Origin of the sequence: Brevundimonas sp. DC300-4 (assembly GCF_049897365.1) — a bacterium.
Taxonomy (GTDB): domain Bacteria; phylum Pseudomonadota; class Alphaproteobacteria; order Caulobacterales; family Caulobacteraceae; genus Brevundimonas.
Genome location: NZ_JAFCWC010000014.1, coordinates 1 through 53,996 on the forward strand (window position 1 = coordinate 1; position 53,996 = coordinate 53,996).

The 53,996-nt window shown below is 66.7% G+C and carries 60 protein-coding genes and 1 tRNA gene (1 of these 61 running past the window's edge); 31 read left to right on the forward strand and 30 right to left on the reverse strand.

Translation table 11 applies throughout. The features are described 5' to 3' along the window. The 3 genes from ACP7AZ_RS15835 to ACP7AZ_RS15845 all read left to right on the forward strand — a co-directional run. Positions 1-119, forward strand: a 119-nt coding sequence (locus tag ACP7AZ_RS15835) for a hypothetical protein (RefSeq protein WP_426039647.1), incomplete at its 5' end; no start/stop codon positions are given. A gap of 299 nt (positions 120-418) precedes the next feature. Next, positions 419-763 carry a glycine zipper 2TM domain-containing protein gene (locus ACP7AZ_RS15840; RefSeq protein ID WP_426039592.1) on the forward strand — a complete coding sequence of 115 codons (345 nt, stop codon included), beginning with the start codon at positions 419-421 and terminating at the stop codon, positions 761-763. A 14-nt stretch (positions 764-777) separates the two neighbouring features. Beyond that, positions 778-2,433, forward strand: a complete 1,656-nt coding sequence (locus ACP7AZ_RS15845) for a carboxylesterase/lipase family protein (protein WP_426039593.1) — start codon at positions 778-780, stop codon at positions 2,431-2,433. On the opposite strand, the gene ACP7AZ_RS15850 is transcribed toward ACP7AZ_RS15845, so the two are convergent. Then, complete coding sequence (locus ACP7AZ_RS15850; protein WP_426039594.1) at positions 2,426-3,517, reverse strand: L,D-transpeptidase family protein; 1,092 nt, start codon at positions 3,515-3,517, stop codon at positions 2,426-2,428. The two genes, ACP7AZ_RS15845 and ACP7AZ_RS15850, sit on opposite strands and share 8 nt — an antisense overlap. A 140-nt stretch (positions 3,518-3,657) precedes the next feature. Here ACP7AZ_RS15850 and ACP7AZ_RS15855 point away from each other — a divergent pair, with 140 nt between their 5' ends. The 10 genes from ACP7AZ_RS15855 to ACP7AZ_RS15900 all read left to right on the forward strand — a co-directional run bounded on the left by ACP7AZ_RS15855 (position 3,658) and on the right by ACP7AZ_RS15900 (position 10,075). Beyond that, positions 3,658-3,780, forward strand: coding sequence for a hypothetical protein (locus ACP7AZ_RS15855; protein ID WP_271083693.1), 123 nt, complete (start codon positions 3,658-3,660; stop codon positions 3,778-3,780). Between the two features lie 99 nt (positions 3,781-3,879). Continuing rightward, positions 3,880-5,214: a hemolysin family protein gene (locus ACP7AZ_RS15860; protein ID WP_426039595.1), complete on the forward strand. Its 1,335-nt coding sequence runs from the start codon at positions 3,880-3,882 to the stop codon at positions 5,212-5,214. A gap of 221 nt (positions 5,215-5,435) precedes the next feature. Next, a tRNA-Trp gene (locus ACP7AZ_RS15865) sits at positions 5,436-5,511 on the forward strand. 79 nt (positions 5,512-5,590) lie between these two features. Next, positions 5,591-5,908, forward strand: a complete 318-nt coding sequence (gene secE, locus ACP7AZ_RS15870; protein ID WP_303697021.1) for a preprotein translocase subunit SecE — start codon at positions 5,591-5,593, stop codon at positions 5,906-5,908. 22 nt (positions 5,909-5,930) lie between these two features. After that, on the forward strand, positions 5,931-6,512 hold the full coding sequence (gene nusG / locus ACP7AZ_RS15875; RefSeq protein WP_425989468.1) for a transcription termination/antitermination protein NusG: 582 nt from the start codon (positions 5,931-5,933) through the stop codon (positions 6,510-6,512). Between the two features lie 309 nt (positions 6,513-6,821). Next, positions 6,822-7,253: a 50S ribosomal protein L11 gene (rplK, locus tag ACP7AZ_RS15880; RefSeq protein WP_298163331.1), complete on the forward strand. Its 432-nt coding sequence runs from the start codon at positions 6,822-6,824 to the stop codon at positions 7,251-7,253. Between the two features lie 2 nt (positions 7,254-7,255). After that, positions 7,256-7,945 carry a 50S ribosomal protein L1 gene (gene rplA, locus ACP7AZ_RS15885; protein ID WP_303697020.1) on the forward strand — a complete coding sequence of 230 codons (690 nt, stop codon included), beginning with the start codon at positions 7,256-7,258 and terminating at the stop codon, positions 7,943-7,945. Between the two features lie 352 nt (positions 7,946-8,297). Next, positions 8,298-8,813 (forward strand): 50S ribosomal protein L10, encoded by a 516-nt coding sequence (gene rplJ, locus ACP7AZ_RS15890; protein ID WP_303697019.1) that lies wholly within the window; start codon positions 8,298-8,300, stop codon positions 8,811-8,813. Between the two features lie 62 nt (positions 8,814-8,875). Beyond that, positions 8,876-9,259, forward strand: a complete 384-nt coding sequence (gene rplL, locus ACP7AZ_RS15895; RefSeq protein ID WP_425989473.1) for a 50S ribosomal protein L7/L12 — start codon at positions 8,876-8,878, stop codon at positions 9,257-9,259. A 132-nt stretch (positions 9,260-9,391) separates the two neighbouring features. After that, positions 9,392-10,075, forward strand: a complete 684-nt coding sequence (locus ACP7AZ_RS15900; protein WP_426039596.1) for a type 1 glutamine amidotransferase domain-containing protein — start codon at positions 9,392-9,394, stop codon at positions 10,073-10,075. Positions 10,076-10,123: 48 nt separating this feature from the next. Here the strand turns inward: ACP7AZ_RS15900 and ACP7AZ_RS15905 are convergent, their stop codons facing one another. Continuing rightward, the gene (locus ACP7AZ_RS15905) at positions 10,124-12,085 is read right to left on the reverse strand and encodes a M61 family metallopeptidase (protein WP_426039597.1); all 1,962 of its coding nucleotides are present in this window, start codon (positions 12,083-12,085) and stop codon (positions 10,124-10,126) included. A gap of 75 nt (positions 12,086-12,160) precedes the next feature. Next, a complete protein-coding gene (gene queA, locus ACP7AZ_RS15910; RefSeq protein WP_426039598.1) occupies positions 12,161-13,264 on the reverse strand; it encodes a tRNA preQ1(34) S-adenosylmethionine ribosyltransferase-isomerase QueA in 1,104 nt (367 codons plus the stop codon). Positions 13,265-13,361: 97 nt separating this feature from the next. On the opposite strand from queA, the gene ACP7AZ_RS15915 reads away from it, so the two are divergent. The 5 genes from ACP7AZ_RS15915 (at position 13,362) to ACP7AZ_RS15935 (ending at position 17,855) form a co-directional block, all read left to right on the forward strand. Next, positions 13,362-13,775, forward strand: coding sequence for a hypothetical protein (locus tag ACP7AZ_RS15915; RefSeq protein WP_426039599.1), 414 nt, complete (start codon positions 13,362-13,364; stop codon positions 13,773-13,775). Between the two features lie 181 nt (positions 13,776-13,956). Next, positions 13,957-15,093: an amidoligase family protein gene (locus ACP7AZ_RS15920; protein ID WP_426039600.1), complete on the forward strand. Its 1,137-nt coding sequence runs from the start codon at positions 13,957-13,959 to the stop codon at positions 15,091-15,093. 18 nt (positions 15,094-15,111) lie between these two features. Then, positions 15,112-15,546: a hypothetical protein gene (locus tag ACP7AZ_RS15925; protein WP_426039601.1), complete on the forward strand. Its 435-nt coding sequence runs from the start codon at positions 15,112-15,114 to the stop codon at positions 15,544-15,546. A gap of 43 nt (positions 15,547-15,589) precedes the next feature. Beyond that, the gene (locus ACP7AZ_RS15930) at positions 15,590-17,260 is read left to right on the forward strand and encodes a lysine--tRNA ligase (protein WP_426039602.1); all 1,671 of its coding nucleotides are present in this window, start codon (positions 15,590-15,592) and stop codon (positions 17,258-17,260) included. 115 nt (positions 17,261-17,375) lie between these two features. Continuing rightward, positions 17,376-17,855, forward strand: a complete 480-nt coding sequence (locus ACP7AZ_RS15935) for an SH3 domain-containing protein (RefSeq protein ID WP_426039603.1) — start codon at positions 17,376-17,378, stop codon at positions 17,853-17,855. Between the two features lie 197 nt (positions 17,856-18,052). On the opposite strand, the gene ACP7AZ_RS15940 is transcribed toward ACP7AZ_RS15935, so the two are convergent. The 5 genes from ACP7AZ_RS15940 to ACP7AZ_RS15960 all read right to left on the reverse strand — a co-directional run bounded on the left by ACP7AZ_RS15940 (position 18,053) and on the right by ACP7AZ_RS15960 (position 20,685). Beyond that, a complete protein-coding gene (locus ACP7AZ_RS15940) occupies positions 18,053-18,688 on the reverse strand; it encodes a S24 family peptidase (protein WP_426039604.1) in 636 nt (211 codons plus the stop codon). 73 nt (positions 18,689-18,761) lie between these two features. After that, positions 18,762-19,193, reverse strand: a complete 432-nt coding sequence (locus ACP7AZ_RS15945; RefSeq protein WP_426039605.1) for a hypothetical protein — start codon at positions 19,191-19,193, stop codon at positions 18,762-18,764. Between the two features lie 88 nt (positions 19,194-19,281). Further along, positions 19,282-19,653, reverse strand: a complete 372-nt coding sequence (locus ACP7AZ_RS15950; RefSeq protein ID WP_426039606.1) for a hypothetical protein — start codon at positions 19,651-19,653, stop codon at positions 19,282-19,284. Positions 19,654-19,816: 163 nt separating this feature from the next. After that, the gene (locus ACP7AZ_RS15955) at positions 19,817-20,215 is read right to left on the reverse strand and encodes a PaaI family thioesterase (RefSeq protein ID WP_426039607.1); all 399 of its coding nucleotides are present in this window, start codon (positions 20,213-20,215) and stop codon (positions 19,817-19,819) included. Beyond that, entirely contained in the window at positions 20,212-20,685 is a 474-nt protein-coding gene (locus ACP7AZ_RS15960; RefSeq protein ID WP_426039608.1) for a PaaI family thioesterase, read from the reverse strand. The genes ACP7AZ_RS15955 and ACP7AZ_RS15960 overlap by 4 nt, the downstream gene beginning before the upstream one ends. A 62-nt stretch (positions 20,686-20,747) precedes the next feature. Between ACP7AZ_RS15960 and ACP7AZ_RS15965 the strand changes: the two genes are divergently transcribed. Beyond that, positions 20,748-21,776 carry a ligase-associated DNA damage response exonuclease gene (locus ACP7AZ_RS15965; protein WP_426039609.1) on the forward strand — a complete coding sequence of 343 codons (1,029 nt, stop codon included), beginning with the start codon at positions 20,748-20,750 and terminating at the stop codon, positions 21,774-21,776. Between the two features lie 18 nt (positions 21,777-21,794). Here ACP7AZ_RS15965 and ACP7AZ_RS15970 read toward each other — a convergent pair whose 3' ends face one another. The 5 genes from ACP7AZ_RS15970 to ACP7AZ_RS15990 all read right to left on the reverse strand — a co-directional run bounded on the left by ACP7AZ_RS15970 (position 21,795) and on the right by ACP7AZ_RS15990 (position 26,585). Beyond that, positions 21,795-22,397 carry a hypothetical protein gene (locus ACP7AZ_RS15970; protein WP_426039610.1) on the reverse strand — a complete coding sequence of 201 codons (603 nt, stop codon included), beginning with the start codon at positions 22,395-22,397 and terminating at the stop codon, positions 21,795-21,797. A 79-nt stretch (positions 22,398-22,476) separates the two neighbouring features. Then, on the reverse strand, positions 22,477-23,313 hold the full coding sequence (locus tag ACP7AZ_RS15975) for a TadG family pilus assembly protein (protein ID WP_426039611.1): 837 nt from the start codon (positions 23,311-23,313) through the stop codon (positions 22,477-22,479). Positions 23,314-23,420: 107 nt separating this feature from the next. Next, the gene (locus ACP7AZ_RS15980) at positions 23,421-23,837 is read right to left on the reverse strand and encodes a TadE/TadG family type IV pilus assembly protein (RefSeq protein WP_426039612.1); all 417 of its coding nucleotides are present in this window, start codon (positions 23,835-23,837) and stop codon (positions 23,421-23,423) included. A 486-nt stretch (positions 23,838-24,323) separates the two neighbouring features. Further along, positions 24,324-24,779: a MarR family winged helix-turn-helix transcriptional regulator gene (locus ACP7AZ_RS15985; protein ID WP_426039613.1), complete on the reverse strand. Its 456-nt coding sequence runs from the start codon at positions 24,777-24,779 to the stop codon at positions 24,324-24,326. A 180-nt stretch (positions 24,780-24,959) separates the two neighbouring features. Continuing rightward, positions 24,960-26,585 carry a response regulator gene (locus ACP7AZ_RS15990; RefSeq protein WP_426039614.1) on the reverse strand — a complete coding sequence of 542 codons (1,626 nt, stop codon included), beginning with the start codon at positions 26,583-26,585 and terminating at the stop codon, positions 24,960-24,962. Between the two features lie 200 nt (positions 26,586-26,785). Between ACP7AZ_RS15990 and queC the strand changes: the two genes are divergently transcribed. From queC to ACP7AZ_RS16015, 5 genes are all read left to right on the forward strand, one after another. Next, positions 26,786-27,508 carry a 7-cyano-7-deazaguanine synthase QueC gene (gene queC / locus ACP7AZ_RS15995; protein ID WP_426039615.1) on the forward strand — a complete coding sequence of 241 codons (723 nt, stop codon included), beginning with the start codon at positions 26,786-26,788 and terminating at the stop codon, positions 27,506-27,508. Continuing rightward, positions 27,505-28,140, forward strand: coding sequence for a 7-carboxy-7-deazaguanine synthase (queE, locus tag ACP7AZ_RS16000; protein ID WP_426039648.1), 636 nt, complete (start codon positions 27,505-27,507; stop codon positions 28,138-28,140). Before queC ends, queE begins: the two co-directional genes overlap by 4 nt. Positions 28,141-28,259: 119 nt before the next feature. Continuing rightward, on the forward strand, positions 28,260-28,955 hold the full coding sequence (locus ACP7AZ_RS16005) for a TIGR02594 family protein (protein WP_426039616.1): 696 nt from the start codon (positions 28,260-28,262) through the stop codon (positions 28,953-28,955). Continuing rightward, positions 28,952-29,278 (forward strand): hypothetical protein, encoded by a 327-nt coding sequence (locus ACP7AZ_RS16010; RefSeq protein ID WP_426039617.1) that lies wholly within the window; start codon positions 28,952-28,954, stop codon positions 29,276-29,278. The genes ACP7AZ_RS16005 and ACP7AZ_RS16010 overlap by 4 nt, the downstream gene beginning before the upstream one ends. Next, on the forward strand, positions 29,275-29,913 hold the full coding sequence (locus tag ACP7AZ_RS16015) for a hypothetical protein (RefSeq protein ID WP_426039618.1): 639 nt from the start codon (positions 29,275-29,277) through the stop codon (positions 29,911-29,913). The genes ACP7AZ_RS16010 and ACP7AZ_RS16015 overlap by 4 nt, the downstream gene beginning before the upstream one ends. 37 nt (positions 29,914-29,950) lie before the next feature. Here the strand turns inward: ACP7AZ_RS16015 and ACP7AZ_RS16020 are convergent, their stop codons facing one another. The 3 genes from ACP7AZ_RS16020 to ACP7AZ_RS16030 form a co-directional block, all read right to left on the reverse strand. Beyond that, positions 29,951-30,223 (reverse strand): hypothetical protein, encoded by a 273-nt coding sequence (locus ACP7AZ_RS16020; protein WP_426039619.1) that lies wholly within the window; start codon positions 30,221-30,223, stop codon positions 29,951-29,953. A 96-nt stretch (positions 30,224-30,319) separates the two neighbouring features. Beyond that, the gene (gene aroC, locus ACP7AZ_RS16025) at positions 30,320-31,405 is read right to left on the reverse strand and encodes a chorismate synthase (RefSeq protein WP_426039620.1); all 1,086 of its coding nucleotides are present in this window, start codon (positions 31,403-31,405) and stop codon (positions 30,320-30,322) included. A 12-nt stretch (positions 31,406-31,417) separates the two neighbouring features. Next, complete coding sequence (locus tag ACP7AZ_RS16030; protein WP_426039621.1) at positions 31,418-32,137, reverse strand: DnaJ C-terminal domain-containing protein; 720 nt, start codon at positions 32,135-32,137, stop codon at positions 31,418-31,420. A gap of 76 nt (positions 32,138-32,213) precedes the next feature. Here ACP7AZ_RS16030 and pdxH point away from each other — a divergent pair, with 76 nt between their 5' ends. Continuing rightward, positions 32,214-32,888 carry a pyridoxamine 5'-phosphate oxidase gene (gene pdxH, locus ACP7AZ_RS16035; RefSeq protein ID WP_426039622.1) on the forward strand — a complete coding sequence of 225 codons (675 nt, stop codon included), beginning with the start codon at positions 32,214-32,216 and terminating at the stop codon, positions 32,886-32,888. Between the two features lie 3 nt (positions 32,889-32,891). On the opposite strand, the gene ACP7AZ_RS16040 is transcribed toward pdxH, so the two are convergent. From ACP7AZ_RS16040 to ACP7AZ_RS16050, 3 genes are read right to left on the reverse strand one after another with little or no spacing between them, the layout of a single operon-like run. Then, entirely contained in the window at positions 32,892-33,539 is a 648-nt protein-coding gene (locus tag ACP7AZ_RS16040; RefSeq protein ID WP_426039623.1) for a TetR/AcrR family transcriptional regulator C-terminal domain-containing protein, read from the reverse strand. A gap of 56 nt (positions 33,540-33,595) precedes the next feature. Further along, complete coding sequence (udk, locus tag ACP7AZ_RS16045) at positions 33,596-34,249, reverse strand: uridine kinase (RefSeq protein ID WP_426039624.1); 654 nt, start codon at positions 34,247-34,249, stop codon at positions 33,596-33,598. A gap of 27 nt (positions 34,250-34,276) precedes the next feature. Continuing rightward, complete coding sequence (locus ACP7AZ_RS16050; protein WP_426039625.1) at positions 34,277-34,876, reverse strand: hypothetical protein; 600 nt, start codon at positions 34,874-34,876, stop codon at positions 34,277-34,279. Between the two features lie 189 nt (positions 34,877-35,065). On the opposite strand from ACP7AZ_RS16050, the gene ACP7AZ_RS16055 reads away from it, so the two are divergent. Beyond that, the gene (locus tag ACP7AZ_RS16055) at positions 35,066-36,712 is read left to right on the forward strand and encodes a long-chain-fatty-acid--CoA ligase (RefSeq protein WP_426039626.1); all 1,647 of its coding nucleotides are present in this window, start codon (positions 35,066-35,068) and stop codon (positions 36,710-36,712) included. A gap of 3 nt (positions 36,713-36,715) precedes the next feature. Then, on the forward strand, positions 36,716-37,387 hold the full coding sequence (locus ACP7AZ_RS16060) for a hypothetical protein (protein WP_426039627.1): 672 nt from the start codon (positions 36,716-36,718) through the stop codon (positions 37,385-37,387). Here the strand turns inward: ACP7AZ_RS16060 and ACP7AZ_RS16065 are convergent. Beyond that, on the reverse strand, positions 37,372-38,274 hold the full coding sequence (locus ACP7AZ_RS16065) for an MBL fold metallo-hydrolase (protein ID WP_426039628.1): 903 nt from the start codon (positions 38,272-38,274) through the stop codon (positions 37,372-37,374). The genes ACP7AZ_RS16060 and ACP7AZ_RS16065 overlap by 16 nt on opposite strands. Before the next feature lie 69 nt (positions 38,275-38,343). Between ACP7AZ_RS16065 and ACP7AZ_RS16070 the strand changes: the two genes are divergently transcribed. Then, on the forward strand, positions 38,344-38,493 hold the full coding sequence (locus ACP7AZ_RS16070; protein WP_303696988.1) for a hypothetical protein: 150 nt from the start codon (positions 38,344-38,346) through the stop codon (positions 38,491-38,493). A gap of 26 nt (positions 38,494-38,519) precedes the next feature. On the opposite strand, the gene ACP7AZ_RS16075 is transcribed toward ACP7AZ_RS16070, so the two are convergent. Then, positions 38,520-38,924 (reverse strand): TIGR01244 family sulfur transferase, encoded by a 405-nt coding sequence (locus tag ACP7AZ_RS16075; protein WP_426039629.1) that lies wholly within the window; start codon positions 38,922-38,924, stop codon positions 38,520-38,522. Positions 38,925-39,144: 220 nt separating this feature from the next. Here ACP7AZ_RS16075 and ACP7AZ_RS16080 point away from each other — a divergent pair, with 220 nt between their 5' ends. Further along, positions 39,145-42,201, forward strand: a complete 3,057-nt coding sequence (locus tag ACP7AZ_RS16080; protein ID WP_426039630.1) for a TonB-dependent receptor — start codon at positions 39,145-39,147, stop codon at positions 42,199-42,201. 201 nt (positions 42,202-42,402) lie between these two features. Next, a complete protein-coding gene (locus ACP7AZ_RS16085) occupies positions 42,403-42,993 on the forward strand; it encodes a hypothetical protein (protein ID WP_426039631.1) in 591 nt (196 codons plus the stop codon). A gap of 30 nt (positions 42,994-43,023) precedes the next feature. On the opposite strand, the gene metH is transcribed toward ACP7AZ_RS16085, so the two are convergent. From metH to ACP7AZ_RS16115, 6 genes are all read right to left on the reverse strand, one after another. Then, positions 43,024-45,690: a methionine synthase gene (metH, locus tag ACP7AZ_RS16090; protein WP_426039632.1), complete on the reverse strand. Its 2,667-nt coding sequence runs from the start codon at positions 45,688-45,690 to the stop codon at positions 43,024-43,026. After that, positions 45,690-46,772 (reverse strand): homocysteine S-methyltransferase family protein, encoded by a 1,083-nt coding sequence (locus tag ACP7AZ_RS16095; protein WP_426039633.1) that lies wholly within the window; start codon positions 46,770-46,772, stop codon positions 45,690-45,692. Before ACP7AZ_RS16095 ends, metH begins: the two co-directional genes overlap by 1 nt. Further along, entirely contained in the window at positions 46,769-47,722 is a 954-nt protein-coding gene (gene metF / locus ACP7AZ_RS16100; RefSeq protein ID WP_426039634.1) for a methylenetetrahydrofolate reductase [NAD(P)H], read from the reverse strand. The genes ACP7AZ_RS16095 and metF overlap by 4 nt, the downstream gene beginning before the upstream one ends. Further along, a complete protein-coding gene (locus tag ACP7AZ_RS16105; protein WP_426039635.1) occupies positions 47,722-48,699 on the reverse strand; it encodes an ArsR/SmtB family transcription factor in 978 nt (325 codons plus the stop codon). Before ACP7AZ_RS16105 ends, metF begins: the two co-directional genes overlap by 1 nt. Before the next feature lie 52 nt (positions 48,700-48,751). Next, a complete protein-coding gene (locus ACP7AZ_RS16110; RefSeq protein ID WP_426039649.1) occupies positions 48,752-49,564 on the reverse strand; it encodes a DUF6065 family protein in 813 nt (270 codons plus the stop codon). A 216-nt stretch (positions 49,565-49,780) separates the two neighbouring features. Beyond that, on the reverse strand, positions 49,781-50,713 hold the full coding sequence (locus tag ACP7AZ_RS16115) for a 2-hydroxyacid dehydrogenase (RefSeq protein ID WP_426039636.1): 933 nt from the start codon (positions 50,711-50,713) through the stop codon (positions 49,781-49,783). Positions 50,714-50,824: 111 nt separating this feature from the next. Here ACP7AZ_RS16115 and ACP7AZ_RS16120 point away from each other — a divergent pair, with 111 nt between their 5' ends. Continuing rightward, positions 50,825-51,244, forward strand: a complete 420-nt coding sequence (locus ACP7AZ_RS16120; protein ID WP_426039637.1) for a protease inhibitor I42 family protein — start codon at positions 50,825-50,827, stop codon at positions 51,242-51,244. Between the two features lie 127 nt (positions 51,245-51,371). Here ACP7AZ_RS16120 and ettA read toward each other — a convergent pair whose 3' ends face one another. The 3 genes from ettA to ACP7AZ_RS16135 all read right to left on the reverse strand — a co-directional run. Next, on the reverse strand, positions 51,372-53,039 hold the full coding sequence (ettA, locus tag ACP7AZ_RS16125) for an energy-dependent translational throttle protein EttA (protein ID WP_425989557.1): 1,668 nt from the start codon (positions 53,037-53,039) through the stop codon (positions 51,372-51,374). Positions 53,040-53,160: 121 nt separating this feature from the next. Next, complete coding sequence (locus ACP7AZ_RS16130) at positions 53,161-53,805, reverse strand: NrsF family protein (RefSeq protein ID WP_426039638.1); 645 nt, start codon at positions 53,803-53,805, stop codon at positions 53,161-53,163. Beyond that, positions 53,792-53,996 carry the final stretch of a sigma-70 family RNA polymerase sigma factor gene (locus ACP7AZ_RS16135; protein ID WP_426039639.1) on the reverse strand. The gene runs 374 nt beyond the window's last position, so the window shows 205 of its 579 coding nt (coding positions 375-579); the start codon falls outside the window, past its right edge; its stop codon occupies positions 53,792-53,794. The genes ACP7AZ_RS16130 and ACP7AZ_RS16135 overlap by 14 nt, the downstream gene beginning before the upstream one ends.

Consider the following 53,996-nt stretch of genomic DNA (forward strand, 5'->3'; position numbering starts at 1 on the left):
ACGCCGAGCTGAACGTCGAACTGATCACCCCGATCGCCATGGACCAGGGCCTGCGCTTCGCCATCCGTGAAGGCGGCCGCACCGTCGGCGCCGGCGTCGTCGCCAAGATCCTCGAGTAGTCAACACGACGGTCCGAACGGACTAACTGAACGAGGCCCCGGAGCAATCCGGGGCCTTTTTCTTTCTTTCGTCATCCTCCGGCAAGGCGCGCAGCGCCGCAGACCGGGGGACCCAGCGGCGCGCGAGAGCGCGAACCTGTCGCGGACACCTGCGGCCGAGACCCTGCCTGAACAGATCGCCTTCGGCGCCGCTGGGTCCCACGGTCTCCGCTTCGCTTCGCCGGAGGATGACGAAGGAAGGCGGAACACCCCGTTGCCCCCCGGCGTTGGCGAACGAGTGTTTCCTCAAGGAGCCCTCGATGAAAACGATCTGGACCCTGGCCGCCGTGTCGGCCGTGACGATGTTGACCGGCGCCTGCGCCACCACAGGCAACTACGCCTCTGCCTGCGAGCGGGACTATCAAGATAACAGGCGATATGCGACCGCCAGCGGCGCGGCTCTGGGCGCTCTGGCCGGGGCGGCCATCGCGGGCGAGCAGGACCGGGAGCGGGGCGCGGCGATCGGGGCGCTGGCCGGCGGTCTGCTCGCCAACCAGCTGTCGGAGCGGGACGATCCCTGCGGCTACGGCTTCGGAGGCTATAATCGAGACGGCCGCTATGGCTATGATCGCGTGCCGAGGCGTGGGAGCTACGGCTACTACTGAGGCCGCCTGACTGAATGACGAGATTCGGGTTCTGGCAGGCGGCGATCGCCGTGATGGCGCTCGCCCTGGGCGGCTGTGTGGTCACACACCCGGGAGGGGTCGATCAGGTCCGGTTCGCGTCGGACAGATCGTTCGTCGAGGCGCGGACGGAGGCGGGGGTGGTGCGCGGCGTCGAGGGGGCGGGGGTCCGGGCCTTCCTTGGCGTGCCCTACGCAAAGGCACCGGTCGGCGATCTGCGCTGGCGAGCACCGCGACCGCCGGAGCCGTGGGACGGGGTCAGGGATGCGACGCGGCTGGGGTCCGACTGCGTTCAGGCCCTGGGGAGGAAGGCCATCCTCGGCGGCGGCGGCGGGCTGGTCGTCGGTTCCGAGGACTGTCTGTTCGTGAATGTGTACGGGCCCGTCCCGGATCAGGTCCGGGATGACAATCATTCAAGGCCGCTGCCGGTGATGGTCTGGCTGCACGGGGGGGCCTTCACGATCGGATCGGGGGCCAACTACGATCCGTCGCGGCTGGCGGCCGAACAGGAACGGGTCGTGGTCACGGTCAACTTCCGGCTGGGCGCGCTCGGCTGGCTGGCGCATCCCGGCTTCGATGCCGATGGCGAAGGCGGCGCCCGGAATCTGGGGGGCAACTGGGGCCTGATGGATCAGCAGGCGGCGCTGCGCTGGGTGCATGAGAACATCGGGGCGTTCGGCGGCGATCCGGGCGACGTGACCCTGTTCGCCGAGAGTTCGGGGGCATGGAGCGCCTGTTATCTGATGGCCTCGCCAGGGTCGGAGGGGCTGTTCCACCGGGTCATCCTGCAGAGCGGGCCGTGCCTGGAGCCACAGTCGCTGAACGCCGCCAAGGACCAGGCGCCGGGTGGGCCGCCGTTCGCGGAGGCCCTTGGCTGCACGGAGCAGGGACAGGTGGCCTGCCTGAGAGCGCTGCCCGCCTGGCGGCTCGCGCGGGCGCCCTCGTTGCGATCCGGGATCAATGGACCGGGCTCGTGGGGTCCAGTGCATACGGACGCGACCGTGCCGATCAGTCCGCCAGACGCCTTCGCCAGCGGCCGGTTCACCCGGGTCCCGGTGATCGTGGGCACGAACACCGACGAGGGCCGGCTGTTTGCCGTCGAGGTCAAGGACATGGACCGCTATCAGAAGGAGACGGTCTGGCTGTACGGCTCCGACGGGGAGAGGGCGCTGGAGCGGTACCCGGTGGGTGCGGACGGTCCGGCGGTCGCCATCGCTCAAAGCTTCACCGACAGCCGGTTCTCGTGCCCGGCCGAGGCCTTGAGGCGGCTGCTGGCGCGGCATGTCCCGGTGCATGGGTATGAGTTCGCCGATGCCGAGGCGCCGTTCCTGCTGCCCGACTGGATCAGCGGCCTGGACATGGGGGCCTATCACGCCTCGGAACTGGCCTATGTGTTCGGGACGAGCTGGCTGTTCGCCGACACGGGCCGATGGACATCGGAGCAGCGGGCGTTGTCGGACAGGATGATGCGGCTGTGGGCCGGGTTCGGGCACGATCCGGCCTTCGAGCAGGACTGGCCGCGCGTCAACGACGGCGGTGGACCGATCGTGGTCTTCCATCCCGAAGGCGATCGCGTCGACGCCAGCTTCCACGACCGGCATCACTGCGGCTTCTGGGGCGGGACGGCGCTGGGCGCGGTCGAGCCTAGCTGAAGATCACCTCGACGCCCGGCTTGACCGCGGCGGCCAGTTGTTCGGCGCTCCAGTTGGTCAGGCGGACGCAGCCGCTGGAGGCGGTCTTGGCGATCTGCGACGGCTCGGGCGTGCCGTGGATGCCATAGGTGTCGCGGGACAGTTCGATCCAGACCGAGCCCACCGGATTGTTGGGACCGGCGGGGACCACCAGCTTGCGGTCGCCCCGGTCATAGCTGACCCGCTCCGGGTCGTAGGTGTAGTCCGGCTCGTTGGCGACGCCGACGACAGTGAGCCGCCCGGACGGAGCGGGTCTGGCGCTGGAGCCGATGGTGGCGGGGTAGAAGGCCAGCAGGGTTCCGTCGGCGCCATAGGCCCGCAGAGCGCTGTCGCCCTTGTCGACCACGATACGGGTGACGGCGGGCAGGGCTTGGTCCGAGACGACGGGGACGATGAGGATCGCGCCCACCTGTTCGAAATTGGCGTCCGGGTTGAGGGCCGACAGCAGGGCCTCTGTGACGTGGAATTTCTCGGCGAGACCCTCGAAGGCGCTGGCGTAGTTCAGAGCGGGCAAGGCCGCCTGGTCCTCCAGCGACGTGGGCACGGGACGGAACGGCCCGGCGACGTCGGCGGCGGTGATGGCGTATCGCGTCATGACGGGTGCGGAAGCCTGCGTCAGTCTGGCGAAGACCTGGGCGTCCAGCTCGCCGTCGGAGGGCAGGCCGTTGGCCTGCTCGAAGGCGGCGATGGCCTGACGCGTGTTCTCGCCGCCGAGGCCGTCAATGGCGCCGGGCGAGAAGCGGGCGCGGTCGAGGAGGATCTGGGCGCGGATGACCTCAGGGCGGGGCGGGGTGGACGTAGCGGGGCCGGACGGGTCGGCGCCGGGCGCGGTGGCTTGCGGCGACGGCGTCGCGGGGGCGGCGGGAACCGAAGACGACGCCTGCCAGACGGCCGTTTCGATGCTCTGGGCGGAAAGGGGACCGGTCGCGCCGGCAGCCGTAGGCGCGGTCGGCGCTGCTGTGGCCGGGCTCTCCGGCTCGGGCGCACCGCACGCGGCCAGGGACACGGAGGCGAGGAGGGCGACGGCGAAGGAACGACGGATCATGAATCAACTCTCGGGCGGACTGGAGTTAGCCAACCCGCAGGCCTGTTTACCGTTCCGCACAACCGGCGGGGGCGGGGGCTTGCGTGCAACCTCGAACCAAGGCCTACGTTCGGTTCGGACGTTAGGATTTTGGTAACCATATGCGACGCGCACTTCGGATCGGCCTGTTCATCGGCACCCTGATCGGTGTCTCCGCGTGCGCGACTGTCGAGGGGGGCCAGTCGGGCGCCTATGGCTCGATCGAGGCCGGCCGAACCCGTTGATCTCTCCGTTCAAGGAAATCGTGGCGAAACCGGTCCAATTCCGCTAAGCTGAAACAGCGGACGCCGACTGTCGCGCCGCGCCGGTTCTTCCCCCCCTAGATGTTACTTATCGCCATTGTCGTCGTTCTGCTCCTTGTGGTGCTCAACGGCCTATTCGCCATGACTGAGCTGGCGGTCGTCTCATCCCGCCGATCCAAGCTGCAAAGCCGCGCCGAACGCGGGGACCGGGGCGCCCGGGCCGCGCTGAAGCTGTCCGAAAACCCAACCCATTTCCTGTCGGCAGTCCAGGTCGGCATCACCCTGATCGGCATCCTGGCAGGCGCCTTCGGTCAGGCGGCGATTGCGGGCGAGCTGAACCTGATCCTGGAAACGACCTTTCCGGCGCTGGCGGCTTCTACCGAGATCTTCTCCACCCTGCTGGTGGTCATCTGCATCACCTACGTCTCGCTGATCGTCGGCGAGCTGGTGCCCAAGCGGCTGGCGCTGATCTTCCCGGAGACGATCGCGGCCAAGATGGCCGCGCCGATCTCGACCGTGGCCATCGTCTTGCACCCTTTCGTGGTGCTGCTGACCGCCTCGACCTCGGGCATTCTCAAGATCATGGGGGTCAAGGACCGAGACGGCTCCGACGTCACCCAGGAAGAGGTTGAAACCATGATCGCCGAGGGCACCTCGGCCGGTCTGATCGAGCCCGAAGAACAGACGATGATCGAGGAGATCCTGACGCTGGGCGATCGCCCGATCCGCGTGGCCATGACGCCGCGTCATGACGTGTTCTGGGTCGCCCTTGACGACACCGAAAAGGAGCTGCGCGAGGAGGTTCGCAAATGCCCCTATTCCCGCATCGTCGTGGCGCGCGAGAACGACGTCGATAATCCGTTGGGCGTTGTCCACAAGAAGGACCTGCTGGACAGCCTTCTGACCAACGGCGAGTTCAACATCGAGAAGCACGTTCAGACCCCGGCCTTCATCCCGCAATCGACCTCGGTGCTGAAGGCGCTGGAGATCATGAAGTCGTCCAAGGTCCACATGGCCTTCCTCGTCGACGAGTACGGCGCCTTCGAGGGCGTGGTGACGGCGACGGACCTGCTGGAAATGATCGCAGGCGACTTCGATGAAGGTCACGATGACCAGGAGGCCTGGATTCACCAGCGCGAGGACGGCACCTGGCTGGTGGACGGCCAGACCGACCTGGAGGAGTTGGCCGACGTGCTGGGCGAGGATTTCGGCGACCAGGACGGATTCCACACCGTGGCCGGCCTTGTGCTGCATCATCTGTCGCGCGTGCCGGACGAGGGCGAGACGCTTCAACTCGGCCGGTTCGAGGTCGAGGTCATCGAGATGGACGACCGCCGCATCGACAAGCTGATGTTCAAACAGGTCGTGAAGCGGCAAGACGAGGCCGACGCGGTCGCCGCCCACCTGGATCACTAGAATCCTCCCCATTGGGGGAGGGGGACCACGAAGTGGTGGAGGAGGCTGGCTCCAGACACCGAATTTGCGGCGGGCCCCTCCGTCACGGCGCAAGCGCGCCGCCTCACCGCCCCCAATGGGGGAGGATTAGCCTTGAAATGCCCCGCCGCGTCAGGCATAGCCCCCGGTCTGGCGAGCAGACGCGCCGTTGGGTTCTCCCACGGCGCGCTTCTGTATTGTCTAGGAGCTTAGCTCAGCTGGTAGAGCACCGGTCTCCAAAACCGGGGGTCGTGGGTTCGAATCCCCCAGCTCCTGCCACTTCCCCCTGTTCCCGCAGACTGGGCATCCCCATCTGCGGGGACAGGATCAAGCGTTTACGAAGAGACCCCGAGAGCCCATGGCCAAGTCCAAGTTTCCCGGCGGACGCCGCACCGGCAACCCTGCCGCCGGCGCCAAGCCGCAGATGGCCGGCGCTTCGGCCTCCGCCTCGACGGTCACCGTCGATGCGCCCGTGGCCAAGCCGCGCACCTCGCCGGCCCAGTTCGCCAGCCAGGTCCGCGCCGAAGCCCGCAAGATCGTGTGGCCCAGCCGCAAGGAGACCTGGATCACCTCGGTGATGGTCTTCATCATGGTGCTGCTGGCGGCGGCCTTCTTCTGGATCGTGGATACGGGCCTGGGCTTCGCCTCGCGCTACATCCTCGCCCTCGGCCAATAAAGAAAAAGAAGGAGACGCGCCCATGACGGATGCAGCGCCCGAAACCAAGCCGGCCTCGAACCCGCGCCACAAGTGGTACATCGTCCACGCCTATTCGAACTTCGAGAAGAAGGTCGCCCAGCACATCCGCGACCAGGCCAAGCAGCGCGGCCTCGTGGAGTGTTTCTCCGAAATTCTGGTGCCGACCGAGGACGTCGTCGAGATCCGCCGGGGCCGCAAGGTCAACTCCGAGCGCAAATTCTTCCCCGGCTATGTGCTGGTGAAGATGGAACTGACCGACGACGCCTATCACCTGGTCAAGGACACGCCCAAGGTCACGGGCTTCCTCGGCGCGGCGGGCGGCACCAAGCCGCTGCCGGTCTCGGAACGTGAGGTCCAGGCCATCATCGGTCAGGTGGAGGAAGGCGTCGAACGACCCAAGCCCACGATCCGTTTCGACATCGGCGAGACCGTCAAGGTCATCGACGGCCCGTTCGCCAGCTTCGACGGTCAGGTGGAGAGCGTCGACGAGGACGCCGCCCGCCTGCGCGTCGCCGTGTCGATCTTCGGCCGGCCGACGCCGGTGGATCTGGAATACAGCCAGGTCGAGAAGAACGCGGCGTAAGCGCACGAATTCTCCCTCCCCTCGGGGGAGGGCAGGTCGCCTTGGCGACCGGGTGGGGGCGGTTCGGCGACGGGCCGCCTTTTCGCTGTGCGGTGTCTGGATCGCTCGGTCGCCCCCACCCGGCTTCGCTTCGCTCAGCCACCCTCCCCCGCAAGGGGAGGGAGACGGGTGCATTGCCTCCTTCACCCGCCTCTGCTACACGCGCGCTTCCTTCGCCCAAGGGCAAAGGATAAATCCGTGGGAGGCAGCCATGCCCGACCACGGCTCACCGGCCCCGATTAGCTTCGGGGTCATTCACAGGAGAGACCAATGGCCAAGAAGATTCTGGGCTATATCAAGCTGCAGGTGCCTGCCGGTTCGGCCACGCCTTCCCCCCCGATCGGGCCCGCTCTGGGTCAACGCGGCGTGAACATCATGGGCTTCGTCAAGGAGTTCAACGCGCGCACCGAGAAGGAAGTCAAAGGCACGCCCCTGCCGACCGTGATCACGGTCTATCAGGACAAGAGCTTCACCTTCGTCACCAAGACCCCGCCGGCCACCCACTACATCAAGCAGGCCGTGGGCATCACCTCGGGCTCCAAGCTGACGGGCCGCGAGACGGTCGGTTCGATCACCCGCACCCAGCTGCGCGAGATCGCCGAGAAGAAGATGAAGGACCTCAACGCCAACGATCTGGATGCCGCCGCGCGCATCATCGAAGGTTCCGCCAAGGCCATCGGCCTCAACATCGTGGAGCGCTGAACATGAGCAACCAAGCCAAGCGCATCAAGGCGTGGACCGTCGACCGTGAAGCCCTGATGCCGTTCTCGGACGCCATCAAGACCGTCAAGGAACACGCCACCGCCAAGTTCGACGAGTCGATCGAGATCGCCGTCAACCTGGGCGTTGATCCCCGTCACGCCGACCAGCAGGTCCGTGGCGTCGTGAACCTGCCGTCCGGCACGGGCCGCGACGTTCGCGTGGCCGTGTTCGCCAAGGACGCCAAGGCCGATGAGGCCCGCGCCGCTGGAGCCGAACACGTCGGCGCCGAGGATCTGTACGAGAAGATCAACGGCGGCTTCATGGACTTCGACCGCGTCATCGCGTCCCCGGACATGATGGCCCTGGTCGGTCGTCTAGGTAAGGTGCTGGGCCCGCGCGGCCTGATGCCGAACCCCAAGGTCGGCACCGTGACCCCGAACGTCGCCCAGGCCGTCAAGGACGCCAAGGGCGGCGCGGTCGAGTTCCGCGTCGAGAAGGCCGGCATCGCCCATGGCGGCATCGGCAAGGCCTCCTTCACCCAGGAAGCCCTCGAAGCCAACGTGAAGGCCTATGTGGACGCGCTGCAACGCGCCAAGCCGGCCGGCGCCAAGGGGACCTACGTCAAGCGCATCACCCTGTCCTCGACCATGGGTCCGGGCGTGAAGATCGATCCGGCCTCGCTGACCGCCTGATCAGGGACTATCGGGGCACGGGCGGCGATCTTCGGATCGTCGCCCGTTGCCTTTTCGAGCGGGGTTCGCTAAGAGCGCCGCTTCCCGGGATGGGTTCTGCCTTTCCCGGTCCTGTCCGAGAACTTCGGGGTCTGGGGGTCACCCAGGCCATAAATGTCAGAGAGCCCTCTGACGCCGTGGGGAGATAGCGACGCAGACGACGAACGGTCGGCCCGGTTTCCGGGACGGAACCCCGTCAGAGCATCCTTTCGGACATCGCTACCGGCCAGAACGCAATGCGGTGACGCATTGGGCTTTGGCCTCTCGCCGTCGGGAATAAGCCCGGCGTCGAACCTCAAGACTGGAGACCGCAATGGACCGCGCACAAAAGGCCGAGTCGATCGAAACGCTGAAGGGCGTTTTCAGCGACGCCGGCGCCGTGGTCGTGACCCACAACCTGGGTCTGACCGTTGCGGAAATGGAAGACCTGCGGGGCCGTCTGCGCACCGCGGGCGGAGCGTTCAAGGTGGTCAAGAACCGCCTGGCGCTGAAGGCTCTCGAAGCCGCTGAAGGTTCCGACCATCACGCCCTGTTCAAGGGTCCGGTGGCCATCGCCTACGCACCCGACGCCGTGACCGCCGCCAAGGTCACTGCCGAATACGCCAAGGGCAACGACAAGTTCGTCGTCCTGGGCGGCTTCATGGGTGACAAGATTCTGGACGCGAAGGGCGTGGAGATTCTCTCCAAACTGCCATCGCTGGATCAGATCCGCGCTTCGTTCCTGGGCCTGCTCAACACGCCTGCGACCCGTATCGCCGGCGTCGTTCAAGCCCCCGCCGCCCAACTGGCCCGCGTGTTCAACGCGTACGCCACCAAGGACGCCGCGTAAGCGAACCCTCTTCCATCTCTGCAAACCTCTACTGAACCCCATCCTCCGAAGGAAAACTGACCATGACCGACCTGTCCAAGATCGTCGACGACCTGTCCAAGCTGACCGTCCTCGAAGCCGCTGAACTGTCCAAGCTGCTTGAAGAAAAGTGGGGCGTCTCCGCTGCTGCTCCGGTCGCCGTCGCCGCTGCCGGCGGCGCTGCCGCTGCTCCGGCTGAAGCCGCCGAAGAGCAGACCGAGTTCACCGTCATGCTGCTGGACGGCGGCGACAAGAAGATCAACGTGATCAAGGAAGTCCGTGGCGTGCGTTCGGACCTGGGTCTGAAGGAAGCCAAGGACCTGGTCGAAGGCGCTCCGCTGCCCGTCGTCGAGAACGTCTCCAAGCAAGTCGCCGACGAAGTCGCCAAGAAGCTGACGGAAGCCGGGGCCAAGGTGCAGATCAAGTAAGAAGACTGTCGCGACCTTCGGGTCGAGAGGATCTTTGGAAGGCCCGGCGGGAAACCGCCGGGCCTTTTCTGCGTTCCGGCACTACCAGCATCAGACCTGGTCCATTCTCATTGACCGCCGGAGCCGACCGCCATGAACATCCTGATGGTGCTGACCTCGCACGACCAGCTCGGCGACACCGGCAAGAAGACCGGCTTCTGGCTCGAGGAGTTCGCGGCACCCTACTATGCGCTGAAGGACGCCGGCGCCGAGATCGTGCTGGCCTCGCCCAAGGGCGGCCAGCCGCCACTGGATCCCAAGAGCGACGAACCCGACGCCCAGAGCGAGGACACTCACCGGTTCAAGGCTGATCCGGCCGCGCAGGCGGCGCTGGCGACCACGGTTGAACTGTCGTCGGTGAAGGCCGAGGATTTCGATGCCGTCTTCTATCCGGGCGGGCACGGGCCGCTGTGGGATCTGGCGAATGACAGGGACTCCATCGCCCTGATCGAGTCCTTCGCCAAGGCTGACAAGCCGACCGGATTCGTCTGCCACGCGCCGGGCGTGCTGAAGTCCGTCAACGGGCCGGACGGCAAGCCGCTGGTCGATGGGCGCCGGGTGACCGGCTTTACCAACACCGAGGAAGAGGCTGTGGGCCTGACCGGGATTGTCCCGTTCCTCGTCGAAAATGTCCTGATCGCCAACGGCGGCGACTACTCCAAAGGGCCGGACTGGGGCTCCCATGTGGTGGTCGACGGCAAGCTGGTGACCGGACAGAATCCCGGCTCGTCGCGGGAAGCCGCCGAGGCCATGCTGGGCCTGCTGAAGGTATCGTAGACCCGATCCCTCCCCATCGGCTCCTGCGGATGGGGAGGGAAAGTCAGGTCACCGCCCCCGCGCGGTCATGATGTCGCCGATGCGGTCGCGCGTGCCTTCGATCCGCTCCAGACGCGGGTAGCGGAGGCCGCCCGTGAAGACGAGGTCGATCGTGCGGATGCGCTGGCCGTTTTTCAGGATCAGGCGAATGGGGGCCTCGCTGGTTTTGGCGGCGGTGACAGCCTCGCGCAGGACCTCGGGCGTGGCGACGCGGTCGCCGACGGCGATCAGGTCCCAGCCGGCGCCGATGCCGGCCTCGAACGCCGGCCCGCCCCACTGAATGGCGGAGAGACGCTGGGTCGGGCCCGCCAGGCTGAAGCCCAGCGAATAGCGGAAGTCCGAGCCCCAGTTGGAGGACATGGCCTTCTCGTCGGCGTTGGGCTCCTCGACATAGATCAGGCGATAGCCGCCCCGCTCCAGACCCTCCAGCGGCGCGCGGGCGTCGGGGCCGGCGGCGTCCAGACGGGTGCGCAGGAAGGTTGCCCAGTCATAAGGCTGGACCGCGTTCAGGGCGGCGACCACGTCGGCGAAGGTGTAGCCGCGCGGGGTCCACGACCCATCCGTGCCCTCCGGCGAGAAGAAGGTGCGGGCGAAGTCGTCGAGCGACTTGCGGTCGCGGCTCAGCTCGCGGATCAGGGTGTCGGCGTCCAGCCAGATCAGGGCGGCTTCGTCATAGTAGTCGCCGGTGCCGCGCATCCATGACGGCCACTGGCCGGGGATGCGATAGCCCAGAAGGTTGTGGTTGTTGGTGTCCTGCAGGTTCCGCCATTCGCGGCCGGGCTGGTTCTCGTAGAAGGCGGCGCGATCGGCCAGGCCGATCAGGGCCTGGGCCCTGGTGTGGAGACCGGCGCGGGCCGACAGGACGTCGCCCCAGTATTCGGTCTGTCCCTCATAGACCCACAGCAGGCTGTTCTCGGTCGGGACGTTGTAGTTTGCGGTCAGCTCGTCGGCCGGCCGCATGAACTTGCCGTTCCAGGAGTGGGTGTATTCGTGCGGCAGCAGGGCGCGGTTGCCCGCCGAGGCGCCCCAGCTGGTGAAGAAGTTCGGACCGGCGGTGTTCTCGGAGCTGCGATGGTGCTCCAGGCCGATACCGCCCAGCTGGTCGGTCAGGGCCAGCAGGAACTCGTATTTGTCGAAATGGCGCGCGCCGAACAGGCGGTCGGCCTGGGTCACCATGTCGGTATAGATCTGGATCTGTTCGTCGGTGGGGGCCAGGTTGGCGGCGGTGTCGGCGACGATGTTCAGGTGGACGTCCTCGCCGTCAGCGTCGATGTCGATGCGGCGATAGTGCTGACCCGCGAACATCGGGCTGTCGACCAGGGTGTAGAGATCGACGGGGGCGAAGGTGGCGACGCCGTTCTCGAACGAGGTGGTCTCCAGCGCCACGCCGTAGTTCCAGCCCTCGGGCAGCTTGATGCTTGGGGCGAAGGTGATCCCGGTCGAGCGATAGCCGGCCGGGTAGAGCAGGGCCTTTTCCCACTCCATGTTGACGATCGACGGGGTCATGACCACGCGCCAGTTGGCGTTGTCAGCCTGGGTCAGCCACTGGAACTCGGTGACGATCTCGGTCGCGCCCTCGGGCACGTCGATGTGGAAGGCGTAGGGATCGACGGCGTCGCGGCGCCATTCGACGCGCTGGCCATTGGCGGTGATGGTCAGGCCGGCGAACAGCTGGATCGGACCGGAGTCGGCATGGTTGCCCGGCAGGTATTTCGGATAGAGCAGGGTCAGGCTGCGGCTGGCGACGGGGATGGTCTGGCGCACGGAGATGACGCGGTGGTCCAGGTCGGTGGCGTCGACCTCGTAGCGGATGACGCCTGGATAGGTTTCCTGCGTCGGGGCCGGGATCAGGGGGCTGTCGGGGAAGCCGCCGATGTCGGGGGTGGTCGGTCCCGCCGTCTGGGCCGCTCCGGGCGAGGCGCTCGCGATGAGAAGGGCGGCGAGGCAGGCGGAGACGGCGAGACGCGACATGGGCTGATCCGGGACTGACGGCGGGGAAGCCGCAGATCACGCCGGGGGCGATCTCAGGTCAAGGGTTGCCCGACTTTATGCCTCTCTGTGAAGCAGGGAGCCGTCGCCGTAGGAATAGAAGCGATAGCCGTCGGCCACGGCGTGGGCGTAGGCGGCCTTCATGGTCTCGAGGCCCGCGAAGGCGCTCACCAGCATGAACAGGGTCGACTTCGGCAGGTGGAAATTGGTCATCAGGACGTCGGCGGCGCGGAAGCGGTAGCCCGGCGTGATGAAGATGGCCGTGTCGCCGTGGAAGGGCCGGATCACGCCCTCCGGCGTCGTCGCGGATTCGAGCAGACGCAGCGAGGTGGTGCCGACGCAGACGATGCGACCGCCGGCGGCATGGACGGCGTTGAGGGCGTCGGCGGTCCCGGGGGACACCTCACCCCACTCCGAGTGCATCCTGTGGTCGGCCGTGTCGTCCGCCTTGACCGGCAGGAAGGTGCCAGCCCCGACGTGCAGGGTGACGGCGTGGGTCGTGACGCCCTTCGCGCGAATGGCGTCGAGCAGGGCGGGGGTGAAATGCAGGCCCGCCGTGGGGGCGGCGACGGAGCCGTCGTGCGCGGCAAAGACCGTCTGGTAGTCCGAACGGTCGCGGTCGTCCTCGGGCCGTTTGGCGGCGATATAGGGCGGCAGCGGCATGACGCCGACATCGCGGATGGCCTCGTCCAGTGCGGGGCCGGCAAGGTCGAATTTGAGGGCGACGAGGCCGTCTTCCTGCTTGCCGGTGACAGTGGCGTCGAGACGACCGAGGGCGCAGGCGGCGTCGCCGTGAGCCCCGAACCGCACCCGGTCGCCGGGCTTGATCCGCTTGCCCGGCTTCATGAAGGCGGACCAGGCGTCGGGGGCGTCGCGGTGGTGCAGGGTGGCCTCGACCTCGACGGTCAGGGTCTCGCCTTCCGGGCCCCCGATCACAGGGTTGGGGCGCTGGCGCACGCCGGAGAGGCGGGCGGAAATGACGCGGGTGTCGTTGAAGACCAGGGCGTCGCCGGGACGCAGGAAGTCGGGCAGGTCGGAGACGAGGTGGTCGGCCAGCACGCCGCCCTTCACCACCAGCAGGCGCGCGGAATCGCGTGGCTCGGCGGGGCGCAGGGCGATGCGGTCCTCGGGCAGGTCGAAGTCGAAGTCGGCGGTTTTCATAGTCGGCGCGAATGGCCACGGAGGCGAGGCGGGGTCAAGTGCGGGGGCGACCTTGTGTCCGGGCGACCCGAGCCGTTGGCCCGGTCATACTGAGACGATGAAAATCCGGATTCTGCTCGCCGCCTCCGTCCTGGCCATGACCGTCGCCGCCTGCGACACGTCCGCCCTGCAGGACCTTCAGGACACGGCCGCCAAGGCCGAGGCGACACTCGAGACCGTCAACACCCGCACCGCCCAGGTGCAACAGGCCATCGACAATCCCGGCGGCGCCCTGCTGGCGGCCGTCGGGGCGACCTTCTCGAAGACGGCGACCGATCAGCCGGGCGTCTATGTGCTGACGGACCTGCAGACCGGGTGTCAGTTCCTGGGCACCTATGGGCCCGACGGGACCACGGTCAGCTCCATCGCGCCGCGTGTGGAAGCCGCGCCGGGCGGCGGCACGCAGCAGCGCTGCGTCGCCATTCCGGGCGTCGCACGGCCGGATGCCGCCGAGGCTGAAGCCGAGGGCTGACAGACGGGCGCTTGCTGCCAGAGCCTGATCGTTTGAGACCGACGCGCTTCGCGCTTCTGTCGAAAGCGTGAATCAGGCTCTCGCTCATATCTGGAGCAGGGTCCACGGCATCAGCGGAATCGCGAAGCGATTCCTCCTCAGCCGATCCTGCTCTAGGCTGGATCAGATTGGGGACCTCGCCTTGGCCGTCACACTGGACTGGAAGACCGGCTTCGAGATCGAGCTGATGGCCCCGCCGGGCCTGTCGCGGCGCGATCTGGCGGAGGCAACGGCGACGCGGGTCGGCGGGACGGTCGAGCGTTTCTTCCACCCCCAGTCCGAGCCCAGTGCGGTCGAGGGACGGCCGGTGTTCGAGAACCTGACGCCGGGGTTCCGGGTGCGGGACGGGCAGGGCGTCTGGGTCGCGTCCTTCGTCGACGACCTGACCCTGCAACGCGATCTGGACCGGGAACGGGCGCCGCTGGCCGGGTGGCGGCGGATCGTGGCCGACGATGGGCGGCTGTTGCGGCTGGTCGAGCGGCACTGCGATCCGGAAGAGCAAGGCGAGGGGACACTGGAACCGCTGGCCGCCCTGTTCGGCACAGCGGCCCAGCGCCATGAGGCCGGGATGGTGCGGGTGGTCGATGAGCGCGGCCGGTCGGTCGCCATCGACGCCCCCCTGCCCGGCGAGCGGGAGCGTCCCTGCGAGATCGTGACCGCGGCGATCGAGAGGGATCATGAGGCGGTGCTGGAGGGGTGTCTGGCCGATGCGCGCCGGTTGGGGTTCACCGTTCCGTCCGAGGCCGCGACCCATGTCCATTTCGACGGCGGGCCGCTGTGTTCGGCGTCGGCGATGGCCGGGCTGGTCGAGGTCTGGACCCGTCACGGCGAGGCGCTGAAGCGGCTGGTCGGAGTCAATCCACGCTGCGTGCGGCTAGGCGACTGGCCGGCGGCGCTGGCCCGGTTGACCGGGAGCGAGGCGTTCCGGGCCATGGACTGGACGCAGGCGAAGGCGGCGTTGGGCGGGGTGGGGTTGAGCAAATACTGCGACCTGAACCTGACCAACCTTCTGACCGGGCGGCCGGAGAAACACACGGTCGAGGTGCGGGTGCTGCCCGCGCAGCTCGAGACGGCATCGCTGATGGCGGCCGCGGCACTGTTCGAGGGCATGCTGGGCTGGTGTCGGGACCGCGAGCCCGGCGAGGCGACGCCGGGAACCCTGGTCGATTTGCTGATCCGGTCGCCGATCGACGAACACGCCAGAGCGCATTGGCTGGACAGGCTTCGTCAGGAAGCGACGCCTATCGGCGTGATGCGAAACCCGTATAGTCAGGGCTGATCTTTTCGGGGACCGACCATGACCAATACGCATCGCGCCCGCCGCCTGTCCGCCGCCCTCCTGATGTCCAGCGCCGTCGCCCTGGTGGTGTTCGGACAGCCGGCGCAGGCCATGCCCCAGCAGCGCGAGTACGACGCCTTCTTCTCGTCTCGCTACAACTACTGCGACGCCAGGCTGGTGGGCGCCCTCTACGGCCAGGACGCTGTCGGCGGCAAGGTCATCATCGGCCAGAAGATTCTCAACGGCATCGGCACGAACGTGCCGGTCGTGCTGCGCGAAAGCCGCAACGACGGCAATGTCTGCGAATGGGAAGACACGGGCCTGTCCTATTCGGACGCCCAGGTGCTGGCGCGCACCTGGGGGTTTTCGGACCCCTATGAGGCCAAGCTGAAGGCCGCCGACCTGTTCACCAACGGCCGCGAACAACAGGTCCGCAACGGTCTGGGCTACTGACCCGACGTTGACGATGGGGGCGTGAGCGGCCAAACCCCCGCCCATGCTGCAGAACCTTGAATCCCTTGCCCGCGAAGCCCGGTCCTGGCCGTTCGAACAGGCCCGCGCCCTGCTCGACCATGTGCTGAAGAAGCGCCTGTCCGACAGCGAGCGGGATGCGGCGAAACGGCTGATCGACGCCGGCAAGGCGGACGAGGCCGTGGCGACGTTCGAGGCGCTGGTGAAGCCCGTGGTGCTGGAGACGGGCTATGGTCCGTCCGGCTTGCCGCACATGGGCACGTTCGGCGAGGTGGCGCGCACGACGATGGTGCGGAACGCGTTCAGGGCGCTGACCGGGGATCATTGGACCACGCGGCTGATCGCGTTCAGCGACGACATGGACGGGCTGCGGAAGGTTCCGGAAGGCGTGCCCAATCCGGAGATGCTGCGCGAGGACCTCAATCTGTCGCTGACGCGGGTGCGCGATCCGTTCGGGACACACGACAGTTTCGGCGCTCACAACAACGCACGTCTGCGGGCCTTCCTCGACGGGTTCGGCTTCGACTACGAGTTCATGTCCTCGACCGAGACCTACAAGAGCGGTCGGTTCGACGAGACTTTGCTGCGGCTGCTGGAGCGGTTCGACGCGGTGCAGGCGATCATGCTGCCGACCCTGGGCCCGGAACGGCGCGAGACCTATTCGCCCTTCCTGCCGGTCAGCCCGATCACCGGCCATGTGCTGCAGGTGCCGACGCTGGAGCGGAACGTCGAAAACGGGACTATCGTCTTCGACGACCCGGCGGGCGGGCGCACCGAGCTGCCGGTCACGGGCGGTCATGTGAAGCTGCAGTGGAAGCCGGACTGGGCCATGCGCTGGACCGCGCTGGACGTCGACTACGAGATGTCGGGCAAGGACCTGATCGAAAGCGTGCGCGAGTCGTCCAAGGTCTGTCGCGCCCTGGGCGGGGTTCCGCCGGAGGGGTTCAACTACGAGCTCTTCCTCGACGTCGAAGGCAAGAAGATCTCCAAGTCCAAGGGTAACGGCCTGACCATGGACCAGTGGCTGCGCTACGGCACGCCCGAGAGCCTGTCGTGGTACATGTTCCAGTCGCCGAAATCAGCCAAGTCGTTGCATTTCAACGTGATCCCCCGCGCGATCGACGACTATCTGGGCGCCATCGACCTCTACGGGACGCAGGAGCCGGCCAAGCAGATCGACAACGCCGTGTGGGCGATCCATGCGGGCGCGCCGCCGAAGGTCGCCTCGCCGGTGTCGTTCGCCCTGCTGCTGAACCTCGTCGGCGTGGCCAATGCGTCGTCCAAGGCGCAGCTGTGGGCCTATTTCGCGAAATATCTGCCGGACGCGACGCCGGAAAACGAGCCCGTGCTGGACGGGCTGATGGACCGGGCGCTCAACTACTATGAGGACTTCGTGAAGCCCACGAAGTCGTACCGGCGGCCCGACGACAAGGAAAAGGCGGCGCTGCTGGACCTGGCCGGGCGGCTGAAGGGTCTGCCCGCCGATACGACCGACGGCGAGCTGATCCAGGGCGAGGTCTATGCCGTGGGCAAGGCGCACGCGTTCGAACCCCTGCGGGGCTGGTTTGGTGCGCTGTACGAGGTGCTACTTGGCGCATCGCAGGGGCCGCGCTTCGGCTCGTTCGCGGCGATCTACGGCCTGCCGCAGACGATCCGGCTGATCGAGGCCGGGGCCAATGGGGAACTGGCAGGATAGGTCCTCCCCTTGGGAGGGACTGGATGAACCGAAAATAACGGTGAAGCTCCGGGAGCCTTCATGTGGGGTCAGGCATTCTGCTTCCATCGACCAACCTCGATGAATGGAGAGAGCCATGTCGAAGATCCTCAATACCGGCCTGATGACCGCCGCCGCCCTGGCCGCGCTCGTTTCCGCCGCCCCTATGGCCGCCCAGGCCCAGCAGTCCAACGGCGTGACCAGCTGTGACGCCCCCGGCGGTCGCCAACAGGTCGGCGCCGTGATCGGCGGCGTCCTCGGCGCCCTGGCCGGCAGCCGTATTTCCACCAACGAGCGGACCCTCGGGGCCGTGGCCGGCGCTGGCGCCGGCGCCGCGGCCGGTTCCTACATCGGCTGCAACCAGCAACGCGCCCGCGCCAACAGCCAGGGCAGCTCCAGCGGCGCCCAGTACCGCGCCTCGTCCAACCTGCGCATTCGCTCGGGTCCGGGCACCAGCTATCGCCAAGCCGGCTCTCTGTCGGCGGGCCAGCCCTTCACGGCCGTCGGGTCGCAGGGTGAGTGGGTGCAGATCGCCGGTGGCGGCTGGGTAAACGCGAACTACGTCCAGCCTTACTGAGGGCTGACGCGCCAACAGCGTGAATGAAGTGAGGGCCGTCCCGAAAGGGGCGGCCCTTTCTTTCGTCATCCTCCGGCAAGACGCGCAGCGCCGCAGGCGATCTGTTCAGGGCCAACCGTGCCCGCGACGGGGTCACGCTCGCCCACGTCCTGGTTCGCCGGTCGCCCGGCGGCGGAGGATGACGAAAGAGGCGTGATCTACTGACTGACCCAGAGGATCCGTGCGATCCAGTCGATCTCCGTGCGTGGGATGAGGCGGGGTTCGTAGGCAGGGTTGATCGAGGCCAGGGTGACCGATCTGGCCGTCAGCGAGGTGACCTCCTTGGCCATGGTCTCGCCGGTCGTGGTGCGCACCACGACCCGGTCGCCCTTGCGGACATCGGTTCGATCCCGGTCGACCAGAACCCGGTCGCCCTGGCGATAAAGCGGGGCCATGGAGTCGCCGGAGATCTGCAGGCTGAACAGCGACGGGCGGGGCAGGGGCAGGTCGGTCTGGTCCCACCCTTCGCCGGTCGGCAGGCCTGCGTCGTCGAAGAACCCGTCCGCCCCCGCCTGGGCCATGCCGAGCAGGGGAATGGTCGGCGCGCGCCGATCATCGCCCTCGGCGAGTTCGGCGAACTCCGCCAGCGACATCCCGACGACGTCCAGAACCTTGGTCAGGCTCTCGGTCGAAGGCCAGCGAGGGCGGCTCGGCTGGCCCGGTCCGAAGCGTTTGGAGGGGTTGAAGGAGGTCGCGTCCAGGCCCGCGCGCCGGGCGAGGGCGGAGACGGAGATGCCCGCGCGTTGCGCGAGCATGTCGAGCGTGGCCCAGAGTCGGGCATGGGAAAGGGGCATGGGGTCCGCCGTATGATTCGGCGGACAGGATAGCTAGGAATATCGACCTATTCCAGCCCTCTATTCCAGCCCTCTAGTCGAGCCCTGCCGCGCGGCGCTCCTGCCAGGCCCAGAAGGTGCCCAGCCCGATGGCGATAAGGATGCCGTAACCGGCCAGATTAAGGATCGTATAGAAGGCCGACATGCCGGGCCGCAGGTCAAACAGGGTGACGATGTGGCTCATGACGATGATGAGTTGTAGTGAGGCCGCCCAGATCGGCCAGTTGCGATGGAACTTCCATGCGAGCCCACCAAGAACGAGCAGCATGACGACATCCAAGGCGAACATTCCCGGCTGCCAGTTGGAGTACAAGCCCTGGTCGTCCTGGAGCAGCAGTCCGGCCATCCAGCCCAGCAGATAGGCCCCCATGGCCAGTCGCTCGGGCTCATCGCCCTTGGTGAATGCGAAGATGCCGACCAGCACCATCGGCAGCAGGCCGATCTGGGAATAAAGGGTGTCTAACATGGAATCGCCCCCGCGTCGAAGGACGCGGGGGCGATCATGCTTCAAGTCTGGCTAGGCGAAAACCGGAGTCCTCGACATTAATCCGAATTCACGCGACGCGGACGGGCCTGGTGCGGAGCTGTTGTTCCACCTGCGGGGGAGGGGGCAACTGGTCGCCCCAGTCGTCATCGGGCTTGTCCATCGGGCCGACGTTGTAGACGCCATAGCCCATGCGACGGTGATCCTTGGCGAGTTCGGCGTGGCAGGCCACGACGGCGTCGCGAGCAGCGGACAGGGCGGCGATGGCCTCGATGGCCTTGGCTTGCGACACGGCGCCGGCGACCGGCGAAGCCTTGAGCAGGGTCCGGGCGCCGATCATGGACTGAACGAGCGTGGTGGCCGAGGTAATCGCGGCGTCAACCGCGCATTCCGTAGCGTAGAGATCTCCAGCAATGCTGGCGACGACTTCAGTCCGATCCATGTTAGCCCCTTCCAAAAAGTTACAATGGTAAAGGTAGCGTTAACACGCTTGGGGCGAGATTGGTAGGAGTTCCTTAACCATCTGTGAGGGTGGTCGCGATCAGGCGCCTCAGGCCGAAGATCATGCCGGGACCTGTGCGCGTCGGATCGGCAGGGCTTCTCAATTATGAATCGTGTTCGTCCATCGAGAAGTGCGCTGTCAGGCTGGCGATCGGCTGGGCCGGGTCTTCCTGCCAGGCCTCGGCCAGAACGTGGGCCACGCGGCGGCCGGCGCGGGAGATGCGGGCGCGGGCATGGACATCCCTGGGTTTTCCCGACCGGAGATAGGCGGTCGTCACCGTGATCGGCCGGGGCAGGCGCAGTCGCGGCCAGACCAGGGCGACCTGGGCCACTGCGGTCAGTTCCAGCAGGGCCGCGGTAGACCCCCCGTGCAGGGCGGGAAGCATCGGATTGCCGACCAGATGATCCGCGAACGGCATGGTCACGGTCAGGACGTCGCCTTCCTGCTCGCTGCGCAGGCCCAGGAACCGGGCGTAGGGGATGGTGTCGAGCAGCAAGGTCATGCGCGCTCCTCCCGCGGCCTGAGATTGGCGCCGGCGCCGCGTCCTCCGTCGGAGGAGATGACATAGGTGGCCTGGGCCGCCGCCACCGGGTCGGCGGGATCATCCTCGAACGCCCAGGCCCGGACGAAGCCGATGGTTCGGGTGGCGCGATAGCAGCGCGCCTCGGACAGCAGGTCGACGCGCGGCCGGGCGGGCCGCATGTAGTCGATGCGCAGGTCCAGGGTCGCAATGGGCTCGTAGCGCCCCAGTTTGGTCCAGACGGCGAGGCCGCCGACGTGGTCGAGCATGGCGGTGACCAGGCCGCCGGCGAACACATCGGTCTGCGGATCCCCGACCAGATCGGGCCGCCAAGGGGTGCGCAGCCGCACCCGGTCTCCGTTCACGCCCTCGTAGACGAAGCCCAGGGCGTGGGTGTGGGCGGCGCCCGAGGCCAGCTGCGGCATCAGGGTGGTCAGGAACGTATCGCTCATGAGATCGTCCTTATCGGGCGGGCGCCTATTCGCAAGTCCCGACGCAGCCCCATATCCCGACCATGATCCGTCCCGAAGACCTGTTGAGGCCCACACCGGCCGGCCTGTATTGCCCGCCGGGAGATTTCTACATCGATCCGGTCCGTCCGGTGGACAGGGCGGTGGTGACCCATGGCCACTCCGACCACGCGCGGTCGGGGCACGGCGCGGTGCTGGCGACGGACCAGACCCTGGCCATCATGGCGGAACGCTATGGCGAGGATTTCACCGGGCGACGTCAGGCCGTGGCCTATGGCGAGACGGCCTCGCACAGCGGTGTCGAGGTGAAGCTGGTCCCGGCGGGCCATGTGCTGGGCTCGGCCCAGGCAGTGGTGACCTATCAGGGTCTGACCATGGTGGTGTCTGGCGACTACAAGCGCCGTCGCGATCCGACCTGCGCGCCGTTCGAGCCGGTCCCGTGCCATGTCTTCATCTCCGAGGCGACGTTCGGCCTGCCGGTCTTCACCCATCCGCCTGACGCCGAAGAGATCGGGCGGCTGGTCCAGTCCCTGGGCCAGTTCCCGGAGCGGGCGCATCTGGTCGGGGCCTATGCGCTCGGCAAGGCGCAGAGGGTGATCAAGCTGCTGCGTGAGGCGGGGTGGGAGCGACCCATCTATGTCCACGGCGCGCTGGAGCGGCTGAACCGGCTGTACGAACGCGAAGGCGTTGACCTGGGGCCGATCCTGCCGGCGACCGGGCTCAAGGCGGGGGCGCTGGGCGGGGAGGTGGCCATCGCCCCGCCGTCGGCCATCCAGGATCGCTGGTCGCGCCGGTTCGCCGATCCAGTGACGGCCTTCGCCTCGGGCTGGATGCTGGTCAAGGCGCGGGCGCGGCAGCGCGGCGTGGAGCTGCCGCTGGTGATCTCGGACCATGCCGACTGGCCGGAGCTGATCGCGACCTTCGAGGAGATCAGGCCAGAGGAAATCTGGATCACCCACGGGCGAGAGGAAGGACTGCTGCGCTGGGCCGAGATCAACGGGATGAAGGCGCGGGCGCTGCGGCTGGTGGGCTATGACGAGGAAGACGAGGAGCTTCTGGCGGAGCAGGTCTGAAGCGTTTCATTCGTAGGCTCAGCCGACAAGCACCGGCCGTGGATTGCCGCAGGTCGCGCCGTGGACCCGGACATCCGCCTCGCCGAACTTCAGGCCGAGGATGTCGAGGATCGGATTGATCGCGGCGTCCAGCACGGGGCCAAGCGGGGTCAGAAGGACACTGAAGGCCTGAACCAGCCCGCCCAGTCCGAGGCCGAGACCGGTGACTTGCACGTCCGCCTGCATGTGCCGCAGCAGGCTGACGACGACACCGTTGACGAGACCGCGCGCCTGAACCGACCGCAGCTTCTGAGAGGTGATGTCTGCGTCCGAGAACCGGACCTTGGTGAAGGTCTGATCGGCGGCCTCGATCTCGGCCTTGGCGGTGACGCTCACCATGCCCAGAACGGACAGGACGGTCGCCGGCGTGACGGTCAGCGGCTGTTTGAAATCGCGCAGCCTGCTCTCGTCGATGACGCCAATGCTGGCCTTGGCCAGACCGGGCCGGACCCCAACGGTCACCGACCTGTCGGGTGCGCAGCTGATCGCGTCGAGCCGCGCTTCGGACGCCGCCAGTTCGATCAAAATGGGCAGGTTGACCTGCGCCAGGCCGGACAACTTCTGGGCTGTCCGGGCCTTCACATACAGACGCGCCTGGGCGGTTCGAATGATCGGGCCATTCGTGTCGCTGACTGTCAGCCACGGTGATTTATTGGGTCGCTCACCGATGGCCAGCGACACGGCGAGCGAGGACAGGCCGGGCTGAACGCCGAGGTTCAGCGCGACCTGACGATCTCCCCCCCCCGACCTCGATCATCGCCGTCGCCAGATCCAGCGCGGACACCGTCGCGTCGAGGCCGCTGGCCAATCCGTCTTTCGCATCCGCATCGATGCCGATCAGGTCCCCGAGACGCAGTTGCACGCCGGTGGCGGCCGTTGAGAGTTTCGACAGGGCGCTGTCACCCTCAGTCCCGGCAAGACGCTCCAGCACTTTCAGGGCCCGTCCGGCATCGACGGTGCGGGTGAGCAAACTGTCGTAGTCGCCGGCTGTAACGCCGAGTTCGGTCGCCAGAGCGTCGCTGCAGGTCAACAGGTTCACCTTTGCGTCGGCGAGCGCGCGATAGTCCATCACGCTCAAAGACACTGAACTTCCGGTCAGCCCGCTCAGGACCTGATTGGCAATGCCGCCATCCAGGCTGGCCATCCGCGACCCGAGCGAGAACATGGCTCGGGGTTGCTGCTCCACTACGGCGATGGCGAAGCGGGTGAGCATCATGGATCGTTTGCCGGTTATGATCGCGCCGAAATAGACCGGCGTCGCCCGTCGCAAGGTCACGCGGACCGCGTTCGCGCCGACCGTGCCAGGTGTGAAACGCGCACCCGGCGCCAGCGCCGCATCGGCGACATAGATGCCCAGTTCGATGCCGGTCTCCACCGCAACGCCCGGCTCATTCGCGGCAGCGTTGACCTCCGCAAGAGCCAGTGCGTTGTCGAGGTCGGCGGCGGCCACCATGGCCGCGACATCGGCAGCCCCTTGAAGTCTCCGCGCGTCGAGCATGAAGGACCCCCCGTCAATCGCCAAAGCTGCCGACAGGCATACGAGCGTAATCAAAAGCCCGCTCATCATCCCCACGGACCCGCCGTCGTCGCCTGGAGTTCTGCGAGTCACGGCCGTCCCGAGACGACTGTGGCGGTTCGTTCGATGACTGCCGGGGGGGAGGGAACAAGCTGGCTCAGAGCCCGGATTGGATGATCGATAGTGTCGAACTGAATGACCACCCGGGTCTCTGTCTCCGAAACATCGACACGCTGGACCATATGCGCGCCGTCAAGGCCAGCGGACGACTTGTTTGCGTCCAGGTAGGCTATCGCAAGGCTGCGTCGTTCGGCGACGTCCACCCCGCCGATGGAGGCTTTTGCCGCTTCAGTGGCCAGGGCCTGGACCGAGTGGGCCAGCGAGAACCAGCTGCCGTAGACGAGTATGCCGCACGCCATCATCAGGAACACCGGGGCGACGAATGCGAACTCGACGGCGGCGCTGCCTTCGCGGGCGAATGGAGGGCTACTGGGGACAACGTTCACGGCCGGGATGACCGGCGTCGCGGCGTGGGCGTCGGATTTCGAACATCGAACGCCGAGACCTGCCGCAGGTCGGCGGCCAATGGTGATGAGCCGGGTTCGTGAACGATGTCTCCGGCGCTCAGACAAGCGTCCCGCGCCATCAGGACTACGGCCCATTCCTCGGGGGAGAAGTCGTTCAGATGCGCTGGCTGCAGCCTCTCGGGCCTCGAAGCCATACGGTCCAGCTCCCGCAGTTCAGGCGTAAAGTCGTCAGCGTTAAGGTAGAACACCATTTCAGAACCTTACTCGCCAAGTGGAAAATTCCATGAGGCATCGCAAGATATAGGGGTTTGGCATTCATCTTAAGTAAAACAACGTCGGCACGTATAATCGTATTCGACAGAACGATAGATTTGAGAATCAATTGGATAGATTTAATATTTGTCGGACACAATCATGTCGACTCACTATCTATTCATAGTGAGCTAATTTTAATAGAATGTTGCGTTAGGGAAATGACACGTGAGATTGTTTCAGGGCCAAGAGCTGTGTCTTGAGATATTCGTGCTGTCCGCCCGCCAGAAGGCAGTAGTCTGTTTCGTTCATCACATCAGCGACGATTTGATCGATCAGGGTTCGCCCGAACATTGTCAAAGTGATCATGTTTACACGGCGATCTGTCGGATGAGCGATGCGCACAACGATGCCGGACTTCTCCGAAGCATCGACCAGCTTGGTGATGACGGAGGGTGAGATGCTGGCCAGCCGCGACAGGTCGATCCGTGAGAGGCCGCTTCTGCCAGCATCGGAAATGAAGCGCAGTCCGAAGTAGCCAATCCCGTTGCCGTCGGCACATCGCAATCGACGGTCCAGGGCCTTGGTCAAGACGTCGGCGGCGACTACGATCTCTCGCATCGTCGAAAGAATGTCTTCCGCAGTTGGATTGTCGGCGACGCATCCCATCGTTCTGGTGCTTTCGACAGGACCGGGGCAGTCCAGCGCTGAACCGAAAGATGCAGGCGTTGAATGGCAGTCTGTCGCCCCCCAATAGAGCCTGCAACCGTTAATGGAGTGTGTCGGCTGCTCGACTTATGCGCCGTCTGCATCCCGGTCTGGCCTTGCCGGGTTCAATAGGGACGGCCCTCAGGCCGCGCGGCCCTTGCGGGCTGGCGTGGCGGCGACCTCGACCTCAGCGGGTTCCGACAGGGCGGCGTTCATGGCCATGCGCAGGCGTTCCGGCTTGATCGGCTTCTCGACCACGGCGGCCATGCCGATCGAGAGATAGTGTTTGGCGTCGTCCGGGTCGGCGTTGGCGGTCAGGGCGACGATGGGGATGTCGCGCTCCGGGCCGGGCAGGGCGCGGATGGCCTTGGTCGCCTGGACGCCGTCCATGCGCGGCATCTTGATGTCCATCAGGATCAGGTCGAACGGTCGGGCCTGGACGGCCTCGAGCGCCTCGACGCCGTCCTCGGCGGTTTCGGACGAGCAGCCGAACATCTCGCACAGGGCCTGGGCGACCACGCGGTTGGTGGCGTTGTCGTCGACGATCAGGATGTGCGGATTGGACTGCAGTTCCAGGTCGGCGAGAGCCGAGACATTGGTGGCTTCATTCTCCACCGGGGCCGACAGTGGCGCGAAGACGTCGAAGGCGAAGGTGGCGCCGCGACCGGCGTTGTTCTCGGCCCAGATGCGGCCGTCCATTCGGTCGACGATCTGGCGGCAGATCGACAGGCCGAGGCCCGCGCCGTCGGGGCCGGAGCCGTGTACGAAGGGTTCGAAGATGGCGTCGACACGGTCGGCGTCGACGCCGGGACCGTCGTCGCGGACGCGGGCCTCCATGCGGACCTGGCCGTTCTCGGACCACGCCTTGAGGCTGGCCTCGACCACCCCGTTGCGGGCGAACTTCAGGGCGTTGCCGATGAGATTGTTGAACACCTGTTTCAGGCGCACGCCGTCGATGTCGGCACAGAGTTCTGTGTCGCCCTCATAGCCGACCATCAGGCGGACGGCGTCCTGGGACGCGCGCGGGGCCCACATCTGTTCGATGTCGTCCACCAGGGCGCGCAGCGGGGTCGGAACAGGGTTCATCTCCAGCTCGCCGGCCTCGGCACGCGAGAGGTCCAGCGCGTCCTGAAGGATGCGCAGAAGCGTCTCGGAGGAATCGACGATCGTCTGGACGTGGGCCTGGGCCGCCGCATTGAGCGGCTGGCGACGCAAAAGTTCGGCGACCGCGAGGACGCCGTTCATAGGCGTGCGCAATTCGTGGCTCATGATGGCCAGGAACTGGCTCTTGGCGCGGGCCGAGGCGAGGGCCTGGGTACGGCTGTCGGTCAGGGCGCGGGACTGTTCCGCCAGTTCGGCATTCTGGCTGCGCTGTTGCGCGTTGACGGCCTGAAGCAGTGAGACAGCCGTGCCCACGCCGCGGTAGCGACCGCCGCGCGTGACAATAAACCCGCGCATCAGGGCGCCCTGGCCGCTCTTGATCAGGATGTCGCAGAAGGCGTCGATGCGGACACCGGCGTCGACGACGGCCGGCTCCGGATCCATGGCATGGGAGACGGGGCGATTGGCGTAGAGGGCGTGGCCAAAGGGACCGGCGATCTTGAGGAGGAAGGCGTTGCGTTCGATCAGACCGACCGGGCGGTCGTTCTCGACGACGGGGATGACGAGCGTGTCCGGCTCGCGCTGGAAGCGTGCAAAGATCTCGGCTGCCAAGGTCGTCGGCAGCACGGGCTCGGCGCGTTCCGTCAGAACTTCGATCGTCGGCATACTGGCCGAAACTCCCTGATACCGGTGGACAATGCGGGATAACCGTTTGCAAAAGGGTTAAGTCCAAAAACAGTCCGTTTTCGCCAGTTATGCGGTAGTGCTTTTGCCGGATCGCCCGGTTGCGTGTAGAAGGCGGTCAACCCTTCCATTCCTGCCCACCAACTGATGCGCGCGGCCTTTGGGCCGACCGCAGGCCCGTCATGACCGAAGCCCAAATCACCGACACCGCCCACGACGCCCTGGTACTGTTCTCGGGCGGGCAGGACAGCGCCACCTGTCTGGCCTGGGCGCTGGAACGCTACGAGCGGGTCGAGACGGTCGGCTTCGACTATGGCCAGCGGCACGCGGTCGAGATGGCCGCGCGGCTGAAGGTGCGCGAGGGCATGATGGAGGTCCTGCCCAGGTTCGCGGACCGGCTGGGGCCGGACCATGTCGTCGACCTGACCGGCTTCGGCGCCATCGGCGAGACGGCCATGACCACGGATCGCGCCATCGAGATCGGCGCGCGGGGCCTGCCAAACACCTTCGTGCCGGGGCGCAATCTGGTGTTCCTGACCTGCGCCGCTGCGCTGGCGGACCGGCGCGGGCTGGCAGTTCTGGTGGGCGGCATGTGCGAGACGGACTTCTCAGGCTATCCCGACTGTCGACGCGACACGATCAACGCCATGGAGCGGGCGCTGACCCTGGGCCTCGACAAGCCGTCGCCGATCGAGACGCCGCTGATGGATCTGACCAAGGCCCAGACCTGGGAACTGGCGCACGGGATCGGCGGCCACGCCCTGATCGATTTGATCGTGGAAGAGTCCCACACCTGCTATCGCGGCGACCGCACCCACCGGCACGACTGGGGCTACGGCTGCGGCGACTGCCCAGCCTGCGCGCTGCGCGCCGCCGGCTGGCGCGAGTGGCTGGCCTCGCGATGACCTATTCGGTCAAGGAGACCTTCCTGACGGTGCAGGGGGAGGGCGGTCAGGCGGGGCGGCCGGCGGTCTTCCTGCGCTTCGCGGGCTGTAATCTGTGGAGCGGACGCGAGCAGGACCGGGCCACAGCCGTCTGCACCTTCTGCGACACCGAGTTCGTCGGCACGGACGGCGACGGGGGCGGCAAGTTCAGAACGGCGCTGGCGCTGGCGGATCATGTCGCGTCGATGTGGATCGGCCGCGAGGGTGATCCGAAACTGGTCGTCTGCACGGGCGGAGAGCCGCTGCTGCAACTGGACTCGCCCCTGATCGCCGCCCTGCACGCGCGCGGCTTCGATATCGCGGTGGAGACCAACGGCACCCTGCCTGCGCCCTACGGCATCGACTGGATCTGCGTCAGTCCCAAGGCCGCCGCGCCCGTGGTCCAGACCTCGGGCCAGGAGCTGAAACTGGTCTATCCGCAGGCGCTCGCCATGCCAGAGCGGTTTGACGAGCTGGAGTTCGAACGCTTCTGGCTTCAGCCCATGGACGGACCGGATCAGGCGGCCAATACGGTGGCGGCCCTGGACTATTGCCTGCGCCACCCGAAATGGCGGCTCAGCGTCCAGACGCACAAATACATCGGGGTGCGCTAGGACGAATCGGGCCTCCAGGGGGCTCCGGGCCTTTCATCGCTGAAGGCTTCACGCATAACGGCGGTTTTTGTGGATTGACACCACGTGGAGTTGTCCTTCAGATGGTCTGGGGGGCAATGATGAAAATCCTGGAAGTCCAAACCGCGTTGGCGAACCTTGGCTACCGGCCAGGCCCTCTGGATGGAGTCTGGGGCCGACAGACTGCGGCGGCGGTCAAAGAGTTTCAGACCAGGCACGGCTTGACGCCGGATGGCGTGCTGGGTCCGATCACGATCGCAGCGCTGCTTCCCAGCGCTGTTCCGGGCAAGGACCTGGAGCAGGACGGTCTGGTCTGGTTCAAGGAGGCGCGCCGGCTGATCGGAACGAAGGAGAAGCCGGGTACAGGCTCCAATCCGACTATTCTGGACTGGGCCCAGAACATCGACGTTCACTACCCCGGCGACGACATACCGTGGTGCGGCCTGTTCGTCGCTCATTGCATAACATCGACGCTGGATCGCGAGCCGACGCCGACAAATGTTCTGTCCGCCCGAGCCTGGCAGAGCTTTGGTATCAAGACCGGCCCCACGGCCGGTGCGGTAATGGTCTTCTGGCGGAAGTCCCGGTCGAGCGGACTGGGACATGTTGGCTTCTACGCCGGCGAAGACGGGGACGCCTACCGTATCCTGGGTGGAAACCAGAGTGACTGCGTCTCTCTGGCCTGGGTGGGCAAGGACCGATTTGTCGGCGCACGATGGCCGGCGACCATTCCGCCGCCTGTTCCCAAAGCGGTCCGGGTATCGAGAACCGACAGCCTATCGTGGAATGAAGCGTGACCGATCCGTCGCCGTCCCTCTCCGCATCGGAGCCCATGACGCTCACATTCAAGCAACGCGTGGCGATCGTTAACCTGCTGGACAAGCAGAACAAGCTCGAGCGGAGCTTCTACCTTTACCTAACGGTCGTTTCAGCCGCCGCTCTGGTCGGGCTGGCTATCTACTGGACGGTTACGGAAGAGCTCAGCGTGACTAATTTCCTCCTTCTGATGACGCCGACCGGGGTTATCTCGGTGACCCAGGCCCGTGTTCTGCAGCTCTGGTACGCCAGCCGTGACATTCTTCTGGGCATCGTAAAGCCTCATGCAAGAGCGTCCGAATGACCGATCAGCCTCCGTTGACTCCGGCGCAGATTGCGACCCTGACAAGCCGGTCCCGCTGGATCGGCGTCGCGTTTCTGCTCGGCGGCCTGGCTATTCTGGGAGGCTTCGCAGTCAGTCTGATCAGTCTGAGCCAGGCTCGTGATCGCCTGCAAGCCGAGGTTACCCGACTGGATCATGAAATCGCTGCACGACGCCGGGATATGACGCAGGTCGAGAGCCTTGAGCGGACCGTTCGCGAGGCACGGTCGAGCCTCGACGGCGGCGAGACTGCCCAGGCTTCTGAAATCCTGGGACAGGCGGCTATTGAGACGCCTGCGGCAGCGCCGCCCTCGGCCGCACCTGATCGCGTTTCGCCCGGCCGAATTTACTTTCAGATCCGCGCTGAAGGCCAGGTAGCCATGTATCGCGCGTGTTCGGGATCTCTGCGTTCAATGGGTTACGACGTGCCCCCCTACGAACTGCTGGGTCGTGGGCCAGGTCGAACGGAACTTAGATATTTCCGCCCGGAGGACGCGGTTGGCGCGGGCTCGTTAAAAACCGTGCTGGAAGGCTGTCTCGGCGAAGATGTGTCCGCCGTCGAGGTCCCGATCCGCGGCGTGTCCCCGCAGCAGTTCGAAGTCTGGCTCGCCGAATGATGTCCTGCCGGCTGCGACCCTCCGCACCGGTCAGCCGTCAGCAGCGCTGGCCGTTGGCGCGGCGCTGTTCGCAGCGGCGCTGCTCACGCTCGTAGTCGCGCTGTTCGCGCTCGCGGCGAGCGCGGGTTTCCTCGTCCGAGGTGGTAACGGCGTCGACGCCGGCGCCGACGACCGCGCCCGTGGCCCGGGCCGTTCCGCCGACGATGGCGCCGGCCGTGCCGACTACGGCGCCGACCAGACAGCCCTGCAGCATCAGCGAACCGGCCAGGACGGCGGCGAGGGCGGCAGTGCGGGACAGCATCTGGATCATGGCGCGCATCTAGCCCGAACAGGGTGAACGGAAGATGACCCTCTTTGGCGGCCCGCTCTTGCGGAAAACAGCACCACCATCTTCCGGATCAGGCCGTTAGCCGACCTGGGCGCGGTGCCTCAGCATGGCGTCAGCCAGGACGCATGCGGCCATGGCCTCGACCACCGGAACGCCGCGCAGGGCGACGCAGGGGTCGTGGCGGCCTTTGGTGCGGACATCGGTCTCGAGCCCGTCGCGGGTCACCGTCTGGCGGGGCGTGAGGATGGAGGAGGTCGGCTTGAAGGCCACGCGGGCGGTCAGGGGCTGTCCCGTCGAGATGCCGCCCAGCACGCCGCCCGCGTTGTTCGAACCGAAGACGATCTGGCCGTCCTCCCCCAGTCGCATCTGGTCGGCATTGTCCTCGCCCGACAGCTCGGCTGAGCCGAAGCCCGCGCCGATCTCGACACCCTTGACCGCATTGATCGACATCATGGCGGCGGCCAGTTCGGCGTCGAGCTTGCCATAGAGGGGCGCGCCCCAACCGGCAGGAACGCCCGTGACCTCGAGCGCCACGACGGCCCCGATGGAGGAGCCCGCCTTGCGCACCCCGTCGAGGTAGGCTTCCCACTCAGGCACGGCCTCGGCCGAGGCGGCGAAAAGGGGATTGTCGTAAACGGCCGAGAAATCGACCGCTTCGGGCGCGATCCTGTGAGGACCCAACTGAACGACCCCGGCGCGGACAACGATGCCGTCGCCCAGCACCCGACGCGCCACGGCCCCGGCGGCGACGCGGCTGGCGGTCTCGCGCGCGGAGGAGCGACCGCCACCGCGATGGTCGCGGACGCCGTATTTGGTCTGGTAGGTCAGGTCGGCATGGCCGGGGCGATAGGCCCGGGCGATCTCGCCGTAGTCCCTGGAGCGGGCGTCGACGTTGTCGATGTGGATGGCGATGGGGGCGCCGGTGGTCACCTGACCCGCGCCGTCATCGAAGACGCCGGACAGGATGCGGGCGACGTCGGTCTCCTGGCGCTGGGTGACGAAGCGGCTGCCGCCGGGCTTGCGCCGGTCCAGCCAGGGTTGGAGGTCCGTCTCTGTGAGCGGAATCAACGGCGGACATCCGTCCACGACGCAGCCGATCGCCGGCCCGTGGCTCTCGCCCCAGGTCGTCACGCGGAAGAGGTGGCCGAAGGTGTTGTGAGACATCGCGGCTCCCGCTTAGGCCGCCAGGCGGTCCGGCGTCCAGACGCGGGTGAATCGGGCCAGCAGGTCCTCGGCGGCCGAGGGGGCGTCCTCGGACGGCTTCAGCGACACGAACAGATGCCCCTCCGGCCGCGCGCCGCGCGCCGGCAGGCCGAGACCGCGCAGCCGCAGACGGACCGGATCGGTCAGGCCGGGCGCGACCCAGGCGCCGCGAACCCCGGCATGGGTCTCGATCTCGACACGGCCGCCGTCGGCCAGCAGCCGCTCGGGCACGGGCCAGCTCATGTAGAGGTCGTCGCCCATGGCGGCGAGACCGTCGGCTGCGCGGATCAGCACCGGCAGATAGAGGTCGGAGCCGTCCGGCGCCGCAGCCCTCAGTCGCAGATGTTCGCCGGTCCGCATTCCGGCGGGGGCATGAACGCGCAGCTGTCTGTCGCCGAGGCGCAGCATCGTGCGGGCGCCTGCGAGGGCCTGCAGCGGGGTCAGGCCCACGACCGGAAGCGCGACGGGGCGCTGGACGGGCGCAGCGAGGGCGGCGCGGGCGGGGCCCACGGACTGGATCAGGCGATAGGCGGCGATGACCCGGCGGAAGCGGTCGGCGTCGCCGCCGGGCTGGTCGGGTCTGGCGCTCTTGACCGCGAGGCGGAAGGCGCGCGTCACGGCGGCCTGCTCGGCCGGACCGTGCAGGCCCAGGACGGCGAAGGCTTCGTTCAGACTGGGGCCGGGCGCGATCATCCGCTCTATAGGCCGTCGCCATGGTCAATGCCGGGTTAACCGTGCAGGTCGGCCCAAGCCTTGCTATAGGCGCGGCATGACCAACGACGCCATACCGCCCAGCCCGACGCGCGAAGAGTACGCCCGCGACTATGCCGCCGCCCTGGCCGCCAACGGCGACGAGATGGTCTTCGAGCGTGAGGAGCCGATCGGCCTGTTCATAGAATGGCTGACCGATGCCAGGGGGCATGAGCCTAACGACGCCAACGCCATGGCCCTGTCGACGGTCGATGCCGACGGCGCGCCGGACAGCCGGATGGTATTGCTGAAGGACGTCGATGGGCGCGGCCTTACCTTCTATTCGAACCGGCAAAGCGCCAAGGGTGTCGAGTTGGACGCCAGGCCACGCGCGGCCCTGTTGTTCCATTGGAAGTCGCTGCGCCGTCAGGTGCGGGTGCGAGGGGCGGTGGAGCCGGTCAGCACCGAAGAGGCTGACGCCTATTTTGCCAGCCGGGCGCGGGAGAGCCGCATCGGGGCCTGGGCCTCGGACCAGTCCCGGCCGCTGGCGAGTCGCGCCGACCTAGAGGCGGCGGTGGCGCGCGAGACGGAGCGGTTCGAGGGTCAGGACGTGCCTCGCCCCGAACGCTGGACCGGCTGGCGGGTGCTCCCGGAGACGGTGGAGTTCTGGCGCGACAGGCCGTTCCGCCTGCATGACCGGCTGCTGTTCACGCGTGACGGCGACGGCTGGGCGCGGAAGCGGCTTCAGCCCTGACGTCTAGACGCCGTAGCGGGCGAGGAAGGTTTCGACCGCGTCCTCGGCGATCGATTGCGGGCTGCGCGCGGCCTGGACGTCGTCCCCGGTGACGAGGGGCACGAAGAAGACCGGGTGCTCGATCATCCCCATGAGCTGACCGGCGGACCAGGAGGCCTTTTCGAAGCGCAGGTCGCCGCTCGCGGCCAGGGCGGTCAGCGCCTCCATCAGCGGCAACCCGAAGTCGTGACGGCCGCGCTCGAAGAAGCCCATGGCCACGTCGCGGAAGCGCGGGCGCTCGGCCATCACCAGCCGGAACACCGACCGTACGAACGGATCGCCCATGAAGCCGGCATAGGCGAGGGCGAACCGGGTCAGCCGGGTCCGCGCGTCGCCCTCGTCACAGCGAACGCTCTTCATCTGTTCGGAGAAGTCGTCCGACGCACTGGAGATCACCGCCGCGAACAGATCGGCCTTGGACGGGAAGTAGCCATATAGCGTCGCCGTCGAAACGGAGGTCGCCCGGGCGATCGGCTCGATCCGCGTCGCCGCATAGCCCTCCGACATGAAATGGCGTCGCGCCTCCCGGACGATATTGTCTCGCCTCGGGTCGGTTTTCGGGCCCGGCAGCGCACTCGCGCCGCCCCGTTCGAATTCTGCATGTGATTGCATAAGGCCGTTAGCGATAGCGGATATGCTGCGGCCGGGGACGATCGGCGAGGATATCGTCAGGTTTCGACAGGTTTCAGACGCGCCAGCAGCGGATGGGCCAGAACTGGCGCCGCCAGCCGGATAACGGCCTGCGGATCGTCAAGGCGAACGGCCGCCGTCGCGTCGGCGATGATGAAGTCCGCGCGGGTCCGCGAGGGCTCGGTCAGCCGTTCATGCCCGGGTCGCACCGTCTTCAGATACTGGTCGATCACCGACTGCGCCGTGCGCCCGCGTTCGGCCTGGTCGCGCAGCAGGCGGCGAATGAAACGGATGTCGGCGGGAGTGTCGACGAAGACCCGAATGTCGAACAGGTCCGCCAGCGCCGGGGTGCAAAGAACATGAGTCCCTTCCACGATCACGACGGCCGCGGCCGGGATCGCCTCGCCGTCGGGCTCGCGGCCGTGGTGGATGAAGGAATAGACCGGGGCCGTGACCGGCTTGCCCGCCTTCAGCCGGGTGAGGTCGTCGATCAGCAGGTCGTGATCGCGCGCTGCGACGTCGTCGAAGTCGAAGGTCGCGGCGTCGAAGCCGGGCAGGGACGCGGCGTCGCGATAGTAGGAGTCCTCGCGCATAAGGGCGGCGACGCCCGGCGGCAGCGACGTCAGCAGGGCCTCGGCCAGAGTGGACTTGCCCGAGCCGGAGCCGCCGGTGATCGCGATCAGAATGGTCATGGCGGGCCTTCTAGAGGCCCGCGAGACCTAGCGGAAGAAGCAGGTCAGTCCGGCATACATGCTGGTGACCGGGCTGTCCGCGGCGGTCGAGGCGAAGAAGCCGCTGATGTCGCCCGCCGAGAACTCGGCTCCGAGCGTCGAATCCTCTTGCATCTCCACGGTGCGGTTGGCGCTGAGAGCCGCGCGGCTCATGCCGACCTCGACGCCGTCGACCGTGCTGAGGCCCTCCTGGTCCAGGGTCCAGCCGGCGAACTTGCTGTCCTGGAAGGCCAGTTGCAGGCCGTTGGCGAACCGGGCGAACTGGACCGGGCCGGCGCCGCATTCGCTGTTGGTGATGACCTCTGGCGCCGCACCGCCGACCGATGCGGCGACAGCGGCGATCACCGTGGCCTGGGGCGTCTCGAAGGGCAGGGCGCGCGCGGCGCCCGCGGCGTCGAAGATGCGCAGGCCTTCGCCCTCGATGGCCAGTCCGCCAATCGACTGGGCCGGAAGCGCCGGGCCTTCCGCGCGCACAGGGTCGGCCGGGGTCGGGGCCGCGGCGGCAGGGGCCTGGGATCGGTCGCACGCGGCGACGGCCACCAAGGCGGCGAGAGCGAGAGCGAGGGCGGTGCGAGGGGCGATACGCATGACCGGGCATCCTTACGGTGTTTCAGGGGCGGGAACAGACGGCAAAAGTCGGGCGGGTGCAACGGCAAAGCCTGGACGGGTGTTCGTAGCCCGGGCTCAGGGTGACCTAGCGTCACGTTGCTTATCGCCGGTCACCTCGGCTAGCGTGATGGCAAGCTCCGCATCCAGCCGGAGCAATGAGGGAATGCGATGCTCGGTTTGATGCAGGACTGGCCGCTGACGGTCGACCGTATCCTGGACCATGCCAAGAACTGGCATGGCCATCGTGAAGTGGTGACCCGTTCGGTCGAGGGACCGATCGTCCGCACGACCTATGCCGAGATCCACAGCCGGGCCCGCAAGGTGTCCAACGTGCTCAAGGACTGGGGCGTGAAGCCGGGCGACCGGATCGCCACCCTGGCCTGGAACACCGGCAAGCATATGGAGGTCTGGTACGGCATCATGGGCATGGGCGCCGTGTGCCACACCCTGAACCCGCGCCTGTTCCCCGAACAGCTGATCTACATCATCAACCACGCCGAAGACCGGATCATCTTCGTCGACCTGACCTTCGTGCCGCTGCTGGAAGCGGTGCTGCCGCACTGCCCGAGCGTCGAGCGGGTCGTGGTCATGACCGACGAATGGCACATGCCGGCAACCAAACTGCCGAAGGCCGAATGCTACGAGCAACTGCTGTCGGGCGTCTCCGATGAGTGCGTCTGGGGCGGGTTCGACGAACTGACAGCCTGCGGTCTCTGCTACACCTCGGGCACCACGGGGAACCCCAAGGGCGTCCTGTATTCGCACCGGTCCAACTTCATCCACACCCTGATGGGGATGCAGACCACGGTCCTCGGCGCGACGCCGAAAGAAGTGATCCTGCCGGTCGTGCCGATGTTCCACGCCAACGCCTGGGGCATCGCCTTCGCCGGTCCTGCCTCGGGCGCGCGCCTGATCATGCCGGGCGCGCGGATGGACGGCGCGGCCATCTATGAGCTGATCGAGACTGAACAGGTCACCTTCTCGGCCGCCGTCCCGACCGTCTGGCAGGGCCTGTTGACCCACCTGCGCGAGAACAATCTGAAGATCCCATCGGTCAAGAAGGTGCTGATCGGCGGCTCGGCCGTGCCGGAGAGCCTGATCCGGGCCTTCCACGACGAGTTCGACGTCGATGTGGTCCAGGGCTGGGGCATGACCGAGACCTCTCCCATCGGCACCCTGTCGAACCTGACGCCCGAGCTTGAGGCCCTGCCCTACGACGAGAGCATGAAGTGGCGCGTCAAACAGGGTATTCCGCCCCTGGGTGTCGAGTTGAAGCTGAAGAACTATGCCGGTCAGGTGATGCCGCACGACGGTACAACCTTCGGCCGCCTGATGATAAAGGGCCCGACCATCGCCAAGGGCTATTTCAAGGACGAGGGCGGCGACATCCTCGACCACGAGGGCTTCTTCGACACCGGCGACGTTTCGACCGTCGACGAGCACGGCTTCATGCAGATCACCGACCGGGCCAAGGACGTGATCAAGTCGGGCGGCGAGTGGATCTCCTCGATCGAGATCGAGAACATCGCCGTCGGCCACCCCAAGGTCGAACTGGCCGCCGTCATCGGCGCGGCCCACCCCAAATGGGACGAACGGCCCGTTCTGGTCATCAAGCTGAAGCCTGGCGAGGCCCAGGACAAGCAGGAGCATCTCGACTTCCTGGTCGGCAAGATCGCCAAATGGTGGATGCCGGACGACGTGGTCTTCGTGGACGACATCCCGCTGGGCGCGACGGGCAAGATCGACAAGAAGACCCTGCGAGAGCAGCTGAAAGACTATCGGCTGCCCACCGCCGTCGCGCCCGAGCGAGGCTGAGCCATGGCCAGAGGCCCGCGACCGCGATTGAAGGGCGGCATGGCCAAGGTGCGGGTCGCCATGGGGCTGGCCGTGCTGGCTCCGCTGATCACGTTCATCGCGCTTCTGCTGACGCGCAATGGCATCGTCTCACTGGACTTCGGTCTGGACCTGCTGGCGATCCAGGTCGCCCAGATCGTGTCATGGGCGGCGCTGGCGTTCGCCATCCTGTCGCTGGTGCTGTCCCTGCCGCAGTTCCGCAGGCTGGGTCTGATCAGCGTCGCCATCGTGATCGTCTGCGCCGTCGTCTCGGCCGCCTTCTTCGTCCAGTCCCGAGCCATCGCGCTTGCGGGGCCGCTCGACGTCTCCACCGACCTGACCGAGCCCCCGGCGGTGGCGGGCGTGACCGGATCGCCCCAGGCCTGTCCGGGAACAATGGCGGTCATGACCCAGGTCGCGCCGGAACGGGCCACCGATGCGCTTCAGACCGCAGGCTTCTCGGTCACCGAATCCCAGCTGTTCCGCTCACGCGGGGTTCGCGACGGCTTCTGGTTCGGCATGGGGCACGAGGCGGTCATCCGCATCCGGCCGGATCGCACCGACGTCCGGGTCGTGGCGCGCTATGCCCACACCGACGGCGGCGCAACCTGCCGGATCGCATCCACGCTGATCGCCGCGCTTCAGGCTGCGCCGTAGGTCGAGCCGAGCCCCGGGGCCTCGTCGACGGTCAGCCGGCCTTCGTCGACCAGTTTGATCAGGTGGGCCAGCACGGACAGGCTCGCCGCCGGCCACAGCCGCTGATCGACGGCGGCGTAAAGGGTCGGCACCATTGCCGCGATCGTCCGGTCTCCCGCGCGCGCGCGGGTCAGGATCTGGGCCTCGCGCTCCAGCCGGTGCGCCCGATAGGCGGCGAGGAAGGGCGCGACGTCGGTGACGGGCGCCCCATGCGTCGGCCACAGGGTCGAAAACCCCGCCGCGATCACGGCGTCCAGGCTGCGCATATAGGCCGACATGTTGCCGTCCGGCGGCGCGATCACAGTCGTTGACCAGCCCATGACGTGATCGCCGCAGAACAGGGCGTTCTCCTCCTCCAGCACGAAGGCCATGTGGTTGGAGGCGTGCCCCGGCGTCGCCAGGGCCGCCATCGTCCAGCCGTCGCCCGCGATCCTTTCGCCGCCTGACAGGATCGTGTCGGGCGCGAACACCTCATCCTCCTCCTCGTCCAGCGTCCCTGACGCATGGGTCTGGCGGGCCGGAGGGCGCATGGCCAGCACCGGCGCCCCGACCCGATCGGCGAACGGCCGGGCGAGGGGAGAGTGGTCGCGGTGGGTGTGGGTCACCAGCACATGGCTGACGGTCCGGCCTTCGACCGCGGCCAGCAAGGCCCCCCGGTGCGAGTCGTCGATCGGTCCCGGATCGATCACAGCGACCGACGCGCCGTCCTCCGGCCGCCCGACGATGTAGGTTCCTGTCCCCGTGAAGGTGAACGGCCCCGGGTTGTCGCAGATCACGCGCTGGATCAGCGGCGAGACCTGATCGCGCCGTCCGTAGGCGAAGTCGAACGCGCGCACGAACGGGATCACGACGGGGTCTCCGAAAACCGGCGCAGACCTTGCCTTAACGAGAGGTAAATCCCTCCCGGAGCGTCCCCAGTGACCCGCAGCATCGTCTTCACTGTCTCAAATCGGCTCCAGCCCATCGCGGCGGCGATCCTGTGTCTCATGACGGCGCAACTTGTACTCGCGTCCTGCGGCGATCCTGAACCGATTCCCTACGCGACCCGGGTGGCGATCCAGCGCTAAAGAGGCCAGCGCTAGGGGGCCCGAGCCTAGAGCGGCAGCCGGCTGAGGTCGTAGCCGGCGTTCGCGGCGGCCTCCCGCAACGCGTCCGGCCCGGCCCGATCCAGCGCCCGCATCGCCAGCGCCCAGGTCACCGTCGAGCGCGTGCCCGATCGACAATACATCAAGACGGGTTCGCCGGCCTCCAGCGCAGCGGCCATGGCGCGGACTGCGTCCGGCCCCGGCATGCCCGCCACGGGCGCGTGGACATAGTCCAGCCCCGCCGCCCGGACCGCGCCTTCCATCTCGGCGGAGGACGGCTGACCCGCCTCCTCGCCGTCCGGACGGTTGTTGATGACCAGACGCACCCCCATCGCCTGGACCTCGGCCAAATCCTCAAAGGCGATCTGCGGGGCGGCCCAGATGCCCGGGGCTAGAGGGCGGGGTGAGAACATGATGGGGGCCTTTCGGTTCGGTGACCTGAAGGCGAAGTCGGGACGGAGTTAACGTGTCCTGAATGCGACACTGATGGGGCTGAAACATTACACAGAGGTAATAGCGGTGGCGCTTCAAAGTTCATCGGGCCTATCGTCGCACCAGTCCTGCGACAACTAGAGTCGCGCGATGACCAGTGGGTGCGGCGGAGGGCTGCGCCATCGTTTCAGGAGAACGATTTTGAGAATCCAATCCATTCGGCAGCGCATGCTCGCCACCACGATGATGGGCGGCGTAGCCCTCGCGGCTCTCGCAGCCCTGCCCGTGGTCGCCCTGGTCGCGCCGACCACCGCTCTGGCCCAGAGCCAGACCGGCTCGCTGCGTATCGCCGTGACCGGTGACAACGGCCCCCTGTCGGGCGCGACCGTGATGGTCAGCTCGCCGGACAGCCTGGTGCGCCGCTCCGGCGTGACCGACGCCGACGGCCGCGTCCGTATCGCTAACCTGGACCCCGCCACCAACTATACCGTCGCCGTCTCGGCTGCGGGCTATTCGGACTTCAGCGCCCAGAACGTCGCCGTCGTCACCGGCCGTGACCTGTCGCTCGGCTACGTGCTGATCGGCGGCACGGGCCCGTCGAACGCCAGCAACGTCGACGACATCATCGTGACCGGCACCTCGCTGGCCGCCATCGACGTGACCTCGGCCACCGTCGGCACCACCCTGACGCTGGACGTCGTGGAATCTCTGCCTACCGGCCGTAGCTACCAGTCGTACCTGCAGCTGATCCCGGGCGTGAAGCCGGGCGGCGGCAACCCCTCGTCGCGCTCGGGCGTCAACTATTCGGACGTCGGCGGCACCATCGGCACCTCGACCGACAACGTCTACTACCTGGACGGCGTGGACGTGACCGACCCGGCCACGGGCACCTTCGGTTCGAACTTCAACTCTGAAATCATTCAGGAACAACAGGTCATCGTGGGCGGCGTTCCCGCTCAGTACGCCGGTGGTTCCGGCCTGATCTCGACCGTCGTCACCAAGTCGGGTTCGAACGACTGGCACGGCTCGCTAAACTACTACCTCCAGAACGATGGTCTGGTCGCCAACGACCAGCACAGGACCTCGGGCGGCTTCAGCACATACGATTCGGCTGTCACCCTGGGCGGCCCGCTCCTGCGCGATCGCCTGTGGTTCTTCGGTTCGTACCAGAAGAAGCATCGTGAAGACGAAGTCCTGGATCCGACGACCGGCGCCGTTCGCCGTTCCGTCTCCAACGACTCCGAGCTCTATTTCGGCAAGCTCACCTGGCAGGTGACCGACGATGATCGGCTGAGCGCCAGCTTCTTCAGCGACCCGACGGAAATCTCAGGCTCCTCGAACCCGACGGTGCTGAACAATCGAGACCGCACCCAAATCCAGGGCGGCGACAACTACCGGTTCGACTACACCCGCACCTGGAACGACCTGCTGGTCAACGCCTACTACTTCAAGCACGAAGGCGAAGTCAGCCAGTTGGCGGCCGATCAATCGGTCCGGGACAACGTGACCTTCCGTGGGGCCGGCTCTACCCTGGCCCAGCGCTCGCTGGGCGGCTTCGGCTCGAACAGCGAAACCCATCGCGATCGTGCAGAGTTCGGTGTGAACCTGGAATACTTCCTGGACACGTCCTGGGGCACGCACACCTTCAAGGCGGGCTACACCAACTCGGAAAACACCTTCGCGAGCAACTCGACGGTTCCGGGCGGCGCGACCTTCACCTCGATCGCTCTCGCCAACTCCGGCGCGACCTTCCTGGACTACACCACTGCCGCCTCGGGCTGGACGGCTCGTCCGTTCGCCTCGACCGATGTGCCGCGGATCATCGCCGCTGCCGCAACCAATGCCGGCGCGCGCGCTGCGCTGGACACCGACAACAACGGCACGATCACGACGGCGGAAGTGAACGCCTATCGATTCACCAATACCGCGGGCAACCCGTACGGTAACGTCAACGCCTACCGCGCTGTGCGCTCGGTCAATGCGCCTTACTCGGTGCAGAGCAAGGGCCAGACCGCCTACTTCCAGGACACCTGGACGTTGAACCAGTTGACCGTGAACGCCGGCGTTCGCGCCGAGGAGTGGTCGCACTACAGTTCTGGCGGCGACAAGCTGTTCACGTTCGAGTGGGAACTAGCCCCGCGCCTCAGCGTGGTCTACGACCTGTTCGGAGACGGTCGCTCGAAGATCTTCGGCTTCGTCGGTCGCTACTACGACCCGATCCGCAATGACATGACCAACTTCGCGGGCAACCTGTCCGGCCCGATCACGGACGAGCAGATCAACATCGCCGGCAACTGGGTCACGTTCCGTACCCGCGGCGGCGCCGTTGTGCCGGACTCGGTCTTCGGTCCGTCGACCAAGACGCCCTATACCGACGAGTTCCTGATCGGTTACTCGACGACCTTCGGCTCCGACATCGGCCTGACCGTCTCGGCCACCCGTCGTCAGACGCGTGACATCTTCGAGGACTACGATCTGGCGATCTTCTCGGATCCGAACGCCCGTGCGATCGACGGCGACCCTGTCGATCCGAGAGCCTCGGGCGTCGCCTTCCCAGGATCGCCCTTCTACCTGCCATACTCGTATTTCGGCTTTACCAGTGCTCCCAATGCCAACTACATCCTGGGCACTCTGGCTGGCGGCGAGCGCAACTACACCGGCTTCGAAGTCACTCTGACGAAGTTCAAGACCGACAACTGGAACGGTCAGCTGTCGTACACGTACAACGATGCTGAAGGTAACACGAACTCGGACGGTAACGCCGACTTCCAAGGCGACGTGATCTTCCTCGATCCGCGTGCCCCGAATACATACGGACCGCAACCGGGCAATATTGAACATCTGTTCAAGGCCTATGGTTCGTACGACTTCGACTTTGGCCTGCAGATGTCTGGTGTGTTCAACTGGAACAGCGGCGCGATCTACACGCCAGCTCAGTCGGTCAGCGGCCGTTACTTCGCCCCGCAAGCCTCGACTACCTCGGTGTTCGGCGGCGTGCAGGAATACTATCTGTTGCCAGGTGGTATCGGTTCGGAAACCGGACCGTCCTACGCCACCTTCGACATGCGCCTTAAGTATGTGAAGGATCTGCCGATCGGTGAAGCCGAGTTCTTCCTCGACGTCTTCAACGTGCTGGACCAACAGTCCGCCACGGACGAGATGAAGCTGATCAGCGGCGACGGCGTCTATCGGTTCCAGGAGGCAAACGCGTGGGTTGCCCCCCGCCGCGCCTACCTGGGCGTCCGCTACTCCTTCTAAGCGAAACTGAAGGGATGCCGGCCTCGGGCCGGCATCCTACGGGCTTCGGCCCGACTGGTTATGACTGCATGAGCATGACTGGGCGGTGGATCATCAGGTCCGCCGCCCTTTTTTTCAGGCAATCGGCGCCGCAGAAAAACCATTGCGACGCTTCAGGCGTTGGGTGGGGCGATACCCCTGAACACAGATCACGGACCGTCCATGCGCCTTCGTCTTGCCGCCTCGCTCCTCGTCCTGGCCCTCGCCGTTCAGTCCGGGGCCGCGGCGCCCGCCTTCGCTCAACAGGATGACGGCCCGGTCGTGACCGCCCGCGATGCCGGAGAGAGCGTCGATGCGCTGCGGGTGCGCGAGGCCATCGCCTTTGAGACGCCCCTGCCGCGCGGCGCGCCGGAACAGGACTATCCGCTGGTGGCCTGGTGCGCGGCCCTGGTGGAGGGCCATATCGCGCTCGGCCGCAGCCTGACGACCGCGGACGATCTGGATCGCGAAATCATCCGTCTGGGGGGACTGGAGGCGGCGGACTTCCGCGACGCGCTTCGCGCCGGTCAGGGCCGGCAGACCCCCGCGACGCTCGCCGCCGCCCGCGCGTCCGAGGCGGACGCTGCAGCCAAATGGGTTCCCTTGCAGGCGCAGGAGGACGAACGCGCCCGCAGCGAGGCCTTCGGCCTGTTCTTCGGCCTGCCGGGCCGCTGCGAACACGCCGCGCGGCGGGTGCGTGAGAACATCACGACCCCGCCGGTGACCCTGGATCAAGCCGGTCTGGATGAGGTGGGCGTACCGAAGGCGGAGTAACGCCCTTCTCCCGCAAGGGGAGAAGGATCCTCAGGCCGCCGCAACCCGCGGCGCGGCGCCCGGCTCGTAGTTCAGGATCGGCGACAGCCAGCGTTCGGCGGTTGCGACGTCCCAGCCCTTGCGGGCCGCATAGTCCTCGATCTGATCCAGATCGATCTTGCCGACGCCGAAATAGTGGCTGCCGGGGTGGCCGAAATACAGGCCCGAGACCGAGGCCGGCGGCGTCATGGCGAAGCTTTCGGTCAGGGCCATGCCGGCATTCCGTTCGGCCTGCAACAGGCGAAACAGGGTGGCCTTCTCGGTGTGATCGGGCTGGGCCGGATAGCCGGGCGCAGGGCGGATTCCCTGATATTTCTCCTCGATCAGGTCCTGGATTGAAGCCGTCTCATCGGCCGCGTAACCCCACAGCTCGGTGCGGACCTCCTTGTGCAGCCGTTCGGCGAAGGCCTCGGCCAGGCGGTCGGCGAGGGCCGAGGCCATGATGGCGGAATAGTCGTCGCCGGCGTCCTTGAACCGCTTCGAGGCTTCCAGTTCGCCATGGCCCGTGGTGACCGCAAAGGCACCGATATAGTCGTGACCGGTCTCGGCGACGAAGTCGGACAGGGCGAGGTTCGGCTTGCCGTTCGATTTCCTGATCTGCTGGCGCAGGGTGTGGAAGCGGGCGATTTCCTCGGTCCGGCTCTCGTCGGCATAGACGGCCACGTCGTCGCCCACGGCGTTGGCGGGCCAGAAGCCGACCACACCCCTAGCGGTGAACCATTTCTCGTCGATGATCCGCTTCAGCATCTCCTGCGCGTCGGCGAACAGGTCCTTGGCCGCCTCGCCGACGATCTCGTCCTCAAGGATCAGCGGATAGCGGCCGATCAGCTCCCAGCTGGCGAAGAAGGGCGTCCAGTCGATGTGGTCGGCGAGGTCCTGCAGGTCCCAGCTGTCGAAGGCCTTGACGCCGATGAAGGACGGCTGGCCCGGCATGGTCTGGGCCGGGTCGATCCGGAACCGGTTCTCGCGCGCCTGGGTCAGGGTGGCGCGCGCCTTGACCTCCTGGCCCCGGGCGTACTGCTCGCGGATGCGGATGTACTCGTCGCGCGTAATGGCCTCGTTCTTCGCCCGCTCGGTCTTGGACAGGAGCCCTGAGACCACGCCCACGGCGCGCGAGGCGTCGACGACATAGGTGGTCGACCCGGCGGAATAGCCGGGCTCGATCTTCACGGCAGTATGGGTCCGGCTGGTGGTGGCCCCGCCGATCAGCAGGGGGATGTCGAAGCCGCGCCGCTGCATCTCGCGCGCGACGAAGACCATCTCGTCCAGTGACGGGGTAATCAGACCCGACAGGCCGACGATATCCACCTTGTGCTCGATCGCGGCGTCCAGGATGCGGTCGGCCGGGACCATGACGCCGAGGTCGATGACCTCGTAGTTGTTACACTGCAGGACCACGCCGACGATGTTCTTGCCGATGTCGTGAACGTCGCCCTTGACCGTCGCCATCAGGATGCGGCCCGCCTGTTCGCGCGGCTTGCCGGCCTTCTCGGCCTCCATGAAGGGCTCGAGGTGGGCCACGGCCTGTTTCATCACGCGGGCCGACTTCACCACCTGCGGCAGGAACATCTTGCCCGAGCCGAACAGGTCGCCGACCACGTTCATCCCGTCCATCAGCGGGCCTTCGATGACGTGCAGGGGGCGGTCGAACGACAGGCGAGCCTCCTCGGTGTCGGCGTCGATGAAGGTCGTGATGCCGTTGACCAGGGCATGTTCGATCCGCTTGCCGACGGGCTGGTCGCGCCACTTCAGATCGACGACGCGCGCCACGCCCTTGTCGCCCTTGTAGTTGGGGGCGAGGTCGACCAGCCGTTCGGTGTTGGAGACATTGGTCCGCTGCGGGCGATTGAGGATCACGTCCTCGACGGCCTCGCGCAGGGCCGGTTCGATGTCGGTATAGACCGGCAGGTCGCCGGCATTGACGATGCCCATGTCCATGCCCGCCGCGATGGCGTGGTACAGGAAGACCGAGTGGATCGCCCGGCGCACGGGTTCGTTGCCTCGGAAGCTGAACGAGACGTTCGACACTCCGCCCGAGATGCGGGCGTAGGGCAGGGTGGCCTTGATGACCTTGACCGCCTCGATGAAGTCGACGGCGTAGTTGTCGTGCTCCTCGATCCCCGTCGCCACGGCGAAGATGTTGGGGTCGAAGATGATGTCCTCGGCCGGGAAGCCGACCTCGTCGACGAGGATGCGATAGGCACGGGTGCAGATCTCGATCTTGCGCGCGGCGGTGTCGGCCTGGCCCACCTCGTCAAAAGCCATGACCACGACGGCGGCGCCATAGCGCAGGCATTTGACCGCCTGTTCGCGGAACTCGGCCTCGCCCGCCTTCATCGAGATCGAGTTGACGATAGGCTTGCCCTGGACGCATTTCAGGCCCGCCTCGATGACCTCCCATTTCGACGAGTCGATCATCACCGGCACGCGGGCAATGTCGGGCTCGGCCGCGATCAGGTTCAGGAAGGTGATCATGGCCTGCTTCGAGTCGAGCAGCCCCTCGTCCATGTTGATGTCGATGATCTGCGCGCCTGCCTCGACCTGTTGGCGCGCGACGGTGAGGGCGGCGGAGTAGTCGCCGTCGATGACCAGCTTCTTGAATTTGGCCGAACCGGTGACGTTGGTCCGTTCGCCGACGTTGATGAAGACAGGGCGCATCAGGCTACCAGTTCGAAAGGCTCGAGACCCGACAGGCGCATCGCCACCGGCCGCTCGGGGATTTCCCGCGTCGGCAGTTTCGCGACCGCATCCGCGGTGTGTTTGATGTGGTCGGGCGTCGTGCCGCAGCAGCCGCCGACGATGTTGACCAGACCGGACGCAGCCCATTCCTCAATCGAGTGCGCGGTCTCGTGCGGCTCCTCGTCGTACTGGCCCATCGCGTTGGGCAGGCCGGCATTGGGGTAGGCGGCGACCAGGGTATCGGCCACTCGTGATAGCTCGGCGATGAACGGCCGCATCAGGTCGGCCCCCAGCGCGCAATTGAAGCCGACGGCGAACGGCTTGGCGTGGCGCACGCTGTTCCAGAAGGCCTCGGCCGTCTGGCCCGACAGGGTCCGGCCCGAGCGGTCGGTGATGGTGCCCGAGATCCAGATCGGCAGGGCTTCCATGCCCTCGTCCTCGAGGTCCCTGATCGCCTTGATGCAGGCCTTACAGTTCAGCGTGTCGGTGATGGTTTCGATCAGATACAGGTCGACACCGCCCTCGTTCAGGGCGCGGATCTGGTGGCGATAGGCGTCATAGACCTGGTCGAAGGTGACCAGGCGCGCGCCTGGATCGTTCACGTCCGACGACATCGACAGCATCTTGTTCAGCGGCCCGATCGAACCGGCGGCGAAGCGCGGCTTGTGCGGCTGCTTCTCGGTCCAGCGGTCAGCGGCGGCGCGGGCCAGTTTCGCACCCTCCAGATTGATGTCCCAGACCGCCTGTTCATCGAGCTTGTAGTCGTCCTGGGCGATGATTGTGCCGGAGAAGGTATTGGTCTCCGAGATGTCTGCGCCGGCGGCGAAATACTGGTCGTGAAGGTCGGCGATGACATCCGGGCGGGTGATGCACAGGATGTCGTTGTTGCCCTTCATCTGGTCCTTTTCGTTATAGCCATTGGCCTCGACGAAGCGGTCGCCGCGGAAGTCGGCTTCTTCCAGCCCGACGCGCTGGATCATCACGCCCCACGATCCGTCGAGGACGAGGATGCGTTCCCTGGCCGCCTTGTGCAGGGCGGCGATGCGTTCGGCGCGGGTCATGCGGCGGCCTTCTGTTCGCGGACGCCGAGGACGCGGCAGATCGCATAGACCAGGTCGGCGCGGTTCAATGTGTAGAAGTGGAAGTCAGAGAAGCCCTCTTCCTGCAGACGGGCGCAGGTCTCGGCGGCGACGGAGGCGGCCAGCAGCTTGCGGGTCTCGGGGTCGTCGTCGAGGCCTTCGAAGTGGGCGGCCAACCAGCCGGGCACAGAGGCGCCGCACGATCCGCACATCCGCACCAGGCCGGCGAAGTTCGACACCGGCATGATCCCGGGGATCAGGGGGATGGTCACGCCCGCCGCCCTCACCCGGTCGTGGAAGCGCAGGAACGCGTCGATGTCGAAGAAGAACTGGCTGACCGCGCGGGTCGCCCCGGCGTCGATCTTGGCCTTCAGCACGTCGATGTCGTGGTCGATGGACGGGCTTTCCGGATGCCGTTCCGGATAGACGCCGACGGTGACGTCGAAGCCGCCGACGCGGCTGATCGCCTGGGTCAGTTCGGTCGCGTTGGCATAGCCGTCCGCGCGCGGCTGATAGGTGCCGCCGATGCCGTCCGCGCCCGGCGGATCGCCGCGCAGGGCCACGATATGGTTCACGCCGATGGACTTGTAGTCGCGGATGACCTCGTCGACCTCGCTACAGCTGGCGTCGACGCAGGTCAGGTGGGCGGCGGGCTTCAGCGTCGTCTCGGTCAGCATCCGCTGCACGGTCCGGTGGGTCCGCTCGCGCGTCGAGCCGCCGGCGCCGTAGGTCACGGACACGAACTCGGGGTTCAGAGGCTCCAGCCGGCGCACCGCCTGCCACAGGGTCTCTTCGGCCTTGTCGGTCTTGGGCGGGAAGAACTCGAATGAGACGCGCACCGGATTGGCGTTCTGGCCCGCACGGGCGACCGGTCCCAGCGGCGACAGCAGCAGGGCGCGGGCCTCGGCGAGCGGAGAAACTGTAGCGGCCATCAGGCGAGGTTCCTTAGGGCGGGGGCCCTTGATGCGACGGCGGGTCGTGTCGCGGTCCAGATGGTGACGGTCAGCCCGGCCGTGTCGGGGGGCAGGGCGATGGAGGCGGAGGCGTCCAGGCCGGCCTCGGCCAGCCAGCGCCCGATCTCGTCGTCGGCGAAGCCCAGCCTGCGATGCTGGTGCTCCTCGCGCAGCCGCTCGAGGTCATGCGGCGCGAAATCGACGATCAACAGCTTGCCGCCAGGCGACACCAGCCGCGCCGCCTCGGCCACCGCAGCACCCGGATCGGCGAGGTAGTGCAACACCTGGTGCACCAGCACCAGATCCGCCGAACCGGCGGGCAGTCGCGTCGCGAAGATGTCGCCGTGGCGCAGCTCGACCTTCTCCAGCCCCGCCTTGACGACATTGGCCCGGGCGATGTTGAGCATGTTCTGCGACAGGTCGAGGCCGATCGACATCTTCGCCTTCTTGCCCAGCAGCGTCAGCATCCGGCCCGAACCGGTACCCAGGTCGACGACCCGTTCGAACGGTCCCGGCCCAGCGGCGCGCTCGATCGCGCTCTCCACCGCCGTCTCGGACACATAGAGGGAGCGGATGTGATCCCAGCTCGGCGCGACCTGCTCGAAATAGGCGGCGGCGGCGGTGGCCCGCTCGTCGCGCACGGCCTCCAGCCGCCCGTGATCCGCCTCGCCCTCGCCGTCGTCCAACAGGTCCAGCACCGTGTCGATCAGCCGCCGGGCCAGCAGCTCGTGCGAGACGCGGTAGAAGACGCGGGCGCCGTCCGGGAATCGCTCGATCAGGCCGGCGTCGGCCATCAGCTTGAGGTGACGCGACACGCGCGGCTGGCTCTGCTCCAGCACCCGGCCCAGCTCCATCACCGACAGCTCCTCGCCGGCCAGCAGCGACAGGATGCGCAGACGCGTCGGCTCACCAGCGGCGCGCAGGGCTTCGACAGTCTGATCGGCGGTCAGCGACATAGGATAATCATATAAGGATATCCTTATATGATGTGAAGACGGAAACCGTCGGTCAGGCCTTCCTCGTCGCGGTCCACGTCCTGAACCCGACGTGCGCCTTCGACGGCGGTGCGGGTTCCGCCGACGGGGCGTCGGGCAGGGGGGCAAGGCGGCGCTTGTTGACGTGTTCGACAGGCGCCTCGGCGATCCTGTCGGGGAACTCGCCGCGGAAATAGAACCGCTGCCACGCCTGTTTGATCGCCTCCGGATCTCCGGCGGCCATACGGGTATTAAAGTCGGTCCGCACCTCCGACCATTTCCGGTACTGCAGCGCCAGATCGCCCTCGGGGTCCATGCTGGCCCGGACGGGGACGAAGTCTTCGACCCGCCGATGCTGGATCGGCTGCAGGAAACAGAATGGCTCGTCCTTCTCGAACCGGATCACGCCGGGCGCGGTAAAACGCCAGTTCATCGTGAACGGATAGGGCAGCCAGTCGGTCTCGGTCAGACCCTCCAGCGCCTGGATCCCGTGCTTGAACCGGTTCGGCACGCCTGAGGCCCGCATCGCCCACCCCGGCGGCGTCCGAAACATCCAGCCGGTGTGAAACGTCAGCACCCCTTCGGTGAAGTGCGAGGCCGCGAAATGATCGAAATGAAGCGCGTCTGCATCAGGCCGGAAGGTGATCGAATCCGCCCCCATCCGACCGTCCCACTCGGCCTCGAACCCGAACGGGCACAGCAGCTCCCACCCCGTCGTGTTGGCCATGGTCAGCGGCAGGCAGCGATAAGGATGCCGCCCCGCGAATTCGTCCATCCAGTCGCGTTCGGGCCGGCCGGGAACCATGCGCGGCGGGTCGTCCCGCATCGGATAGCATTCCAGCGTCAGGGCTGTGGTCTGAGCGTCGGCGGCTGCGTCGGTCAATGCAAATGATCTCTGAGAGAGGATAGCGGCACCTTATCCATCCCGTGCATCCCCGCGAAGGCGGGGACCCAGTTCTTTTATGAGGCAGGATGTTTGGGGGCAGTGCTGCGCATGGCCGGGGGAGAGGCCAAAACCTGGGTCCCCGCCTTCGCGGGGATCCACAGGAAAAGAGCATGCTGACTAGCTGCGAACTACCGGCGTGACCAGCGGCTCTCCAGCAACGGCGGCGGCGAGGTTCCGCATCAGCAGCACCAGCATTCCCTGCACCGCCTCCGACGTCGCGCCCCCCGTATGCGGCGTCAGCAGGAGATTGGGCACGTCAGCCCAGCGCGCCGCCGGCGTCGGTTCGGTCTCGAACACGTCCAGCGCCGCCTGGCCCAGTCGGCCGGCCTTCAGCGCGTCGATCAGGGCGTCCTCGTCCACCAGCGAGCCGCGCGCCACATTGACCAGCAAACCGTTCGGCCCCAGGGCCTCGATCACTCCGGCCGAGATCAGCCCCCGGTTGGTCTCGTCCGCGCGACAGGCCACCACCAGCACATCGCTGTCCCGCGCCAGTTCCAGCAGCGACCCCGCGCGCGGCCAGGGCGAGTCCTTCGCCCTCGGGCCCCACCAGGCGACGGGACAGCCCATGACCTCGACCCGTTTCGCCACCGCCTCGCCGATCAGACCCAGGCCGACGATGCCGACCCGCCGCCCCTTCATCGACGGCGTGATCAGCCGCTCGTCCATCGTCCATCCGCCGGCCCTCAGCGTCCGGTCCCCGTTCACGATCTGGCGCACCGAGCCGAGGATCAGCCCCAGCGCATGGTCGGCCACATCCTCGTGGTTCACCGCCGGGGCATGGGTCACGGGCAGGGCCCGCGCCGCGCACCAGCCCAAGTCGATGCCGTCGTAGCCTGAGGTGAAACAGGCGATCAGCTTCAGATTCGGCAGCCGCTCGATTACCGCCGTGTCCAGCGGCGCCTCGCCGAGTACGACCGCCGCCTCGATCAGCCCCTGCGCCTCCACCGGCGGATGCTCCCACAGCCGGTGGACGTTGTAGGCGCCCTCCAGCACGGGCGTCAGCAGCCCGAGCGGCGAGTGCATGATCAGGATGTGCGGGCGATGGGGCATCCGTCCAACCTAGCCACCGAGCCGCCGCATGCAAATGCCGGCTGCTTCCCGACTGGTCTGTCACCAGTTTTAGACATTTGACTTTGTCCGGCAGGAGACGAGGATCGCGCCATGACCAGTGTGCCCAGCCTGATGATCGCCTCCGTTCTCGTACTCGCCGCCTGCAACGCGGGCCCCGGCGAATCCTCATCCGCGGCCGTCGCTGCGACCGGCGATGTGCTGGGGGTTCGCGATGGGCGCACGACGCTGGCGGTCGGCCAGACCCTCCTGATCGAACTGCCGAGCAACAGCACCACGGGTTATCGGTGGCAGGTCGCGGAGACCCATGATGACCTGCTGCTCCCGGGCGCGCCCTTCGGAGACGAGGTCACCGATCCCCATTCGGCCGGCATGGTCGGGGTCGGCGGCGCCACGTCGTGGCGTTTCCGCACCGGACGACCGGGCACGACCACCCTGACCTTCACCTACAGCCGTTCATGGGAAACGAACGCGCCCGCCGAGACAGCGACCTACAGGATCACGGTCCGCTGACACCGGCAGGGACAGGCTGCCGCTGGCCGCCCGGGTCCTGATGCCGATCCTGCTCCAGATATCAGCGAGAGCCTGATTCACGCTTTCGACAGAAGCGCGGAGCGCTTCCGTCTCAAACGACCAGGCTCTAGCGCCCGAACTTCTGGAACTTGATCCGGTGCGGGATCAGGGCGTCGGTGCCGAGGCGGCGCTTCTTGTCTTCCTCGTAGGCTTCGAAGTTACCCTCGAACCATTCGACGTGGCTGTCGCCCTCGAAGGCCAGGATGTGGGTCGCCAGCCGGTCCAGGAACCAGCGGTCGTGGGAGATGACCACGGCGCAGCCCGCGAACTCCTCAAGGGCCTCCTCGAGGTTCTGCAGCGTCTCGATGTCCAGGTCGTTGGTCGGTTCGTCGAGCAGGATCAGGTTGCCGCCGGTGGCCAGGGTCTTGGCCAGGTGGACGCGGTTGCGCTCACCGCCCGACAGCTGCCCGACCTTCTTCTGCTGGTCGCCGCCCTTGAAGTTGAAGGAGCCGACATAGGCGCGGGTGTTGATCTCGCGCTTGCCGACCATCATCACATCGGTGCCGCCCGAGATCTCTTCCCAGATGGTCTTGTTGGCGTCCAGGGCGTCGCGCGACTGGTCGACGTAGGCCAGCTTGACCGTCTCGCCGATCTTGATGGAGCCGCCGTCAGGGGTTTCCTGGCCGGTGATCATGCGGAACAGGGTCGACTTGCCGGCGCCGTTGGGGCCGATGATGCCGACGATGCCGTTGGGCGGCAGTTTGAAGGTCAGGTTGTCGAACAGAAGTTTGTCGCCATAGGACTTGTTCAGCCCCTCGACCTCCAGCACCACATTGCCCAGACGCGGGCCGGGCGGGATCTGGATCACGGCATGGGTCTGGGCGCCGCGCAGGTTCTCCTGCTCGGTGACCATCCGCTCATAGGCGGCCAGACGGGCCTTGGACTTGGCCTGACGGGCCTTGGCGCCCGAGCGGACCCATTCCAGTTCGCGGGTGAGGGCGCGCTGGCGAGCCTCGGATTCCGAGTTCTCCTGCACGACGCGCTTCTGCTTCTGCTCCAGCCAGCCGGAGTAGTTGCCCTCGTAGGGAATGCCCTTGCCGCGGTCGAGCTCGAGCGTCCATTTCGTAACGAGATCAAGGAAATAGCGGTCGTGGGTGACCAGGATTACACAGCCCGGGAAGGCTTCGAGATGGTGCTGCAGCCAGGCGACGCTTTCGGCGTCGAGGTGGTTGGTCGGCTCGTCCAGCAGCAGCATGTCGGGCTTTGACAGCAGCAGGCGGGCCAGGGCCACGCGGCGCTTCTCACCACCGGACAGGTTGGTTGTCTCCCAGTCGTCGGGCGGGCAGCGCAGGGCGTCCATGGCCATCTCGATGCGGCTGTCGATGTCCCAGACATCACCGGCGTCGATCTTTTCCTGCAGGGCCGTCATCTCGGCCATCAGTTCGTCAGTGTATTCCTCGGCCATCTCGCCGGCGATGGCGTTGAAGCGGTTGACCCACTGCTTCTCTTCACACCAGGCCTCGACGTTCTCGCGGACGTTCAGGCTGTCGTCTAGGTGAGGTTCCTGCTCCAGATAGCCGCGCTTGATCCCGTCGGCGGCCTTGGCCTCGCCGGTGAACTCCGGGTCGATGCCGGCCATGATCTTCAGCAAGGTAGACTTGCCGGAGCCGTTGACGCCGACGACGCCGATCTTGGCGTCGTTGTAGAAGCTCAGCCAGATGTTCTCGAAGATCTTCTTGCCGCCGGGAAAGGCCTTGGTCAGGCCCTGCATCTGGAAAATATATTGCTGCGCCATGAGGTGCGGTGCGCCCTGTCGTTCAAATCGAATGGGGAGGTAGGCGCGGGATGTAGCGACCGCCGCGCCGAAGGGCAAACCAGTAGGCCGTCCAGAGGGCAGATTGAAGGCGCCGCGACGATTACCAGCGGAACACGAACCGTCCCGCGATCGCGCCGCCGACAACCGCCATTCCCATGCCGAGCGAATACCAGACGGCGACGAACGGTGCGGTGTGTTCGGGGCAATGCAGACCGTAGAGCGTCGCGGCCAGACCCGCCGTCAGCAGGCCGGCAGCCGCCCCCGCGAGGGTCGGCCGGGTCGGAGCGAAGGCTCGCGCGGCCCAGAACACGAACGGCGCGGCCAATGTGCTCAGCAGCAGGATGTTGGGGGCGCAGACCCTGGCTGAATCACCCATCAGGGCGGGCATCCGCTCGGGCATCGGCATGGTGATGATCTCATAGGTCGCCAGTCCTGCGACGCCCAGCAGAAGCGCGATCAGCGCGATCAGGGGCGCAGCGGCGCTCGCGCCCGGTCTCCCCAATCGGGTGAGCAGCCAGAAGGCCGTCACCGCGAGAGCCGAGGTATAGGCGGCCTTGGCCCAGAAGGCCGGACCAATCATGGCGGATGCCAGATCGCTGCGAAACCCAAGCCACAGGCCGACGCCCGCGACCACCATCAGGGCGGCGGGAATCATACACAGCAGGATGTTGCGTTCGATCTGGCGGTTGCCGGACGGCGGCAGGTCCACCGACAAGGCGTCGATCAGGTCTTCAGTCTTCATCATAGGCGGTCCCGGCCGTCTCGGCCGTGGCAGGTTGGGGGGCGTAGCGGGCGTTCAGCGACTTCAGCGAGCGGTGGATGCTGACCTTGGCGGCGGTCAGGGTGTATCCGTGGTTGGCGGCCGCCTCGGCGACGCTCAGGCCTTTCAGGCGGACATCCTCGATCAGTCGGCGCTGGCGCGTCGGCAGCAGGGAC

Coding starts and splice junctions, on each gene's coding strand:
- ACP7AZ_RS15845 (WP_426039593.1), top strand. CDS start 778: ATGACGAGATTCGGGTTCTGGCAGGCGGCGATCGCCGTGATGGCGCTC.
- ACP7AZ_RS15965 (WP_426039609.1), top strand. CDS start 20,748: ATGATCCGTCCCGAAGACCTGTTGAGGCCCACACCGGCCGGCCTGTAT.
- ACP7AZ_RS15940 (WP_426039604.1), bottom strand. CDS start 18,688: ATGCCCCTTTCCCATGCCCGACTCTGGGCCACGCTCGACATGCTCGCG.
- ACP7AZ_RS15905 (WP_426039597.1), bottom strand. CDS start 12,085: ATGTCGCGTCTCGCCGTCTCCGCCTGCCTCGCCGCCCTTCTCATCGCG.
- ACP7AZ_RS16060 (WP_426039627.1), top strand. CDS start 36,716: ATGGCCAGAGGCCCGCGACCGCGATTGAAGGGCGGCATGGCCAAGGTG.
- aroC (WP_426039620.1), bottom strand. CDS start 31,405: ATGTCTCACAACACCTTCGGCCACCTCTTCCGCGTGACGACCTGGGGC.
- ACP7AZ_RS16095 (WP_426039633.1), bottom strand. CDS start 46,772: ATGACCCGCGCCGAACGCATCGCCGCCCTGCACAAGGCGGCCAGGGAA.
- ACP7AZ_RS15960 (WP_426039608.1), bottom strand. CDS start 20,685: ATGAGCGATACGTTCCTGACCACCCTGATGCCGCAGCTGGCCTCGGGC.
- ACP7AZ_RS15900 (WP_426039596.1), top strand. CDS start 9,392: ATGAACATCCTGATGGTGCTGACCTCGCACGACCAGCTCGGCGACACC.
- ACP7AZ_RS15950 (WP_426039606.1), bottom strand. CDS start 19,653: ATGGATCGGACTGAAGTCGTCGCCAGCATTGCTGGAGATCTCTACGCT.
- queC (WP_426039615.1), top strand. CDS start 26,786: ATGACCGAAGCCCAAATCACCGACACCGCCCACGACGCCCTGGTACTG.
- queA (WP_426039598.1), bottom strand. CDS start 13,264: ATGAAAACCGCCGACTTCGACTTCGACCTGCCCGAGGACCGCATCGCC.
- ACP7AZ_RS16020 (WP_426039619.1), bottom strand. CDS start 30,223: ATGATCCAGATGCTGTCCCGCACTGCCGCCCTCGCCGCCGTCCTGGCC.
- rplJ (WP_303697019.1), top strand. CDS start 8,298: ATGGACCGCGCACAAAAGGCCGAGTCGATCGAAACGCTGAAGGGCGTT.
- ACP7AZ_RS16085 (WP_426039631.1), top strand. CDS start 42,403: ATGCGCCTTCGTCTTGCCGCCTCGCTCCTCGTCCTGGCCCTCGCCGTT.
- ACP7AZ_RS15840 (WP_426039592.1), top strand. CDS start 419: ATGAAAACGATCTGGACCCTGGCCGCCGTGTCGGCCGTGACGATGTTG.
- rplL (WP_425989473.1), top strand. CDS start 8,876: ATGACCGACCTGTCCAAGATCGTCGACGACCTGTCCAAGCTGACCGTC.
- ACP7AZ_RS16130 (WP_426039638.1), bottom strand. CDS start 53,805: ATGATGAAGACTGAAGACCTGATCGACGCCTTGTCGGTGGACCTGCCG.
- ACP7AZ_RS15855 (WP_271083693.1), top strand. CDS start 3,658: ATGCGACGCGCACTTCGGATCGGCCTGTTCATCGGCACCCTGATCGGT.
- ACP7AZ_RS15915 (WP_426039599.1), top strand. CDS start 13,362: ATGAAAATCCGGATTCTGCTCGCCGCCTCCGTCCTGGCCATGACCGTC.
- ACP7AZ_RS15985 (WP_426039613.1), bottom strand. CDS start 24,779: ATGGGATGCGTCGCCGACAATCCAACTGCGGAAGACATTCTTTCGACG.
- ACP7AZ_RS16075 (WP_426039629.1), bottom strand. CDS start 38,924: ATGTTCTCACCCCGCCCTCTAGCCCCGGGCATCTGGGCCGCCCCGCAG.
- ACP7AZ_RS16120 (WP_426039637.1), top strand. CDS start 50,825: ATGACCAGTGTGCCCAGCCTGATGATCGCCTCCGTTCTCGTACTCGCC.
- ACP7AZ_RS15975 (WP_426039611.1), bottom strand. CDS start 23,313: ATGCTCGACGCGCGGAGACTTCAAGGGGCTGCCGATGTCGCGGCCATG.
- ACP7AZ_RS15935 (WP_426039603.1), top strand. CDS start 17,376: ATGTCGAAGATCCTCAATACCGGCCTGATGACCGCCGCCGCCCTGGCC.
- ACP7AZ_RS16115 (WP_426039636.1), bottom strand. CDS start 50,713: ATGCCCCATCGCCCGCACATCCTGATCATGCACTCGCCGCTCGGGCTG.
- ACP7AZ_RS15850 (WP_426039594.1), bottom strand. CDS start 3,517: ATGATCCGTCGTTCCTTCGCCGTCGCCCTCCTCGCCTCCGTGTCCCTG.
- ACP7AZ_RS15930 (WP_426039602.1), top strand. CDS start 15,590: ATGCTGCAGAACCTTGAATCCCTTGCCCGCGAAGCCCGGTCCTGGCCG.
- metF (WP_426039634.1), bottom strand. CDS start 47,722: ATGGCCGCTACAGTTTCTCCGCTCGCCGAGGCCCGCGCCCTGCTGCTG.
- rplA (WP_303697020.1), top strand. CDS start 7,256: ATGAGCAACCAAGCCAAGCGCATCAAGGCGTGGACCGTCGACCGTGAA.
- udk (WP_426039624.1), bottom strand. CDS start 34,249: ATGACCATTCTGATCGCGATCACCGGCGGCTCCGGCTCGGGCAAGTCC.
- ACP7AZ_RS16005 (WP_426039616.1), top strand. CDS start 28,260: ATGAAAATCCTGGAAGTCCAAACCGCGTTGGCGAACCTTGGCTACCGG.
- ettA (WP_425989557.1), bottom strand. CDS start 53,039: ATGGCGCAGCAATATATTTTCCAGATGCAGGGCCTGACCAAGGCCTTT.
- ACP7AZ_RS16055 (WP_426039626.1), top strand. CDS start 35,066: ATGCTCGGTTTGATGCAGGACTGGCCGCTGACGGTCGACCGTATCCTG.
- queE (WP_426039648.1), top strand. CDS start 27,505: ATGACCTATTCGGTCAAGGAGACCTTCCTGACGGTGCAGGGGGAGGGC.
- metH (WP_426039632.1), bottom strand. CDS start 45,690: ATGCGCCCTGTCTTCATCAACGTCGGCGAACGGACCAACGTCACCGGT.
- ACP7AZ_RS16050 (WP_426039625.1), bottom strand. CDS start 34,876: ATGCGTATCGCCCCTCGCACCGCCCTCGCTCTCGCTCTCGCCGCCTTG.
- rplK (WP_298163331.1), top strand. CDS start 6,822: ATGGCCAAGAAGATTCTGGGCTATATCAAGCTGCAGGTGCCTGCCGGT.
- ACP7AZ_RS15955 (WP_426039607.1), bottom strand. CDS start 20,215: ATGACCTTGCTGCTCGACACCATCCCCTACGCCCGGTTCCTGGGCCTG.
- ACP7AZ_RS15945 (WP_426039605.1), bottom strand. CDS start 19,193: ATGTTAGACACCCTTTATTCCCAGATCGGCCTGCTGCCGATGGTGCTG.
- secE (WP_303697021.1), top strand. CDS start 5,591: ATGGCCAAGTCCAAGTTTCCCGGCGGACGCCGCACCGGCAACCCTGCC.
- ACP7AZ_RS15860 (WP_426039595.1), top strand. CDS start 3,880: ATGTTACTTATCGCCATTGTCGTCGTTCTGCTCCTTGTGGTGCTCAAC.
- ACP7AZ_RS15990 (WP_426039614.1), bottom strand. CDS start 26,585: ATGCCGACGATCGAAGTTCTGACGGAACGCGCCGAGCCCGTGCTGCCG.
- nusG (WP_425989468.1), top strand. CDS start 5,931: ATGACGGATGCAGCGCCCGAAACCAAGCCGGCCTCGAACCCGCGCCAC.
- ACP7AZ_RS16015 (WP_426039618.1), top strand. CDS start 29,275: ATGACCGATCAGCCTCCGTTGACTCCGGCGCAGATTGCGACCCTGACA.
- ACP7AZ_RS16040 (WP_426039623.1), bottom strand. CDS start 33,539: ATGCAATCACATGCAGAATTCGAACGGGGCGGCGCGAGTGCGCTGCCG.
- ACP7AZ_RS15925 (WP_426039601.1), top strand. CDS start 15,112: ATGACCAATACGCATCGCGCCCGCCGCCTGTCCGCCGCCCTCCTGATG.
- pdxH (WP_426039622.1), top strand. CDS start 32,214: ATGACCAACGACGCCATACCGCCCAGCCCGACGCGCGAAGAGTACGCC.
- ACP7AZ_RS16030 (WP_426039621.1), bottom strand. CDS start 32,137: ATGATCGCGCCCGGCCCCAGTCTGAACGAAGCCTTCGCCGTCCTGGGC.
- ACP7AZ_RS16105 (WP_426039635.1), bottom strand. CDS start 48,699: ATGTCGCTGACCGCCGATCAGACTGTCGAAGCCCTGCGCGCCGCTGGT.